The sequence below is a fragment of the Bacillus swezeyi genome (assembly GCF_030908325.1).
GTDB lineage: Bacteria > Bacillota > Bacilli > Bacillales > Bacillaceae > Bacillus > Bacillus swezeyi.
On record NZ_CP133085.1, the window covers coordinates 37,501 to 95,171 of the forward strand.

General features: G+C 44.1%; 59 protein-coding genes, 2 tRNA genes and 3 rRNA genes (2 of these 64 only partly in view). 63 read left to right on the forward strand and 1 reads right to left on the reverse strand.

Going from position 1 to position 57,671, the window contains the following annotated elements; genetic code table 11:
• The 15 genes from RBH91_RS00190 to rsmI all read left to right on the forward strand — a co-directional run.
• Window positions 1-1,387, forward strand: a 23S ribosomal RNA gene (locus RBH91_RS00190); it begins 1,544 nt to the left of the window's first position.
• A 132-nt stretch (window positions 1,388-1,519) separates the two neighbouring features.
• Window positions 1,520-1,635: ribosomal RNA gene (gene rrf, locus RBH91_RS00195) — 5S ribosomal RNA — on the forward strand.
• A 186-nt stretch (window positions 1,636-1,821) separates the two neighbouring features.
• Window positions 1,822-2,013, forward strand: a complete 192-nt coding sequence (locus tag RBH91_RS00200; protein ID WP_076761039.1) for a sigma factor G inhibitor Gin — start codon at window positions 1,822-1,824, stop codon at window positions 2,011-2,013.
• Window positions 2,014-2,248: 235 nt separating this feature from the next.
• Window positions 2,249-2,887, forward strand: a complete 639-nt coding sequence (locus tag RBH91_RS00205; protein ID WP_307893056.1) for a 5-bromo-4-chloroindolyl phosphate hydrolysis family protein — start codon at window positions 2,249-2,251, stop codon at window positions 2,885-2,887.
• Window positions 2,880-4,055 (forward strand): toxic anion resistance protein, encoded by a 1,176-nt coding sequence (locus tag RBH91_RS00210; protein WP_307893058.1) that lies wholly within the window; start codon window positions 2,880-2,882, stop codon window positions 4,053-4,055. The genes RBH91_RS00205 and RBH91_RS00210 overlap by 8 nt, the downstream gene beginning before the upstream one ends.
• Before the next feature lie 165 nt (window positions 4,056-4,220).
• Window positions 4,221-5,663, forward strand: coding sequence for an aminotransferase class I/II-fold pyridoxal phosphate-dependent enzyme (locus RBH91_RS00215; protein WP_307893059.1), 1,443 nt, complete (start codon window positions 4,221-4,223; stop codon window positions 5,661-5,663).
• A complete protein-coding gene (tmk, locus tag RBH91_RS00220) occupies window positions 5,660-6,298 on the forward strand; it encodes a dTMP kinase (RefSeq protein WP_076761036.1) in 639 nt (212 codons plus the stop codon). The genes RBH91_RS00215 and tmk overlap by 4 nt, the downstream gene beginning before the upstream one ends.
• Before the next feature lie 76 nt (window positions 6,299-6,374).
• Entirely contained in the window at window positions 6,375-6,704 is a 330-nt protein-coding gene (locus tag RBH91_RS00225; protein WP_076761035.1) for a cyclic di-AMP receptor DarA, read from the forward strand.
• An 11-nt stretch (window positions 6,705-6,715) separates the two neighbouring features.
• Window positions 6,716-7,156, forward strand: a complete 441-nt coding sequence (locus RBH91_RS00230; protein WP_148959290.1) for a YaaR family protein — start codon at window positions 6,716-6,718, stop codon at window positions 7,154-7,156.
• An 11-nt stretch (window positions 7,157-7,167) separates the two neighbouring features.
• Entirely contained in the window at window positions 7,168-8,157 is a 990-nt protein-coding gene (gene holB / locus RBH91_RS00235) for a DNA polymerase III subunit delta' (protein WP_307893060.1), read from the forward strand.
• Between the two features lie 2 nt (window positions 8,158-8,159).
• The gene (locus RBH91_RS00240; protein ID WP_307893061.1) at window positions 8,160-8,987 is read left to right on the forward strand and encodes a competence/sporulation regulator complex protein RicT; all 828 of its coding nucleotides are present in this window, start codon (window positions 8,160-8,162) and stop codon (window positions 8,985-8,987) included.
• 14 nt (window positions 8,988-9,001) lie between these two features.
• Entirely contained in the window at window positions 9,002-9,364 is a 363-nt protein-coding gene (gene yabA, locus RBH91_RS00245) for a DNA replication initiation control protein YabA (RefSeq protein WP_076761031.1), read from the forward strand.
• A gap of 65 nt (window positions 9,365-9,429) precedes the next feature.
• Window positions 9,430-10,173, forward strand: a complete 744-nt coding sequence (locus RBH91_RS00250; RefSeq protein ID WP_307893062.1) for a tRNA1(Val) (adenine(37)-N6)-methyltransferase — start codon at window positions 9,430-9,432, stop codon at window positions 10,171-10,173.
• Complete coding sequence (locus tag RBH91_RS00255) at window positions 10,160-10,459, forward strand: GIY-YIG nuclease family protein (protein ID WP_307893063.1); 300 nt, start codon at window positions 10,160-10,162, stop codon at window positions 10,457-10,459. Before RBH91_RS00250 ends, RBH91_RS00255 begins: the two co-directional genes overlap by 14 nt.
• Window positions 10,434-11,309 (forward strand): 16S rRNA (cytidine(1402)-2'-O)-methyltransferase, encoded by an 876-nt coding sequence (gene rsmI, locus RBH91_RS00260; RefSeq protein WP_307894604.1) that lies wholly within the window; start codon window positions 10,434-10,436, stop codon window positions 11,307-11,309. The genes RBH91_RS00255 and rsmI overlap by 26 nt, the downstream gene beginning before the upstream one ends.
• Window positions 11,310-11,357: 48 nt before the next feature.
• Here rsmI and abrB read toward each other — a convergent pair whose 3' ends face one another.
• Window positions 11,358-11,648, reverse strand: a complete 291-nt coding sequence (abrB, locus tag RBH91_RS00265) for a transition state genes transcriptional regulator AbrB (RefSeq protein ID WP_094777310.1) — start codon at window positions 11,646-11,648, stop codon at window positions 11,358-11,360.
• 506 nt (window positions 11,649-12,154) lie between these two features.
• On the opposite strand from abrB, the gene metG reads away from it, so the two are divergent.
• The 48 genes from metG to RBH91_RS00505 form a co-directional block, all read left to right on the forward strand.
• Window positions 12,155-14,143 carry a methionine--tRNA ligase gene (gene metG / locus RBH91_RS00270; protein ID WP_307893064.1) on the forward strand — a complete coding sequence of 663 codons (1,989 nt, stop codon included), beginning with the start codon at window positions 12,155-12,157 and terminating at the stop codon, window positions 14,141-14,143.
• Between the two features lie 92 nt (window positions 14,144-14,235).
• Window positions 14,236-15,003 carry a TatD family hydrolase gene (locus RBH91_RS00275; protein ID WP_307893065.1) on the forward strand — a complete coding sequence of 256 codons (768 nt, stop codon included), beginning with the start codon at window positions 14,236-14,238 and terminating at the stop codon, window positions 15,001-15,003.
• A 245-nt stretch (window positions 15,004-15,248) separates the two neighbouring features.
• Window positions 15,249-16,448: a resuscitation-promoting factor gene (locus RBH91_RS00280; protein ID WP_239693595.1), complete on the forward strand. Its 1,200-nt coding sequence runs from the start codon at window positions 15,249-15,251 to the stop codon at window positions 16,446-16,448.
• Between the two features lie 165 nt (window positions 16,449-16,613).
• Window positions 16,614-17,174 (forward strand): ribonuclease M5, encoded by a 561-nt coding sequence (gene rnmV / locus RBH91_RS00285; protein ID WP_076761043.1) that lies wholly within the window; start codon window positions 16,614-16,616, stop codon window positions 17,172-17,174.
• Window positions 17,167-18,045 (forward strand): 16S rRNA (adenine(1518)-N(6)/adenine(1519)-N(6))-dimethyltransferase RsmA, encoded by an 879-nt coding sequence (gene rsmA, locus RBH91_RS00290; RefSeq protein ID WP_076761024.1) that lies wholly within the window; start codon window positions 17,167-17,169, stop codon window positions 18,043-18,045. Before rnmV ends, rsmA begins: the two co-directional genes overlap by 8 nt.
• A 154-nt stretch (window positions 18,046-18,199) precedes the next feature.
• On the forward strand, window positions 18,200-19,078 hold the full coding sequence (gene yabG, locus RBH91_RS00295; protein WP_307893067.1) for a sporulation peptidase YabG: 879 nt from the start codon (window positions 18,200-18,202) through the stop codon (window positions 19,076-19,078).
• Window positions 19,079-19,306: 228 nt separating this feature from the next.
• Window positions 19,307-19,567, forward strand: coding sequence for a biofilm formation stimulator Veg (gene veg / locus RBH91_RS00300; protein ID WP_076761022.1), 261 nt, complete (start codon window positions 19,307-19,309; stop codon window positions 19,565-19,567).
• A gap of 156 nt (window positions 19,568-19,723) precedes the next feature.
• Window positions 19,724-19,909 carry a small, acid-soluble spore protein, alpha/beta type gene (locus RBH91_RS00305; RefSeq protein WP_076761021.1) on the forward strand — a complete coding sequence of 62 codons (186 nt, stop codon included), beginning with the start codon at window positions 19,724-19,726 and terminating at the stop codon, window positions 19,907-19,909.
• 277 nt (window positions 19,910-20,186) lie between these two features.
• Window positions 20,187-21,056 (forward strand): 4-(cytidine 5'-diphospho)-2-C-methyl-D-erythritol kinase, encoded by an 870-nt coding sequence (gene ispE / locus RBH91_RS00310; RefSeq protein ID WP_076761042.1) that lies wholly within the window; start codon window positions 20,187-20,189, stop codon window positions 21,054-21,056.
• A 56-nt stretch (window positions 21,057-21,112) separates the two neighbouring features.
• Complete coding sequence (gene purR / locus RBH91_RS00315; protein ID WP_076761020.1) at window positions 21,113-21,946, forward strand: pur operon repressor; 834 nt, start codon at window positions 21,113-21,115, stop codon at window positions 21,944-21,946.
• Window positions 21,947-21,963: 17 nt separating this feature from the next.
• Complete coding sequence (gene ridA, locus RBH91_RS00320; RefSeq protein ID WP_076761019.1) at window positions 21,964-22,341, forward strand: 2-iminobutanoate/2-iminopropanoate deaminase; 378 nt, start codon at window positions 21,964-21,966, stop codon at window positions 22,339-22,341.
• Between the two features lie 179 nt (window positions 22,342-22,520).
• Window positions 22,521-22,814 carry a septation regulator SpoVG gene (gene spoVG / locus RBH91_RS00325; RefSeq protein WP_003178198.1) on the forward strand — a complete coding sequence of 98 codons (294 nt, stop codon included), beginning with the start codon at window positions 22,521-22,523 and terminating at the stop codon, window positions 22,812-22,814.
• A gap of 319 nt (window positions 22,815-23,133) precedes the next feature.
• The gene (gene glmU / locus RBH91_RS00330; RefSeq protein ID WP_307893069.1) at window positions 23,134-24,504 is read left to right on the forward strand and encodes a bifunctional UDP-N-acetylglucosamine diphosphorylase/glucosamine-1-phosphate N-acetyltransferase GlmU; all 1,371 of its coding nucleotides are present in this window, start codon (window positions 23,134-23,136) and stop codon (window positions 24,502-24,504) included.
• A gap of 20 nt (window positions 24,505-24,524) precedes the next feature.
• Entirely contained in the window at window positions 24,525-25,478 is a 954-nt protein-coding gene (locus tag RBH91_RS00335; protein WP_076761017.1) for a ribose-phosphate diphosphokinase, read from the forward strand.
• An 80-nt stretch (window positions 25,479-25,558) separates the two neighbouring features.
• Window positions 25,559-26,161, forward strand: coding sequence for a 50S ribosomal protein L25/general stress protein Ctc (locus RBH91_RS00340; protein ID WP_076761016.1), 603 nt, complete (start codon window positions 25,559-25,561; stop codon window positions 26,159-26,161).
• Window positions 26,162-26,286: 125 nt separating this feature from the next.
• Window positions 26,287-26,853 carry an aminoacyl-tRNA hydrolase gene (gene pth, locus RBH91_RS00345; protein ID WP_307893070.1) on the forward strand — a complete coding sequence of 189 codons (567 nt, stop codon included), beginning with the start codon at window positions 26,287-26,289 and terminating at the stop codon, window positions 26,851-26,853.
• A gap of 57 nt (window positions 26,854-26,910) precedes the next feature.
• Window positions 26,911-27,141 (forward strand): anti-sigma-F factor Fin, encoded by a 231-nt coding sequence (locus RBH91_RS00350; protein ID WP_076761014.1) that lies wholly within the window; start codon window positions 26,911-26,913, stop codon window positions 27,139-27,141.
• Between the two features lie 64 nt (window positions 27,142-27,205).
• Window positions 27,206-30,739: a transcription-repair coupling factor gene (mfd, locus tag RBH91_RS00355; protein WP_307893071.1), complete on the forward strand. Its 3,534-nt coding sequence runs from the start codon at window positions 27,206-27,208 to the stop codon at window positions 30,737-30,739.
• Window positions 30,740-30,873: 134 nt separating this feature from the next.
• Window positions 30,874-31,410, forward strand: a complete 537-nt coding sequence (gene spoVT, locus RBH91_RS00360) for a stage V sporulation protein T (protein WP_076761012.1) — start codon at window positions 30,874-30,876, stop codon at window positions 31,408-31,410.
• 226 nt (window positions 31,411-31,636) lie between these two features.
• A complete protein-coding gene (locus tag RBH91_RS00365; protein WP_307893072.1) occupies window positions 31,637-33,229 on the forward strand; it encodes a putative polysaccharide biosynthesis protein in 1,593 nt (530 codons plus the stop codon).
• Window positions 33,219-34,688, forward strand: a complete 1,470-nt coding sequence (locus RBH91_RS00370) for a bifunctional methyltransferase/pyrophosphohydrolase YabN (RefSeq protein WP_307893073.1) — start codon at window positions 33,219-33,221, stop codon at window positions 34,686-34,688. The genes RBH91_RS00365 and RBH91_RS00370 overlap by 11 nt, the downstream gene beginning before the upstream one ends.
• 6 nt (window positions 34,689-34,694) lie before the next feature.
• A complete protein-coding gene (locus tag RBH91_RS00375) occupies window positions 34,695-34,958 on the forward strand; it encodes an RNA-binding S4 domain-containing protein (RefSeq protein WP_076761009.1) in 264 nt (87 codons plus the stop codon).
• Between the two features lie 77 nt (window positions 34,959-35,035).
• Window positions 35,036-35,344, forward strand: coding sequence for a sporulation protein YabP (gene yabP, locus RBH91_RS00380; protein WP_076761008.1), 309 nt, complete (start codon window positions 35,036-35,038; stop codon window positions 35,342-35,344).
• Complete coding sequence (gene yabQ, locus RBH91_RS00385) at window positions 35,341-35,967, forward strand: spore cortex biosynthesis protein YabQ (RefSeq protein WP_076761007.1); 627 nt, start codon at window positions 35,341-35,343, stop codon at window positions 35,965-35,967. Before yabP ends, yabQ begins: the two co-directional genes overlap by 4 nt.
• A gap of 16 nt (window positions 35,968-35,983) precedes the next feature.
• On the forward strand, window positions 35,984-36,361 hold the full coding sequence (locus tag RBH91_RS00390) for an FtsB family cell division protein (RefSeq protein WP_307893074.1): 378 nt from the start codon (window positions 35,984-35,986) through the stop codon (window positions 36,359-36,361).
• A 79-nt stretch (window positions 36,362-36,440) separates the two neighbouring features.
• Window positions 36,441-36,827 carry a S1 domain-containing RNA-binding protein gene (locus tag RBH91_RS00395; RefSeq protein ID WP_076761005.1) on the forward strand — a complete coding sequence of 129 codons (387 nt, stop codon included), beginning with the start codon at window positions 36,441-36,443 and terminating at the stop codon, window positions 36,825-36,827.
• A 152-nt stretch (window positions 36,828-36,979) separates the two neighbouring features.
• Window positions 36,980-37,053, forward strand: a tRNA-Met gene (locus RBH91_RS00400).
• Window positions 37,054-37,063: 10 nt separating this feature from the next.
• Window positions 37,064-37,135 (forward strand) — tRNA-Glu (locus tag RBH91_RS00405).
• Between the two features lie 209 nt (window positions 37,136-37,344).
• The gene (gene spoIIE, locus RBH91_RS00410) at window positions 37,345-39,834 is read left to right on the forward strand and encodes a stage II sporulation protein E (RefSeq protein WP_307893075.1); all 2,490 of its coding nucleotides are present in this window, start codon (window positions 37,345-37,347) and stop codon (window positions 39,832-39,834) included.
• A gap of 54 nt (window positions 39,835-39,888) precedes the next feature.
• Window positions 39,889-40,647 carry a VWA domain-containing protein gene (locus RBH91_RS00415; protein WP_275666987.1) on the forward strand — a complete coding sequence of 253 codons (759 nt, stop codon included), beginning with the start codon at window positions 39,889-39,891 and terminating at the stop codon, window positions 40,645-40,647.
• On the forward strand, window positions 40,613-41,638 hold the full coding sequence (locus tag RBH91_RS00420; protein WP_307893076.1) for a protein kinase domain-containing protein: 1,026 nt from the start codon (window positions 40,613-40,615) through the stop codon (window positions 41,636-41,638). Before RBH91_RS00415 ends, RBH91_RS00420 begins: the two co-directional genes overlap by 35 nt.
• A 101-nt stretch (window positions 41,639-41,739) precedes the next feature.
• Window positions 41,740-43,167: a tRNA lysidine(34) synthetase TilS gene (gene tilS / locus RBH91_RS00425; RefSeq protein WP_307893077.1), complete on the forward strand. Its 1,428-nt coding sequence runs from the start codon at window positions 41,740-41,742 to the stop codon at window positions 43,165-43,167.
• A complete protein-coding gene (gene hpt, locus RBH91_RS00430; RefSeq protein WP_076761000.1) occupies window positions 43,151-43,690 on the forward strand; it encodes a hypoxanthine phosphoribosyltransferase in 540 nt (179 codons plus the stop codon). The genes tilS and hpt overlap by 17 nt, the downstream gene beginning before the upstream one ends.
• 97 nt (window positions 43,691-43,787) lie before the next feature.
• Window positions 43,788-45,707 carry an ATP-dependent zinc metalloprotease FtsH gene (ftsH, locus tag RBH91_RS00435; protein WP_076760999.1) on the forward strand — a complete coding sequence of 640 codons (1,920 nt, stop codon included), beginning with the start codon at window positions 43,788-43,790 and terminating at the stop codon, window positions 45,705-45,707.
• Window positions 45,708-45,915: 208 nt separating this feature from the next.
• Complete coding sequence (locus RBH91_RS00440; protein ID WP_150196188.1) at window positions 45,916-46,692, forward strand: type III pantothenate kinase; 777 nt, start codon at window positions 45,916-45,918, stop codon at window positions 46,690-46,692.
• A 10-nt stretch (window positions 46,693-46,702) separates the two neighbouring features.
• Window positions 46,703-47,572 (forward strand): Hsp33 family molecular chaperone HslO, encoded by an 870-nt coding sequence (gene hslO / locus RBH91_RS00445; RefSeq protein ID WP_076760997.1) that lies wholly within the window; start codon window positions 46,703-46,705, stop codon window positions 47,570-47,572.
• Window positions 47,573-47,626: 54 nt separating this feature from the next.
• The gene (locus RBH91_RS00450) at window positions 47,627-48,523 is read left to right on the forward strand and encodes a peptidyl-prolyl cis-trans isomerase (RefSeq protein WP_307894605.1); all 897 of its coding nucleotides are present in this window, start codon (window positions 47,627-47,629) and stop codon (window positions 48,521-48,523) included.
• A gap of 68 nt (window positions 48,524-48,591) precedes the next feature.
• The gene (cysK, locus tag RBH91_RS00455) at window positions 48,592-49,515 is read left to right on the forward strand and encodes a cysteine synthase A (RefSeq protein WP_307893078.1); all 924 of its coding nucleotides are present in this window, start codon (window positions 48,592-48,594) and stop codon (window positions 49,513-49,515) included.
• Between the two features lie 196 nt (window positions 49,516-49,711).
• On the forward strand, window positions 49,712-51,142 hold the full coding sequence (locus tag RBH91_RS00460) for an anthranilate synthase component I family protein (RefSeq protein ID WP_307893080.1): 1,431 nt from the start codon (window positions 49,712-49,714) through the stop codon (window positions 51,140-51,142).
• Window positions 51,139-51,723: an aminodeoxychorismate/anthranilate synthase component II gene (pabA, locus tag RBH91_RS00465; RefSeq protein WP_076760994.1), complete on the forward strand. Its 585-nt coding sequence runs from the start codon at window positions 51,139-51,141 to the stop codon at window positions 51,721-51,723. The genes RBH91_RS00460 and pabA overlap by 4 nt, the downstream gene beginning before the upstream one ends.
• Complete coding sequence (gene pabC, locus RBH91_RS00470; RefSeq protein WP_307893082.1) at window positions 51,720-52,577, forward strand: aminodeoxychorismate lyase; 858 nt, start codon at window positions 51,720-51,722, stop codon at window positions 52,575-52,577. The genes pabA and pabC overlap by 4 nt, the downstream gene beginning before the upstream one ends.
• Window positions 52,578-52,594: 17 nt before the next feature.
• Window positions 52,595-53,452 carry a dihydropteroate synthase gene (gene folP, locus RBH91_RS00475; protein WP_307893084.1) on the forward strand — a complete coding sequence of 286 codons (858 nt, stop codon included), beginning with the start codon at window positions 52,595-52,597 and terminating at the stop codon, window positions 53,450-53,452.
• Complete coding sequence (gene folB, locus RBH91_RS00480) at window positions 53,445-53,807, forward strand: dihydroneopterin aldolase (RefSeq protein WP_307894606.1); 363 nt, start codon at window positions 53,445-53,447, stop codon at window positions 53,805-53,807. Before folP ends, folB begins: the two co-directional genes overlap by 8 nt.
• Window positions 53,804-54,304 (forward strand): 2-amino-4-hydroxy-6-hydroxymethyldihydropteridine diphosphokinase, encoded by a 501-nt coding sequence (folK, locus tag RBH91_RS00485; protein ID WP_307893086.1) that lies wholly within the window; start codon window positions 53,804-53,806, stop codon window positions 54,302-54,304. The genes folB and folK overlap by 4 nt, the downstream gene beginning before the upstream one ends.
• On the forward strand, window positions 54,256-54,465 hold the full coding sequence (locus tag RBH91_RS00490) for a helix-turn-helix domain-containing protein (protein WP_076760990.1): 210 nt from the start codon (window positions 54,256-54,258) through the stop codon (window positions 54,463-54,465). Before folK ends, RBH91_RS00490 begins: the two co-directional genes overlap by 49 nt.
• A 16-nt stretch (window positions 54,466-54,481) precedes the next feature.
• Window positions 54,482-55,483, forward strand: a complete 1,002-nt coding sequence (gene dusB / locus RBH91_RS00495; protein WP_076760989.1) for a tRNA dihydrouridine synthase DusB — start codon at window positions 54,482-54,484, stop codon at window positions 55,481-55,483.
• An 84-nt stretch (window positions 55,484-55,567) separates the two neighbouring features.
• A complete protein-coding gene (gene lysS / locus RBH91_RS00500) occupies window positions 55,568-57,067 on the forward strand; it encodes a lysine--tRNA ligase (RefSeq protein WP_307893088.1) in 1,500 nt (499 codons plus the stop codon).
• 297 nt (window positions 57,068-57,364) lie between these two features.
• Window positions 57,365-57,671 (forward strand): 16S ribosomal RNA (locus RBH91_RS00505) (it continues 1,242 nt past the right edge of the window).

Below are 57,671 nucleotides of genomic sequence, written 5' to 3' on the forward strand. Positions count from 1 at the left end.
TCCGTTTCCCGTAAAGGCTGAGCTGTGATGGCGAGCGAAATATAGTAGCGAAGTTCCTGATTCCACACTGCCAAGAAAAGCCTCTAGCGAGGTGAGAGGTGCCCGTACCGCAAACCGACACAGGTAGGCGAGGAGAGAATCCTAAGGTGATCGAGAGAACTCTCGTTAAGGAACTCGGCAAAATGACCCCGTAACTTCGGGAGAAGGGGTGCTCTGTTAGGGTGCAAGCCCGAGAGAGCCGCAGTGAATAGGCCCAGGCGACTGTTTAGCAAAAACACAGGTCTCTGCGAAGCCGTAAGGCGAAGTATAGGGGCTGACGCCTGCCCGGTGCTGGAAGGTTAAGAGGAGCGCTTAGCGTATGCGAAGGTGCGAATTGAAGCCCCAGTAAACGGCGGCCGTAACTATAACGGTCCTAAGGTAGCGAAATTCCTTGTCGGGTAAGTTCCGACCCGCACGAAAGGCGCAACGATCTGGGCACTGTCTCAACGAGAGACTCGGTGAAATTATAGTACCTGTGAAGATGCAGGTTACCCGCGACAGGACGGAAAGACCCCGTGGAGCTTTACTGCAGCCTGATATTGAATGTTGGTACAGCTTGTACAGGATAGGTAGGAGCCTTGGAAACCGGAGCGCTAGCTTCGGTGGAGGCATCGGTGGGATACTACCCTGGCTGTATTGACCTTCTAACCCGCTGCCCTTATCGGGCAGGGAGACAGTGTCAGGTGGGCAGTTTGACTGGGGCGGTCGCCTCCTAAAAGGTAACGGAGGCGCCCAAAGGTTCCCTCAGAATGGTTGGAAATCATTCGCAGAGTGTAAAGGCACAAGGGAGCTTGACTGCGAGACCTACAAGTCGAGCAGGGACGAAAGTCGGGCTTAGTGATCCGGTGGTTCCGCATGGAAGGGCCATCGCTCAACGGATAAAAGCTACCCCGGGGATAACAGGCTTATCTCCCCCAAGAGTCCACATCGACGGGGAGGTTTGGCACCTCGATGTCGGCTCATCGCATCCTGGGGCTGTAGTCGGTCCCAAGGGTTGGGCTGTTCGCCCATTAAAGCGGTACGCGAGCTGGGTTCAGAACGTCGTGAGACAGTTCGGTCCCTATCCGTCGCGGGCGCAGGAAATTTGAGAGGAGCTGTCCTTAGTACGAGAGGACCGGGATGGACGCACCGCTGGTGTACCAGTTGTTCTGCCAAGGGCATCGCTGGGTAGCTATGTGCGGACGGGATAAGTGCTGAAAGCATCTAAGCATGAAGCCCCCCTCAAGATGAGATTTCCCATTCCGCAAGGAAGTAAGATCCCTGAAAGATGATCAGGTTGATAGGTCTGAGGTGGAAGTGTGGTGACACATGGAGCTGACAGATACTAATCGATCGAGGACTTAACCTAAATATTTTTGTGAAATGTCTGACCGTTATCTAGTTTTGAGAGAATGCTCTCAAAAGCCAAAGGCAAGGAAACTCGGCTAAAGGCCCTCACTTCCTGTGAGGAACGCCCAGTACCTTCGTCCTGAAGGCATAGTTTGGTGGCGATAGCGAAGAGGTCACACCCGTTCCCATGCCGAACACGGAAGTTAAGCTCTTCAGCGCCGATGGTAGTTGGGGGTTTCCCCCTGTGAGAGTAGGACGCCGCCAAGCGCTTAGGAAGACCAGCTGATATCAGCTGGTCTTTTTGTTTTTAACCGGCTCCAACGAAATAAGGATATTGATACAAACACCTAATATTTCGTCCTTACATATACTAATTCTAACCTTCAAAAACATTCTTAATTTTGTATACAAATACTGCGTGTTGGAAATACTTATACCATGGAGGTGGAATGGATGAGTAAGTCTGATCATGGGGAAACGTGTATCATTTGTGAAGAAAGCAAAACAGAAGGTATTCACCTTTATACAAAATTTTTATGTGCAGATTGTGAGAAAAAGATTATCTGTACATCAACGTCCGACCCTCAATACTCTGATTATGTGAAAAAATTAAAAAGTCTTCGAACACCGCCATTGTATTCTTAGACCGTCCCAAGGTCTTTTTTTTTTGCAAATAAAACAGGAATTCTTCAAGTTTCTATAGGGGCAGGGTATAATGAACTTACACATTTCTTTTAGGACATCGGACGAAGATGTCTTTTTTACTATATATAACATGGCTTTTCACCTGAAACGCTGTTTAGTCATCATCCGTATGAGAGACTAATGCCAAGAAACTTTTGATCTCCCATGAAAATATATTTTAGGAGTAGATGGTCTGATGAAATCGATTCTTCATTTTTTGATTCGTGTAGCCGCCGCAAGCTCAGTGTCCGTGCTCCTTTGGTTTACCAGCTTCTTTGCCTTTAACCAGACGTTCCTGCTGTCGTCTTTTTATGCCGCAGGATCTTGGATTGTCATTTACCTCGGAGGAAAATGGTACGGGACCTATATGATTTTAAAAGACAATCAGCTTACAAGACGTGAATATGCCTATATTAAACAAAATTTGCAAGAAGCAAAATTGAAAATTGATCGTTTAAGAAAAGCGCTGTTTGCCGTCAAAAACATACAAACGATAAAACAAAATATAGAAATCCTCCGTATCGTCAGAAAAATTTACATGATCACAAAGAATGAACCAAAGCGTTTTTATCAAGTGGAGCGCTTTTACTATCAAAACCTTGATTCGATTGTTGAGCTGACTGAAAAGTATGCATTTTTAGCCTCGCAGCCGAAGAGGAACGCGAAGCTCGAAGTTTCTTTGAGTGACACACGAATGACAATTGAACAGCTTGCTAAACAATTGGAAGAAGACCTTTATGACCTGCTTAAGACAGATATCGACCACTTGGAATTTGAGCTGGATGTCGCAAAAACTCATTTAAGAAAAGCTGAAGGGGGCAAGCTGAATGAGTGAATCTAAACTGTCATTACAAAAGACAGAGGCAGGGCTTGAATTTGATGATCTTCTTTCAGATCCTTTTGGACAAGGCGGGCAGCACGCCTCGGAAAAAGGTGAAGAACAGACGAAGCTGATTGATGCATTGCCTGAAGAAATCCGAAGACAAGCGTTACAGCTTGCAGAACGGATTGACCCGAAGAATCATCAAAGTATTACGTTGTATGGAATTCAAGCTCAATCAAAGCTTTTAGATTTTTCCCATGCAATGCTTGAGCATGTTCAAAAAAAGGATGTCAGCGAAATCGGTCAGGTCTTAAGCGATTTGATGAAAAAGTTTGAAGATGTCAGCCCTGATGAATTACAGGCCGAAAAAAAGAATGTCTTTTTCCGCTTCTTCGGCAAGGTTTCCCATTCGGTTCAAGAGGTATTATCGAGATATCAAAAAACAGGCGCCCAAATTGACAGAATCAGTGTAAAGCTTGAGCATTCCAAAGATGCGCTGATCGATGACAACAAGATGTTTGATCAGCTTTATAAAAAGAATAAGGAATACTATGAAGCGCTGAATATCTATATTGCCGCCGCACAGCTGAAGGTTGAGGAATTACATACAAAAACCATTCCTCAGCTTAAGGTAAAAATAAAAACAGCAGTGCATAATCCAATGGCAGTTCAAGAAGTGAATGATTTGATTCAGTTTGCCGACCACTTGGAAAAACGGGTGTATGATTTGAATTTGAGCAGGCAAATGACAATGCAGAGCGCACCGCAGATCCGTCTGATCCAAAATACCAATCAAGTGCTGATTGAAAAGATCCAGTCTTCGATTATGACAGCCATCCCCCTTTGGAAAAACCAAGTGTCCATTACGATTGCCCTGCTGCGGCAGCGCCGCGCTGTAAAAGCTCAAAAGCAGATCTCAGACACGACAAATGAGTTCCTCTTAAAAAATGCGGAGATGATGAAAGTCAATACGGTTGAAATTATGAAAGAGAACGAACGCGGCTTCATCGATATTGAAACCTTGAAAAATGTGCAGGAAAGTTTAATCGGCACACTTGAAGAGACCCTCAAAATTCAAGAAGAGGGCCGCACGAAACGCCTGCAGGCAAAAGAAGAATTAAGAGCGATGGAGGACGACCTTAAAGTCAAGCTTCTGAACATAAAAGAAAATCAGTCGTGAAATCAGAAGAATTACCAAAAGGTCATCCCTTTAAGTTCTTCACTTTGAAGGGTATAATAAGGGCAGTATTCACATTGGCATCCGGCAGCTGCTGGATGCCTGAAACAAAAAGAGAGATGCCGGAGATTGACCATTCTCTCGGCTTATACTAAAGGATCGGTTCATATGAAAACACCTTTATATACAGCATTGGTTCACCATGCAGAAGGAAATTATCATTCTTTTCACGTTCCGGGACATCACAATGGAGATGTCTTTTTTGATGAAGCGAAAACGCTGTTTGAATCCATCCTGAAAATCGATGTAACCGAATTGACGGGTCTAGATGATTTACATGAACCATCAGGTATAATTAAGGAAGCACAAGATTTAACCTCTAAGCTGTATGGTTCAAAAGAAAGCTTTTTTCTTGTTAACGGTTCGACAGTCGGCAATTTGGCAATGATTCTTTCAGTCTGCCAGCCGGGCGACCATTTGCTCGTTCAGCGAAACTGCCATAAGTCGGTTTTTCATGCAATTGAGCTTTCAGGCGCTCATCCGGTTTTTTTGACGCCTGAAGTCGATGAAACGCTGGCAGTTCCTACACATATTTTACAAGAGACAGTCAAAGAGGCGATTTCGAAATATCCGTCGGCAAAAGCGCTGATGTTGACATATCCTAATTACTACGGCCATGCCGTTAATTTGACGCCAATCATCGCAGAAGCCCATAAACATAATATCCCTGTTCTTGTCGATGAAGCACATGGCGCCCATTTTGTATTGAACGGCCCTTTTCCTCCGCAGGCTTTGCAAGCTGGAGCAGATGTCGTCGTACAGTCGGCTCATAAAACGCTTCCAGCAATGACAATGGGTTCTTATCTGCACCTCAACAGCGGTAGAATAAACAGAGACAGATTGTCACATTATCTAACCATGCTGCAGAGCAGCAGTCCGTCTTATCCCATTATGGCATCATTGGATTTAGCCAGGGCATATGCCGAAGAAATCATCAAAACAAATCACATAACGAATATTGAAAAAGAGCTCATTGAGATGAAAAAGCTTTTTTTGAAAATAAAAGGTGTGGAAATCATTGAACCGGCTGACCCCGGTATTCGGCAAGATCCGCTGAAGCTATGCCTCAGATCGAAACGGGGCCACTCCGGCTACCAACTGAAAAATATATTTGAGGCGAACGGCGTGCATCCTGAATTGGCAGATGAAAAGCAGGTGCTGTTTATCCTTCCATTAGGAGGGAAAAGCCGGCTTTCATCGGAACTCATCAAGAGGATTGACAAGGAGATCAATGACAGGCCCGCTGAAAATGGCAGCCAATCCCGGATCGAGCTGCCTTTCGAAAAAATCACAACCTTGCCTTACGAGAAAAACATCATGTCTTCCTTTAAAAAGGAGTGCGTGCCTTTCAGCAGAGCCGCCGGCAGGATAAGCGCAGAGCAGGTGATCCCTTATCCGCCCGGCATTCCTTTGATCATGGCAGGAGAAAGAATAACCAAAGAAAGCATCAGTCAGTTATCACGGCTTGTCGAGCTGAAGGCGCACATCCAGGGAGGCATTCAGCTGAAACATAAACAATTATCTGTATACATGGAAGAGGAGAAATCATGAGCGGTTTATTTATTACCTTTGAAGGGCCTGAAGGCGCGGGAAAAACAACCGTCCTTCAGGCAGCAGCACAAGAATTGATGAAAAACGGCCATTCCGTTCTCACAACAAGGGAGCCGGGCGGCATTGACATATCTGAACAAATTCGCGAGGTCATTCTCAATCCAAAAAATACAGGCATGGACCCTAAAACAGAGGCGCTGTTGTATGCGGCGGCAAGAAGGCAGCACCTTATTGAAAAAGTAAAGCCGGCTCTTGATGAAGGGAAAATCGTCTTATGCGACCGGTTTATCGACAGCTCGCTTGCCTACCAAGGCTATGCAAGGGGCCTTGGGATTGACGAAGTCCTCTCCATCAATCAATTTGCGATCGGCGGCATGATGCCGAATGCTACGATCTACTTTGCCATCGACCCGGAAGAAGGGATCAAACGGATTCATGCCAATCGCGCTCGTGAGAAAAACCGTCTTGATCTTGAACAAATCAATTTTCATAAGCTTGTTCAGGAAGGCTATCAAGAGGTTATCAGCCGGTTTCCGGAGCGATTTCGAACGGTTGATGCCAGCCAGACCATTGATCATGTAATCAAAAGGGTAAATGAAATGATTGAGGAAGCATTAAAAAAAATTCAATTGTGACCTGATTACCATTCATTGTTATAATGGTAACAAGAATATCTTTTTAGGTGTTTCCAATCAAAAGGAGGCTTTTCATATGAAGTTAATTATAGCTGTTGTTCAGGATCAAGACAGCAATCGGCTTTTAAAGGCATTGACCGATCATAATTTTCGCGTGACTAAGCTGGCGACAACCGGCGGCTTTCTGAAATCGGGAAACACAACCTTTATGTTGGGCGTAGATGATATTCGAGTAGATAAAGCGTTAAATCTGATAAAAGAAAACGGAAGCAAACGGGATCAGCTGATCGCGCCTGTCTCTCCAATGGGAGGGAATGCGGATTCATATGTCCCATATCCTGTTGAAGTTGAAGTAGGCGGAGCAACCGTTTTTGTACTGCCGATCGAGCAATTCCATCAATTTTAAGGGTTGAGGATATGAAAATAAGTCAAGAACTGCGGACGATGATAGAAAAACAGCAAGCTCCTTCAATAAGAGGAGAAAACACATCTTCTTCATTTAAGGAGAAAATGAATATACAAAGCGGCAAGCTCAGGTTTGAACAGCTGACAATGCTTCTGACCGATATTGAAACATTTGGAAAACGGCTGACGAAATCGAGAAACTTCAAAGATCTTGCACGTTTTAAAGGTTTGGTTAAACGTTTTGTGAAAGAAACCGTTGAAAACGGCCTAACGGTTGAAAGTTCAAGAAGTTTTGATTTATACGGAAACAGTCGGACATTAAGTATTGTAAAAGAGCTTGACGAAAAGCTTGTACAATTAACAGAGGAATTAATGGATCAAGAAAAACCTTCTATCGAATTGCTGGACCGAATTGGAGAAATAAAAGGTTTATTGATAAACCTTTACACATAGAGAGTGATGGTATGGCTACAACCTGGACAGAAATGCAAAAGCTTCAGCCGCGTGTCATGAGGCTTTTGCAAAATAGTGTAGAACGAAATCGTCTTGCACATGCTTATTTGTTTGAAGGGCGAAAAGGAACAGGCAAATTAGATGCAGCTGTATTGCTGGCGAAAAGTTTCTTTTGCATTGAAGACGGGACTGAGCCTTGTGAATCCTGCCGAAACTGTCAGCGGATTGACTCAGGCAACCACCCTGACGTACACGTCGTTCATCCGGATGGCTTGTCGATTAAAAAAGGACAAATTCAGGCCCTTCAGGAAGAATTCTCAAAAACCGGCTTGGAATCGCATAAAAAGCTGTACATTATCTCCCATGCAGATCAGATGACGGCAAATGCAGCCAACAGTCTGCTGAAGTTTTTAGAAGAGCCGAGCAATGATACGATAGCCGTTCTTTTAACTGAACAGCCGCAAAAGCTGCTTGATACGATTATATCGAGGTGCCAGGTTCTGTCTTTTCAATCGCTGCTGCCTGAATCGATTGAAAAGGAACTGATCAAACAAGAGGTTGCACCACATCTTGCGGCGATATTGTCGAATATGACCAACAATTTATCGGAAGCGCTCGAATTAAGTCGAAATGATCAGTTTGCAGAGTCGAGAGCGAAAGTGATAAAATTGTATGAAGTCTTACACCAGCGAAAAGGACATGCTTTTTTCTATATTCAAGATCAGTGGATGCCCTTTTTCAAGGAGAAAGACCACCAAGAAATGGGTCTTGACATGCTTTTATTTATATATCGTGATGTGTTGTCCATTCAGATAGGACATGAGGATAAAATACTATTTCAGGACTTATTCCAATCATTAAAACAGCACGCGCTGCAATCGACACAACAAAGAGTGACAAACCAGATACTTGCTGTTTTAGAAGCAAAAAAACGGCTTTATTCCAATGTGAATGCTCAAGGTTTAATGGAGCACTTGGTTTTAATGCTGCAGGAGGGATAAGCTTGTATAACGTCATTGGTGTTCGCTTTAAAAAAGCGGGCAAAATTTATTACTTTGATCCAAATGGATTTCAGATAGATAAAGACAGCTGTGTGATCGTTGAAACTGTTCGAGGTGTTGAATACGGGCAGGTTGTCATCGCGAATAAGAAGGTGGACGAGAACGATGTTGTGCTGCCTTTAAGAAAAGTCATCAGGGTGGCAGATGACCGCGATCGGCTGATTGTTGAAGAAAATCAAGAGGCTGCACTGTCCGCCTTTGACGTATGCCAGAAAAAGGTCAATGAGCACGGCTTGGAAATGAAATTGGTCGATGTAGAATTTACCTTTGACCGAAATAAAGTCATTTTTTATTTTACGGCTGACGGACGAGTCGATTTTAGAGAACTTGTGAAAGATTTGGCATCGATCTTTAAAACGAGAATCGAACTCAGACAAATCGGCGTAAGGGATGAAGCCAAAATGCTCGGCGGCATCGGGCCGTGCGGTAGAATGCTGTGCTGTTCGACGTTTCTCGGCGATTTTGAGCCGGTTTCTATCAAAATGGCAAAAGATCAAAATCTATCTCTTAATCCGACAAAGATTTCTGGCCTATGCGGACGGCTGATGTGCTGTCTGAAATATGAAAACGATGAATACGAAACAGCCAAAGAACAGCTTCCGGATATCGGGGAAGTGATCGCCACGTCCAATGGACCGGCGAAAGTCGTCGGACTGAACATTCTTGAACGCATCCTGCAAGTCGAATTGACAGATTGCGAAAAAGTCTTGGAATACACGTGGGATGAGTTGTTGCAAGAAGGTGTCGTATCTGCACAAACCACAGATTAACGAGGTGTGAAACCTTGGATAAAAAAGAATTGTTTGATACAGTCATAAGTTTAGAAGAACAAATCGGGTCCCTTTACCGTCAGCTTGGAGATCTTAAGCAGCATATCGGGGAAATGATCGAAGAAAACAATCATTTGCAGCTGGAAAACGAACATCTGCGCAAGCGGTTGGAAGAGACAGATCAAAGGCTGAAAGCTGTAAAAGCGGATGAGAAAGAGATAAAAGCGGAGAAGACAGGGCATGCTGATATTGGAGAAGGCCATGATAATCTGGCCCGCCTGTATCAGGAGGGCTTCCATATTTGCAATATCCATTACGGAAGCGTCCGCAAAGAAGGAGACTGCCTGTTCTGCCTGTCGTTTCTAAATAAGAAATAAGCAAGGGCTTCCGGTGGAACGGAAGCCCTTTTAACGGGACAGATTTTGCAGGAAAGGAAAAAAACATGATTCAATTAAAAGATGATGAACGACTGGATGATGTGCTGGCGGAGAATATGAAGATCGTGCAAAGTCCGACGGTTTTTGCATTTTCTTTAGATGCGGTGCTGCTGTCGAAGTTTGCTTATGTTCCAATCCAAAAAGGAAAGATCATTGATTTATGCACGGGCAACGGCATTGTCCCGCTGCTTCTCAGCACCCGTTCAAAAGCGGAAATCACCGGGGTTGAAATCCAAGAAAGATTGTATGATATGGCCCTGCGCAGTGTGGCATACAACAAGCTTCAAGAACAGATTCACCTTATCAGGGATGATTTGAACAATATGCCGCAGGTGCTTGGCTACAATAAGGCCGATGTTATCACTTGCAATCCCCCTTATTTTAAAACACCTCAAAAAACGGAACAAAATCTTAATGAACATCTGGCCATTGCCAGACATGAAATTTATTGCACACTTGAGGATGTGATTCGTGTCAGCAGCAAGCTTTTAAAACAAGGCGGAAAACTGGCACTTGTCCATAGGCCGGGAAGATTGCTCGAAATATTTGAATTGTTGAAGGCCTATCAGATTGAGCCGAAACGTGTACAATTTGTCTATCCAAAACAGAGCAAAGAAGCCAATACAATTTTAGTTGAAGGAATTAAAAACGGACGGCCTGACCTGAAAATTTTGCCTCCTCTGTTTGTATATGATGAGCATGATCAATATACAAGCGAGATAAGGAAGATTTTATATGGAGACAAGTAATTATTACTTTTATGTGCTGGCATGCCGGGACGGCAGCTTATATGCGGGCTATACGAATAATATTGAGAAACGCTTGAAAACCCATAATGACGGGAAGGGAGCCAAATATACAAGAGCAAGGCTGCCGGTTACGCTCCATTATGCGGAACGCTTTTCAACGAAAAGAGAGGCCATGCAGGCCGAGTATTATTTCAAAAAATTATCGAGAAAAAACAAAGAGCGGTATATAGAAGAAAACCAAAAGAGAAGGGAGGATGTTGATCATCAATCGACAAAAGAGTTTTGACCAAAAATCAGAGATGGGGATTTTATATCTCGTGCCGACGCCAATAGGAAACCTAGAGGATATGACATTTCGGGCTATTGATACATTGAAGACAGCCGACATCATCGCCGCAGAGGATACAAGGCAGACAAAGAAATTGTGCCATGTCTATCAGATTGAAACACAGCTTGTCAGCTACCATGAACATAACAAAGAAAGCAGTGGACATAAAATTTTGGAATGGTTAAAGGAAGGAAAAAATATCGCTTTGGTCAGTGACGCCGGCATGCCGACGATCTCTGATCCAGGCGCTGAAATCGTCCGCGATTATATCCATACAGGCGGTTATGTCGTGCCGCTGCCCGGTGCGAATGCAGCTTTGACCGCACTGATTGCCTCAGGCCTGGCTCCGCAGCCATTTTTCTTTTTCGGATTTTTGGACCGAAATAAGCGCGAAAGAAAAAAACAGCTTGACGCCCTAAAAAACAGGCGGGAAACGATTATTTTTTATGAATCGCCCCATAGGCTGAAGGAGACGCTTTCAGCGATTTACGATGTGTGGGGAAACCGTAAAATGGCAGTGACGAGAGAACTGACAAAGAAGTTTGAAGAATTTATAAGAGGGACCGTTGAAGAAGTGATAGCATGGACCGAGCAGGAACAAGTTCGGGGAGAGTTTTGCCTTGTGATTGAAGGGACGGCTGAAGAAGTCGTGGAAGAAACAGCTTGGTGGGAGAGCCTTTCAGAAAAAGAACATGTTGAACATTATATCAGCAAAGGGATCCATTCAAAAGAAGCGATTAAAAAAACCGCTGTGGACCGCAGCGTCCCTAAACGACAAATATATGACGCATACCATATTCAAAATTAAAAAACCGCTCTTGCTTCGGCAAGAACGGTTTTTGTATAATCAAAATAATTATTTTTGAGATTGAAGTTGTGATTGAATTTCGCTAATGATTTGCTCAGCGCCTTCTGGGCTAAGAACCAATTTACCGCCTGCAAGTTTAAGGTTGTCATCAGAAACTTCACCTGTTACTTGGCAAGTCATGTTTGGTTTGTATTTTTTCAAGATGATTTTTTCGTCATCTACATAGATTTCAAGAGCGTCTTTTTCTGCAATTCCAAGTGTACGGCGAAGTTCAATCGGAATCACCACGCGTCCTAGCTCATCAACTTTACGTACAATACCTGTAGATTTCATATTCATTCTCCTCCCGAAAGATTCTTATTTTATTAGGTGTTATTTATCTTCGTCATTATTCGACAAAATACTTACAGTCCTAGCATAACAAGGTTTCCAATATACGTCAATCATTTTCTTTTCTATTGTTTGTAAAAATTAGATCATATAGTCAAAAGACCTTGGAAGAACTGATTAAACAAGGGATTTGAAGATGATAAAACCACGCGATCATCCTAAAAAACGTACTTAAATCAAGACTTTCGAACTAAGGTTTTTCTTCATATCGATTATATACGACATTATTCGACAATGAAAGCATTTTTTTGTCGAAGTATAATATTTCTTTTCAATTCAAAATTTGTAATCGACTGAATTCATTGTTTATCGACAATGTATATTTTCTTGAACTTAAAGGCTAAGATGGTATCATATAAAGAGGGATTATGTATAAGTGATGATTGAATGAAGACATTGACCGCTCTCGTCCTTTGGGCGGGAGTTTTTTGACATTTTAATTGGGAGGTTCCATCATGCCGCAAGAAAAGAATACGTTTTACATTACAACACCGATCTACTATCCGAGTGGAAAGCTACATATTGGACATGCCTATACGACTGTTGCCGGCGATGCAATGGCTCGGTATAAAAGAATGAGAGGCTATGATGTAAGATACTTAACAGGAACAGATGAGCACGGACAGAAAATCCAGAAAACGGCGGATGAAGCAAATATTACTCCGCAGGAATTGGTGGATCGTGCGGCAGAGGATATTCAGCTGCTCTGGAAAAAGCTTGATATATCCAATGACGATTTCATTCGGACGACAGAAGAACGCCATAAGATCGTTATCGAAAAGGTTTTCCAAAAGCTGCTCGACAATGGTGATATTTATCTTGACCAATATGAGGGCTGGTACAGCATTCCTGACGAAACATTTTATACCGAAACTCAGCTTGTCGATGTTGAACGCAACGAAAACGGCAAGGTCATCGGAGGGAAAAGTCCTGACAGCGGGCATCCTGTAGAACTGATTAAGGAAGAATCATATTTCTTCCGCATGGGTAAATACGCTGACCGTTTGTTGGCTTTCTATGAAGAAAATCCTGAATTCATTCAGCCTGAATCCCGCAAAAACGAAATGATCAACAACTTTATTAAACCGGGTCTGGAGGATCTAGCTGTTTCCCGGACGACATTTGACTGGGGCATCAAAGTGCCGGGAAATCCAAAGCATGTCATATATGTATGGATAGATGCGCTGTTTAACTACATCACGGCTCTTGGCTTTAATACGGCAAATGATGAAAATTATAAAAAATATTGGCCGGCAGACGTTCATCTTGTCGGCAAGGAAATTGTCCGCTTCCATACCATCTACTGGCCGATCATGCTGATGGCATTAGACCTTCCGCTGCCTAAAAAGGTGTTTGCGCACGGATGGCTGTTAATGAAAGATGGAAAAATGTCGAAGTCAAAAGGGAACGTGGTGGACCCTATTACATTAATTGACAAATATGGCCTTGATGCTTTGCGCTACTATCTGCTTCGCGAAGTCCCGTTTGGTTCTGACGGCGTATTTACACCGGAAGGATTTGTTGAGCGGATTAATTATGATCTAGCAAATGACTTAGGCAACCTTTTGAACAGAACAGTCGCCATGATTAATAAATACTTTGACGGACAGATCAACTCCTATGAAGGTCCTGTCACGGATTATGATGAACCATTATCGTCATTTGCGAAAAAGACGGTCCAAGCGTATGAACGGGCAATCGAAAACATGGAGTTCTCTGTGGCCCTCTCATCTCTCTGGCAGTTTGTCAGCAGAACGAACAAATATATTGATGAGACAGCTCCTTGGGTTCTTGCAAAAGATAAAGAAAAGGAAAAAGAGCTTCAATCTGTGATGTATCATTTGGCAGAATCACTGAGAATCACCGCCGTGTTGCTTCAGCCATTCTTAACGCAGACACCGGAAAAGATTTTTTCACAGCTCGGCATTACGGATTCGACGCTAAAAGCGTGGGATAGCATCGAAAGTTTCGGACAATTGAAATCTGTGCAGGTCCAAAAAGGCGAACCATTATTCCCGCGGCTTGATGCTGAGGAAGAAGTGGCTTATATAAAAGCAAAAATGCAGGGATCAGCTCCTAAAGAAGAACCGAAAAAAGAAGCGGAAGGCCCGGAAAGACTTCCGGAAATTACATTTGACGACTTTATGAGCACCGAGCTGCGGGTAGCAGAGGTCATCCATGCTGAACCTGTCAAAAAAGCAGACCGTCTGTTAAAACTCCAGCTTGACCTTGGATTTGAAAAGCGCCAGGTCGTATCCGGAATTGCGAAGCATTACAAACCGGAAGAGTTGATCGGCCGAAAAGTCATCTGTGTAACCAACTTAAAACCGGTTAAACTAAGAGGAGAATTGTCCCAAGGCATGATTTTAGCCGGAGAAGACAATGGGGTTCTTTCGCTGGCATCTATTGACAGCTCATTAGCCAACGGAACACGAATTAAATAAATCAAACAACAAACAAAAGGTGTTTCACGTGTAACATTTCGTCGAACACCTTTTGTTTTTATCGACAATAAACACTAAAAGGTGGCGTTTTTATGTTATTTGATACGCATGCACATTTAAATGCCGAGCAGTTTAACGACGATTTGGAAGATGTCATTGCTCGGGCAAAGGAAGAAAAAGTGGAACACATCGTCGTTGTCGGTTTTGACCGTCCAACAATCACACACGCGATGGAATTGATTGAAAAATATGATTTTATTTATGCCGCCATCGGCTGGCACCCGGTTGATGCGATTGATATGACGGATGAAGACTTAGCGTGGATAAAAGATCTCTCTTCCCATGAGAAGGTCGTGGCCATTGGAGAAATGGGCCTTGATTATCACTGGGATAAGTCGCCAAAAGATATTCAAAAAGATGTGTTTAGGAAACAGATTGCTTTGGCTAAAGAGGTCAACTTGCCAATTGTGATTCACAACCGTGATGCAACAGAGGACGTGGTGGCGATTTTACGTGAAGAAGGGGCGGAAGAAGTCGGCGGAATTATGCACTGTTTTACCGGCAGCGCCGAAATTGCGAAAGAGTGTATCAATATGAATTTTTACCTATCTTTCGGAGGTCCGGTTACATTTAAAAATGCCAAAAAACCTAAAGAAGTTGTCAAACAAATACCAAATGACCGGATTTTGATTGAGACAGATTGCCCGTTTTTAACGCCTCACCCATACAGAGGGAAGCGGAATGAACCAAGCTATGTCAAACTTGTCGCGGAACAGATTGCCGAATTAAAAGGGCTTACTTACGAGGAAGTAGCAGTCATGACAACAGAAAATGCCAAAAAACTTTTCGGCATCAGCTGACAGCATTTGATATCGACCTTTGTACAAGCTTGTCTTTTCGGGGGAGGGTTCTTAAAAGTTCTACATGTCTGTTTACACTCATAGGATATCTTTGTCGACAAGTCTTTCTTTCTTTTATAAAGTGGTGTTTCCATAATAAAAGAGATGGCGGGCTTGCGGAGAAAATAGAGAGGAGGGTTGACAGTCTTGTAGATACTCTATATAATCTCCCCGAGGAGAAGGAGGCGTTTTTCATCATACAAAAAATGAAAAAGCTGTTTTCCGTAAAGCTTAGCAAAAGCAGATGGATACTGATTGCTGCTGGACTGCTTGTGGCAGGAAGCGGAACTGCTTACGGAGCACAAGAGCTCGCTAAACAACAAATCTCAATTTCTATTAACGGTAAAAAGCAGGACGTTCGCACGCATGCTAAAACCGTAGGTGAGCTGCTGAAAAGCTTAGACATCGAAACGAGGAAAGAAGATCACATCTCTCCCGCTGAAGATACAAAAATTACAAGCAACATGAATGTTGAATATGTTGCTGCAAAACCCGTTCACTTCACGATGGACGGAGAGAAAAAGAAAATATGGACAACAGCGGGTACAGTCGGCAAGCTTCTTAAAGATTTAAATCTTGAGTTGGCGGAACACGATCAAATTAACCCCTCAGTTGATAAAGAGATAAAAAAAGACATGAAGCTGACTTTACAAAGGGCTTTTAAAGTAACCGTTAAGGATTCCGGCAAAGATAAGGACATATGGACAACTTCGACTACGGTCGCTGACTTTTTAAAACACCATAAGATCAGCATAGAGGGCGATGATGAAGTCAAGCCTGCACTCGATCAAAAACTGACAAAGGATCAGGCGGACGTTCACATTACTCGTATCAAAAAAGTCACCGATGTAGTGGAAGAGGATATCCCTTTTGACGTCGAGAAGAAAGAAGATTCATCTCTGGAAAAAGGCGAAAAAAAGGTTATTCAACCCGGCAAAGCGGGCAAGCTTGAAAAGCATTATGCCGTTGTGATGAAAAACGGCAAAGAAGTCTCCAGAGAACTGATTAAAGAGGAGACTGCAGCAGAAAGCAAAGCCAAAGTAATAGCCGTCGGCACAAAGCAAAAAACAGTGGCTCAAGCCAGCGCGAATGTATCGCGCGGTAATCAATCCTCAGGAAAAGAGTTTTATGTATCTTCAACAGCATATACTGCAAGCTGTAACGGATGCTCAGGCCATACTGCAACCGGCGTTAATTTGAAAAATAATCCGGGCTCCAAGGTGATCGCTGTAGATCCAAGCGTCATTCCATTGGGCTCTAAAGTACACGTAGAAGGCTATGGCTATGCTGTCGCAGCCGATACCGGCTCAGCAATTAAAGGCCGTAAAATTGATGTGTTCTTTCCAAACAAGTCTGCCGCTTACCGGTGGGGAAACAAAAAAGTTAAAATCAAGGTTTTGAACTAAATATACATTTATTATTCATATGCAAGCAGAGGGATTTTCGCCCTCTGTTTTTTTGGTTATAATAGATCCATCTTGTTTTCTAATAAATTAGACGGTTTTATTACAAAAAGGTTTCAGTTTTTTTAAAAATGTAATAAAAGGGTTTTCATGATTGCGGAGGAAGAAATGAAAATTAAAGAAATCATTGTTGTTGAAGGACGTGATGATACAGCTAAAATCAAGTCGGCTGTTGATGCGGATACAATTGAAACGAACGGGTCTGCCATAGGAGAAGATGTCATTAGACAAATTCAGCTGGCTCAGAAAACGCGGGGCGTCATTATTTTAACCGATCCTGACTATCCCGGGGAAAAAATCAGGAAGACAATTGCCGAAAAAGTGCCCGGCTGCAAGCATGCATTTTTACCCAAGCATTTGGCAAAGCCTAAAAATAAACGCGGAATTGGTGTGGAGCACGCTTCGCTTCAAAGCATCCGCGACTGCTTGAAGACCGTTCAAGAAGAAATGGAAGTGACGGAAGCAGAAATTGATGCACAGGATTTGATCGAAGCCGGCCTGATCGGAGGTCCCCTTGCGAAACAAAGGCGGGAGAGGCTCGGTGAGATTTTAAATATTGGCTATACAAACGGAAAACAGCTTCAAAAACGGCTGCAAATGTTTCAAATTAAAAAAAGTGACTATTTAAGCGCACTGGATGCTGTGCTGCGGGAGGAAGAGAATGAATAAAGATATCGCCACCCCAATAAGGACAAAAGAAATTCTCAACAAATACGGGTTTTCATTCAAAAAAAGCTTGGGTCAGAACTTCTTAATTGACACAAATATCTTGGACAGAATCGTCGATCACGCCGAAGTGACGAAACGGACGGGCGTGATTGAAATCGGTCCGGGAATCGGGGCGTTGACCGAGCAGCTCGCAAAGCGTGCGAAAAAAGTCGCAGCTTTTGAAATCGATCAAAGGCTTTTGCCGATTTTAAAGGACACACTCTCTCCGTATGACAATGTGACTGTGATCCACCAGGATGTCCTGAAAGCAGACATTAGAGAGGTGATGGATGAGCAGTTTCAAGATTGTGACGAAGTGATGGTTGTCGCAAATCTGCCTTATTATGTGACCACTCCTATTATTATGAAGCTTTTAGAGGAAGGTTTGCCTTTGAAAGGGATTGTTGTCATGCTTCAAAAAGAGGTGGCAGACCGCATGGCTGCAAAACCGTCTTCAAAAGAATACGGCTCGCTTTCTATCGCTGTGCAGTTTTATACCGAGCCGAAAACGGTCATGAGCGTGCCGAAAACCGTGTTCGTCCCTCAGCCAAACGTTGACTCTGCCGTCATCAGGCTGACGCTGAGGGAAAAACCCGCTGTTGCCGTTCAAAATGAAGCGTTTTTCTTTCAGGTGGTTAAAGCGAGCTTTGCCCAGCGCCGCAAAACGCTTTTAAACAATCTCGTCAATAACTTGGCGAATGGCAAAGAGCATAAAGCCGATATTGAACTAGCGCTCCAAGATGCCCGCATTGATGGGAAAAGGCGCGGAGAATCGCTGAGTATTGAGGAGTTCGCTGCACTTTCTGGTCATTTATCTAAAGCCCTTCTTTAAAAAGAGGGCTTTTTTTCATGAAGCCGGAACACAGAGCTGATAAGGCTTGTCAGCTGGTCACCTCTTGAACGGCAGGTACATAGGCTAAAGAAGCACCTTTATTTACTGTTTCCATTCATTATATGGGGCTTAGTCTATGTGTGGAGTGAAAAGCATGCAATTTAAAATAGGCGATATGGTAGTAAGAAAATCTTATCGAAGAGATATATTATTTCGAATCATACGAATTGATCAATCGGCAGAAGGAGATCCTATAGCCGTTTTGCACGGAGATGAGGTCAGATTAATCGCTGATGCGCATTTGGCAGACCTGGAGATTGTACGCGAGGCTGAGCGGCAGATGAGAAAAAGGGAAGAAGAAACAAAAATGAAGGAATCCCTCGACCTGCTTCGCCAGGATTATAAGCTTCTTCGTGACAAACATGAATACCGTGCCACTAATCAATATAACAACCAGCAGCAGTATTTTCATATGCCTGGAAGGGTATTGCATTTAGATGGAGATTCGGCTTATTTGAAAAAGTGCCTGGCATTGTATGAAAAGATCGGAGTTCCTGTATACGGGATACATTGCTATGAAAAGAAAATGTCTTCCGTCATTGAGGAGCTTATTGATGAATATCGGCCAGATCTCCTCGTCATCACCGGACATGATGCCTATTCAAAACAGAAAGGGGACATTGACAATCTGGATGCTTACAGGCATTCCAAAGATTTTATCGAAACCGTTCAAAAAGCGAGAAAAAAAATCCCCCATCTTGATCAGCTTGTCATATTTGCCGGGGCGTGCCAGTCCCATTTTGAATCATTGATCAGAGCCGGGGCGAATTTTGCCAGCTCTCCGTCAAGAGTCAACATCCATGCGCTTGATCCGGTCTATATTGTCGCAAAAATCAGCTTCACTCCGTTTATGGACCGCATTAACGTTTGGGAGGTGCTCAGGAATACTTTAACGAGGGAGAAGGGTCTAGGAGGTATTGAAACCCGCGGTGTTCTAAGAATCGGAATGCCGTATAAAAACGAAAACACATAATTAAGCCCGCCCGCTGCCGGCGGGTTTTCGCTTTCTTTGCTGAAAAAATTTTCCCTTTTTTTAAAAAGCATACATAACTGAACGAAAATTGAGGAAAATAAGGGAAAGTTGACGTATAATTTGTCACAAATATTTTATTGACAGGGGCTTATAAACGTTGATATAATTTAAATTTTATTTGACAAAAATGGGCTCCTAGTGTATAATGACTATAGTGAGGTGGATGCAATGGCGAAAACATTGTCCGATATTAAAAGATCGCTTGATGGACATTTAGGGAAAAGGCTGACGTTAAAAGCAAACGGTGGCCGCCGAAAAACGATTGAGCGTTCGGGCATTTTAGCTGAGACGTACCCTTCTGTTTTTGTGATACAACTAGACCAAGACGAGAATTCGTTTGAAAGAGTTTCATACAGTTATGCAGATATCCTTACTGAGACGGTTGAGTTAAGATTTTCTGACGATAAACCGAGCTCAGTAGCCCTTTAATAAGCAGTAGACAACATGTTTACTGCTTTTTGTTTTGTCTTTTTTTATCCAATATTTTTCGGGCAAGTTCTGAGGAGATAAAGCAAAGCTAATAAATGTCACTTGTTTTATGATGAGTCAGACGAATGGTATGATACTTGAAAGGGGCTGTTTCGTATGGGCAGACGACGAAGCATCATGTCAGAGGAATTCAAAAATGAATTGGCTAAAGATCTTGGCTTTTACGATACGGTAAAAACCGAGGGCTGGGGCGGAATTCGGGCCAGAGACGCCGGTAATATGGTGAAGAGGGCCATTGAATTAGCTGAACAGCATATGGCTCAAAATCAAGAAAATCAATAAAACAGTGACAAACGGAGGACAAGCGCGTCCTCCGTTTTTTGATCATCAACGGTATGCTTGAAGGCTGTGAACCGTTCTCTGTGCGGTCAGCCGGCTGATTTTACGCGAAATAAACTGTGTTTATGAGGACGCACGAGCGCATGGATTCGTACTTACGGAATAGGACCATATGCTAAAAGGCGGCAACCTGCCGCACCTCATGCATTTGTACGTCCTCTACTTCAAAATATGTTACAATGTGGATACTTATGTTTAGATGGAGAAGTAGGTGAATGGATTGCGTATTTTAGAGAAGGCGCCGGCTAAAATTAATTTGTCGCTCGACGTTCGCCGCAAACGTTCTGATGGGTATCATGAAGTTGAGATGGTGATGACGACAATTGATTTAGCGGATCGGATTGAATTAACGGAGCTGGCAGAAGATAAAGTAACGGTTTCTTCACATAACCGTTTTGTTCCGGACGATCAGCGAAACCTAGCCTATCAGGCTGCGATGCTCATGAAAAAACGCTTCGGCCTGACAAAAGGTGTTTCAATTTTCATTACGAAAGTCATTCCTGTGGCTGCGGGGCTTGCAGGGGGAAGCAGTGATGCGGCGGCTGTCCTTAGAGGTCTGAACCGCCTGTGGGATCTGAAGCTTTCTGTGCATGAACTGGCCGAACTTGGCGCAGAAATCGGCTCTGATGTGTCATTTTGCGTTCACGGCGGAACGGCTCTGGCAACTGGGCGGGGAGAAAAAATTCAGCATATTGAGACACCGCCACACTGCTGGGTCGTACTGGCAAAGCCGACGATCGGCGTATCAACCGCAGAGGTGTACAGACAGCTAAAGCTTCACAAAATCGAACATCCGGATGTTCAAGGTATGATTTCTGCAATCGAAGAGAAAAATTTCCATAAGATGTGTGATAAACTCGGAAATGTTCTCGAATCTGTTACATTAAACATGCACCCTGAAGTAGCGATGATTAAAAATCAGATGAAACGCTTTGGAGCTGACGCTGTGCTCATGAGCGGAAGCGGTCCGACGGTGTTCGGGCTGGTGCAATATGAATCAAAAGTGCAAAGAATATATAACGGGTTAAGAGGGTTTTGCGATCAGGTATATGCTGTCCGAATGATCGGAGAACAAAATGACCTTGATTAAATCCGTATGTTAAGTTATATTATTCTTAAAAATATTCGGATTTTGGAGGTAAGTGCATGAAGTTTCGTCGAAGCGGCAGATTGGTGGATCTGACAAATTATTTGTTGGCCCATCCGCATGTCTTAGTGCCATTAACCTTCTTTTCAGAACGGTATCAATCTGCTAAATCATCCATTAGTGAAGATTTGACCATTATTAAGCAGACATTTGAGCAGCAAGGAATCGGGACGCTGCAGACAGTACCGGGTGCAGCGGGCGGCGTTAAATACATTCCAAAGGTAAAGGTTGATGAAGCAGAGGGGTTTGTCAAGACACTCGGGGAGTCATTGATCGATCCGGAACGCATTCTTCCCGGCGGCTATTTATATTTGACCGATGTCCTCGGAAAGCCTTCTATATTAACGAAGGCCGGCAAGATTTTTGCTTCCGCTTTTTCAGACAGGGAAATCGATGTGGTCATGACGGTGGCCACGAAAGGAATTCCTCTGGCATATGCGGTGGCGAGTTATTTAGATGTGCCCACTGTCGTCGTCAGAAAGGACAACAAGGTTACAGAAGGTTCAACGGTCAGCATCAATTATGTTTCAGGTTCATCCAACCGCATACAGACGATGTCGCTTGCAAAACGCAGCTTAAAGACGGGTTCAAACGTTTTAATTATCGACGATTTTATGAAAGCGGGCGGTACGATCAACGGCATGATCAATCTGCTGGATGAATTCAATGCGCATGTTGCAGGAATCGGAGTCCTTGTTGAAGCTCAGGGAGTGAAGGAGCGGCTGGTTGATGAGTATATGTCACTTCTTACCCTTTCAGAAATCGATATAAAGGAAAAGGTCGTAGAAATACAAAACGGAAACTTTCAGCGTTTTTTTAAAGAAAATGAATAAAGATGGGGGAGTTTGAGATGACAAAGGTTGTTCAGACAAAAGAAGCACCGGAAGCGATTGGACCCTATTCGCAAGGGATTATTGTTAATAACATGTTTTACAGCTCAGGGCAGATTCCTTTGACTCCGTCAGGTGAAATGGTGGACGGAGACATCACTGAACAGACGCACCAGGTTTTCCGCAATTTAAAAGCTGTGCTGAAAGAAGCGGGCGCCTCACTTGAAACCGTTGTGAAAGCGACTGTGTTTTTGGCTGATATGAGTCAATTTGCTGAGGTTAATGAGGTCTACGGCCAGTACTTCAATACGCATAAACCGGCAAGATCATGTGTAGAGGTGGCGCGTCTCCCGAAAGATGCATTAGTTGAAATAGAAATCATTGCCCTCGTGAAATAGATGAATGATGAAAAGGTGGTTTTGTATATCAAAATCATCTTTTTTTGTTGGAAATTTTGACAATACAGTGTGTTTTTATCCCAATATTAGAAAAATATTTTTAATTATGCAGGAAAACAGAAAAAACCGTTGAATAATTACACTAATGTTTTTATATTGGGAAAAGGTGGTGAACTACTGTGGAAGTTACCGACGTAAGATTACGCCGCGTGAATACCGATGGTCGCATGAGAGCGATTGCATCCATCACGCTGGATCACGAATTTGTCGTGCATGACATTCGTGTAATTGATGGAAACAATGGTCTTTTCGTTGCGATGCCAAGTAAGCGTACACCTGATGGAGAATTTCGTGATATCGCTCATCCAATCAACTCAAGCACCCGCGGAAAAATTCAGGACGCGGTGTTAAATGAATATCATCGTTTGGGTGACGTTGAGGAAATAGAATATGAAGAAGCGGGAGCTTCTTAAAAAAGAAGGGCTTATGAATAAGCCCTTTTTGTTTTGAAAAAAATGATGGTATAATAATTAAATGACAAAATATGGTTTTTTCAAGCGTATATCAGTAAATGGGCGAAAAGCACAATTGAAGAGTTGAGAACACAGCTTTTGGCTAGCGGGCTGACATGAAAAGCTGAGGAACCTGCTCAATTGCAGAATTCCAGATATGTTCTAAAACATCTAAAATTTGTCGCCTTCATTTGCTGATTTCTCTTTTTGGCTTGCTTGAAATCAACTCATATTTAGGATATATTTTTCTATGGATAATAGGGATAATGGAGGCCAATAAATGGATAAGCGGTTTGCAGTTGTATTAGCAGCTGGTCAAGGAACAAGAATGAAATCAAAGTTATATAAAGTTCTTCATCCTGTTTGCGGAAAGCCGATGGTCGAACATGTTGTCGATGAAGCTCGTAAGCTATCATTGGCTAAACTTGTCACAATTGTCGGACATGGTGCAGAAGATGTCAAAAAACAGCTCGGGGAAAAGAGTGAATATGCCCTTCAAGCTGAACAGCTCGGTACGGCACACGCTGTTAAGCAAGCCAAATCAATTCTTGCGGGCGAAAAGGGAACGACGATCGTCATTTGTGGAGATACTCCGCTGTTAACGGCTGAGACAATGGAAGCGATGCTCCGGGAGCATCAGGAAAAAGCAGCAAAGGTCACGATTTTGACGGCAGTTGCGGAAGATCCGACAGGCTATGGACGCATCATCCGCAATGAAAACGGCGATGTTGCAAAAATTGTCGAACATAAAGATGCAACAGATGAGGAACGTCTTGTCAAAGAAATCAACACGGGAACTTACTGTTTTGATAATCAAGCTCTTTTCGAGACGATAGAGCAGGTATCAAATGATAATGTCCAAGGGGAATACTACCTTCCTGATGTGATTGAAATCTTAAAGAATCAAGGTGAAACTGTTGCCGCTTATCAGACTGATCACTTCCAAGAAACACTCGGAGTCAATGACAGGGTCGCCCTTTCTCAAGCTGAAGCTTACATGAAGCAGCGCATCAATAAACGCCACATGCAAAACGGCGTCAGCTTAATCGATCCTCTCAACACATACATTTCACCGGAAGCCGTTATCGGCCGGGATACTGTCATTTATCCTGGAACGATGATTAAAGGCCGCGTTGTCATCGGCGAGGATACGATAATCGGACAAAACAGCGAATTGGAAAACAGTACGATTGGAAGCCGGACGGTGATCAAACAGTCCGTTGTCGTGAATAGTGAAGTGGGCGACGATGTGACAATCGGTCCGTTTGCTCACATCAGACCTGACTCGAAAATCGGCAATGAGGTAAGGATCGGCAATTTCGTAGAAGTGAAAAAATCACAATTCGGAGATCGCAGCAAAGCATCTCATTTAAGCTACATAGGGGACGCGGAAATCGGAACGGATGTCAATCTCGGCTGTGGTTCGATTACCGTTAATTATGACGGGAAAAATAAATTTACAACCAAAATTGAGGATGGAGCATTTGTAGGCTGCAACTCCAATTTGATCGCTCCTGTTACAATTGGCCAGGGCGCCTACGTAGCTGCGGGTTCAACCATAACAGACGATGTACCCGGCCGGGCTTTGTCTATTGCTAGAGCAAGACAAGTCAACAAGGAAGACTACGCTAAGAATATACACAAAAAATAATCCTAAATCGGAGGTTTACCATGTCTAATCAATACGAAGACGACAATTTGAAGATTTTTTCCTTAAACTCAAATCCGGAACTTGCGAAAGAAATCGCAGATATCGTAGGAGTGGAGCTGGGAAAGAGTTCTGTTAAACGCTTTAGCGACGGTGAAGTTCAAATCAATATTGAAGAAAGCATCCGCGGCTGCGACTGCTACGTCATTCAATCTACAAGCGCTCCCGTTAATGAACATATTATGGAGCTTTTAATTATGGTTGATGCACTGAAACGCGCCTCTGCTAAAACGATTAATATCGTGATGCCTTACTACGGCTATGCCCGTCAAGACCGAAAAGCGCGTTCACGTGAGCCGATCACTGCTAAATTGGTGGCGAATCTGCTCGAAACAGCCGGTGCTACCAGGGTGATTGCCCTTGATCTGCACGCGCCGCAAATTCAAGGTTTCTTCGATATACCGATCGACCATTTAATGGGTGTTCCGATTTTAGGAAGTTATTTTGAAGAGAAAAATTTGAACGATATTGTTATTGTGTCTCCTGACCACGGCGGGGTAACGCGGACCCGTAAGCTGGCAGACCGCTTGAAAGCTCCGATTGCAATTATCGATAAACGCCGTCCGAAGCCGAATGTAGCTGAGGTTATGAACATTATCGGACATATTGAAGGGAAAACGGCCATTTTAATTGATGATATTATCGATACGGCAGGAACGATTACATTGGCAGCCAATGCCCTCATCGAAAGCGGTGCATCTGAAGTGTATGCTTGCTGTACGCATCCTGTTCTGTCAGGTCCGGCAATTGAAAGAATCAATAATTCCAAAATAAAAGAGCTTGTTGTGACAAACAGCATCGAGCTGCCGGAAGAAAAGAAAATCGAGAAGTTCAAACAGCTTTCTGTCGCACCGCTATTGGCGGAAGCCATCATTCGCGTGCATGAAAAACAATCTGTCAGCTTCCTGTTCGATTAATTTGGCGATTCTGGTTTAAAGTTTTGTCGTTATGGGTATGGTTTTAGGAAGACCAATCTAACGATGGGATGGTGCTGAGTATGGCAATTTTAAAAGCGGAAGAAAGAACGGACGACAAACGTTCCTCTTTAAGGAAAATCCGGTTATCGGGATTTGTGCCTGGCGTGATTTACGGAAAAAACTTGGAGAATAAGTCTGTTGCACTGGATAGTATTGAGCTTTTAAAAGTCTTGCGCAATGAGGGGAAAAATACGATTATCAGTTTGGATATCAACGGTGAACGGCACTCTGTCATGGTGACTGAAATACAAACAGACCCACTGAAAGATGCAATTGTACATGCTGATTTCAAAGTGGTTGATATGGAAGCGGAAATGGAAGCAGCCGTCCCTGTTAATCTAACGGGTGAAGCCGAGGGTATCAAGCAGGGCGGCGTACTTCAGCAGCCGCTCTACGAACTTTCTATTACTGCAAAGCCGAAGAGCATCCCGCAAACGATTGAGGCGGATATTTCTCGTCTCGAAGTTAATGATGTTCTAACCGTTGGCGACATTCCGGCAAAAGGTGATTATTCATTCAATCATGAGCCTGATGAAGTCGTTGCATCCATTCTCCCTCCCCAAAAGCAAGAGGAAACGGAAGCCGAATCAGCAGCTCAAGAAGTTGAGGAACCAGAAGAGTAAAAAAACGAATAAATACCTAAGGCGTAACCCTCCCGCGGTTACGTCTTTTGTGCTAGAATGAGGGGAATTAGGACGCTCCCCTCAGGTATGCCTGAGGCAGGGTTTTGATTAAGGGAGGATATACAATGCTTTTGTTTGCAGGTTTGGGCAATCCGGGAAAAACATACGAAAAAACGAGGCATAATGTAGGGTTTATGACGATCGATGAACTTTCCAAGGAATGGAACATTGCCCTTGATAAAACAAAATTCAACGGACAATATGGAATTGGATTTGTTTCCGGCAAAAAGGTTCTACTTGTTAAGCCGCTTACATATATGAACTTATCGGGAGAATGTTTGAGGCCGCTTATGGACTATTACGAGATCCCTGTTGAGAATATGAAAGTGATTTATGATGATTTGGATCTTCCGACCGGAAAAATCCGTCTGAGGACGAAAGGAAGCGCCGGAGGGCACAACGGTATTAAATCGATGATTCAGCATCTTGGGACATCTGATTTTAACCGAATCAGAATCGGAATAGGCCGACCGGTAAACGGCATGAAGATAACGGATTATGTCCTGGGCGCTTTTACGTCAGAAGAAGAGCCGGCTGTACAGGAAGCTGTCCGAAAATCGGTCAATGCATGTGAAGCTTCTCTGGATAAACCATTTTTAGAAGTCATGAATGAATTTAATGCAAAGGTATAAGACGATTGGGAACAGAACATACTAGTCTTAAAAAGACTGGCTATGGGAGGTTCCTTTATGGCTTTGCATTATTACTGCCGTCATTGCGGCGTGAAAGTAGGAAGTCTTGATCATTCTTATGTCAATAGTGAACAATTGGGGTTTCATCACTTAACAAATGAGGAAAGAAACGATATGATTTCTTATAAAGATAATGGGGATTTACACGTCATGACGATATGTGAAGATTGTCAGGAAGCGCTGGAACGAAACCCGGATTATCATCAATATCAATCATTTATTCAATAAAAAGCTTTGGTGTAGAGACTAGACCAAAGCATTTTTCTATTTGAGGAAGAGAGGAGGGGCTCATTTGAACAATATTCAATCCTACATTACAAAAAGCGATGATTTTAAATCCATCGTGAACGGTTTGAACGAAGGGCTGAAGGAGCAGCTGCTTGCGGGACTCTCCGGATCTGCCCGCTCATTATTTACAGCCGCTCTTTCAAAAGAAATTAAACGGCCGTTATTTTTAATTACACATAACCTTTATCAGGCTCAAAAAATTACAGACGATTTAACAGGGCTGATAAACGATCAGCCTGTCCTTTTATATCCTGTCAATGAATTGATTTCATCGGAAATTGCGGTTGCGAGCCCTGAGCTGCGTTCGCAAAGACTGGATGTGTTAAATAGGCTTTCAAGCGGGGAAGCACCGATCGTGGTTGCGCCCGCAGCGGCTGTCAGAAGAATGCTGCCTCCTGCGGAGGTTTGGAAGGAGAGCCAGATCCAAATTGAAACCGGCCGGGAAATCGATCCGGAAAAACTGATTCAGACCCTCGTTCAAATTGGATATGAACGGACCGATATGGTTGCAGCTCCCGGGGAATTCAGCATTCGCGGGGGCATTATCGATGTCTACTCATTGACAGAAGACAACCCTATCCGCATAGAACTGTTTGATACTGAGATCGATTCAATTCGCATTTTCAATACGGATGATCAGCGCTCTCTGGAGACGCGCGATACAGTGGAGATCGGCCCGGCAAAGGAGCTGATCGTACGGGAAGAAGATCGGCAAAGGGCGCTTGAGCAAATGGAGAAAGGCCTTGCCAGCAGTCTTAAGAAACTGAAGCTGGATAAACAAAAAGAAATCCTCCATCAAAATATAGCGGAGGACAAAGAGCGGCTCACGGAAGGAAACATTGGCCAGGAAATGGTCAAATACATTTCTTATTTCTATGAGAATCCTGCTAGTTTGCTAGATTATTTCCCGAAAAATACTCTGCTCATACTGGATGAGATCAGCCGTGTTCACGAAATGGAAGACCAGCTGCAAAAGGAAGAGGCTGAATGGATCACGAGTCTTCTTGAAGAAGGCAAAATTCTTCATGACATGTCCATGTCATTCCCTTTTCACAATCTCATCTCGACACAGTCTCGCCCCATTTTGTACTATTCGCTGTTTTTGAGGCATGTTCAGCATACAAGTCCGCAAAACATCGTGAATGTTTCCAGCAAACAAATGCAAAGCTTTCACGGTCAGATGAATGTGCTCAAAAACGAGATTGAACGGTTTAAGAAATCCAAATACACGACCGTTTTTCTAGGGGACAGCCGGGAGCGCGTCGAAAAGCTCGCATCGGTTCTGTCGGATTATGACATAGAAGCTGCGCAAGCAGATCAAGACGCGGCGCTTGCCCAAGGACAAATCTACATCATGGAAGGCGGTCTTCAATCGGGTTTTGAGCTTCCTCTGATGAAGCTGGCTGTCATCACCGAGGAAGAATTGTTTAAGAAACGCGTAAAAAAGCAGGCGCGCAAACAAAAGCTGACAAATGCAGAAAGAATCAAAAGCTACTCAGAATTGCAAGTCGGTGATTACGTCGTCCATGTCAACCATGGAATCGGAAAATATTTAGGCATCGAAACGCTTGAAATCAACGGCATCCACAAGGATTACCTGAACATTCATTACCAGGGAAGCGATAAACTTTACGTGCCCGTTGATCAAATCGACCAGGTGCAGAAATATGTCGGTTCAGAAGGCAAAGAACCGAAGCTGTACAAACTGGGAGGAAGCGAATGGAAGCGGGTCAAGAAAAAGGTTGAAACATCTGTTCAGGATATCGCAGATGATTTGATTAAGCTCTATGCGGAAAGAGAAGCAAGCAAAGGTTATGCCTTTTCTCCAGACCACGAAATGCAGCGCGAATTTGAAGCCGCTTTTCCTTATCAAGAAACAGAGGACCAGCTGAGATCGATTCATGAAATTAAAAAAGATATGGAAAAAGAACGGCCGATGGACCGGCTGCTTTGCGGAGATGTCGGGTACGGCAAGACAGAGGTTGCTATCCGTGGCGCCTTTAAAGCGATTGCAGATGGAAAGCAGGTGGCTATCCTTGTACCGACTACTATTTTGGCCCAGCAGCATTATGAAACAATATTGGAGAGATTCCAGGATTATCCGGTTAACATCGGCCTGCTCAGCCGGTTCCGGACTAGAAAAGAAGCGACTGAAACGATTAAAGGCCTGAAGAACGGTACGATCGATATTGTAATCGGAACCCACAGGCTTTTGTCAAAGGATGTCGTGTACAAAGATCTGGGCTTGCTCATCATTGATGAAGAACAAAGGTTCGGAGTCACGCATAAGGAAAAAATTAAACGAATCAAAGCGAATGTCGATGTGCTGACTTTGACGGCGACTCCAATACCCCGAACCCTTCATATGTCCATGCTTGGAGTCAGGGATTTATCAGTGATTGAAACCCCTCCGGAAAACCGTTTTCCCGTTCAGACATATGTTGTCGAATACAACGGGGCGCTGGTGAGGGAAGCGATAGAACGAGAGCTCGCCAGAGGCGGCCAAGTATACTTCTTGTACAATCGGGTCGAGGACATTGAAAGAAAAGCTGAAGAAATTTCAATGCTTGTGCCTGATGCCAAGGTGGCGTATGCCCATGGGAAAATGACAGAAAACGAACTTGAATCGGTCATGCTGAACTTTTTAGAGGGAGAATCAGATGTTCTCGTCAGTACGACAATTATTGAAACGGGCGTCGATATTCCAAACGTCAATACGTTAATTGTGTACGACGCCGACAAAATGGGCCTTTCACAGCTGTATCAGCTGAGAGGCCGTGTCGGACGCTCTAATCGGGTAGCTTACGCCTATTTTACGTATCGAAAAGACAAAGTCCTGACAGAAGTGGCTGAAAAAAGACTTCAGGCTATTAAGGAATTCACTGAACTCGGGTCTGGTTTCAAGATCGCCATGCGCGACTTGACGATACGCGGAGCTGGCAACCTTCTAGGTGCACAACAGCACGGGTTTATCGATTCCGTCGGGTTTGATTTATACTCGCAAATGCTCAAGGAAGCGATTGAAGCGCGCAAAGGTGATGTGCCGCAAGCTGAAAAGTTTGAACCGGAAATCGATTTGGAGCTTGATGCGTATATTCCGCAGACCTATGTGACGGACGGCAAGCAAAAAATAGATATGTATAAACGATTCAGATCCGTTGCAACCGCTGAAGAAAAAAGCGAGCTGCAGGATGAAATGATCGACCGTTTCGGCGAGTACCCGAAAGAAGTCGAGTATTTATTTGCGATTGCAGAAATGAAGGTATATGCCATCAGAGAGCGCGTCGAGCTGATTAAGCAGGAGAAAGATGCCGTCAGACTGACGATCGACGAAAAGGCAAGCTCTGAAATCGATGGACAAAAGCTGTTTGAACTCGGCAGCAAATACGGCAGGCAGATCGGTCTTGGAATGGAAGGCAAGAAACTCAAAATCTCGATTCAGGTGAAAAACCGCAAACCTGAAGAGTGGCTGGAGACGCTGCTTGAGATTTTAAAAGGCTTGCAAGACGTTAAAAAACAAACGATTGCTTCATCGTAAATTTTTGTTGTTTCTCACGTATATTACATTTGATGTGAAGGATACTAAAATCAATCAAGAGTGGAGAGTGTTTCAAGTACACAGCTCTGTTACATCCACCAGATATATCATCAAATGAAAGAGAGGCAGCACAGATGAAAGCAACTGGTATCGTACGTCGGATTGATGATTTAGGCCGGGTCGTGATCCCGAAGGAAATACGAAGAACCTTGCGTATTCGTGAGGGGGACCCTTTAGAAATATTCGTGGATCGGGATGGGGAGGTTATTTTAAAAAAATATTCTCCTATCAGCGAGCTTGGTGATTTTGCTAAAGAATACGCAGACGCGCTTTATGACAGTTTAGGGCATTCTGTACTAATCTGCGACCGTGACGTGTATATCGCAGTATCGGGAAGTTCCAAAAAAGACTACTTAAACAAGTCCATCAGCGATATGGTAGAAAAAGCGATGGACCAGCGAAACTCCGTGTTGGACGGGGATGCGAAGACGATCCAGCTGATTGACGGCATTGACGAAGAAGTCGCATCTTATACAGTGGGCCCGATTGTTGCAAACGGCGATCCGATCGGAGCTGTCGTGATTTTTTCTAAAGACCAGTCAATTGGTGAAGTGGAACATAAAGCAGTCGAAACTGCCGCCGGTTTCCTGGCGCGTCAAATGGAACAATAGGTCTCATTCCTTTTATTTGGACATTCCTGCCGTTCAGGCAGGAATGCCGAAAGTGTTTAACACGCCCGGAATATCGTATCAACCAGTCGGAACAGCACCCTTTTGGGCTGTTCTTTTTTTAGTTGGCGGTTAAAAAGGGAGGGAACTGCACGGTATATGGTATAATAAGCACGTTTCATGTGCTTTTCAGGAAGAGATGAAAAGCGCATTGAAAGGAGCTTGCAGAATGGGCTTTTTAAACGGCCAAAGACGGCTTCTTTGGCAAGGCGCCTTTGTGTTGTCATTGGCGGGAATTTTATCAAAAATATTAAGCGCTGTTTATAGAGTGCCTTTTCAAAATATAGTGGGAGATGTCGGTTTTTATATTTTTCAGCAAGTGTATCCGATGATAGGAATATCTGTGCTGCTTGCGACATCCGGCTTTCCGGTCATCATTTCCAAGCTTTTGAATGATCACGGTGCGGACAGCCGCGGGAAGATTCTCCGCGTGTCTATGCTGTTTGTGTCAGGAGTCGGCCTTGTTTTTTTTCTTCTTCTTTTTATCGGAGCTGCGTCTATTGCAGGCCTGATGGGCGACCCGGAGCTTGCCCAGGTCATCCGCGCCGTTTCGTTTTCTTATTTGCTGCTCCCGTTCGTATCCTTATTCAGAGGCTATTTTCAAGGAAGCGAGCAGATGCTGCCGACGGCATTTTCACAAATCGGCGAGCAGTTTTGCCGTGTCGCAGCCATCCTCATTTTGACGTGGTGGCTTGTAAAGAACGGATACTCTTTATATGATGCCGGAGCCGGAGCAGCCTTTGGCTCTCTGGTCGGAGGCCTGACAGCATTTTTCATCTTGGCGGCATTTTGGGTAAAGAGGAGAAGAAACCGCGCTGTTCATCATGCGGGTGTTGAGACGAAAACGATTGTCAAACAGCTTTGTCTGTACACGGTGACGATCTGTGCCGCCAGCCTCATGCTGATTCTCATCCAGCTTGTTGACGCGCTGAACTTATATTCATTGCTGGCGGGACAGGGAATGGACGAGCTTCAGGCGAAACATACAAAAGGTGTTTATGACAGAGGCCAGCCGCTGCTTCAATTAGGAACCGTTTTTGCGGCGAGCATTGCGACTGCTCTTGTCCCATCTCTTTCTAAAGCGAGAAAACAGGAGGAAATCAAGGCTGCACAAGAAAAAATCCAATCTTCAATTAAAATGAGCTTGGTGATTGGCACTGGTGCGGCGGTAGGCCTCATTTGCATTTTGGAGCCGGTTAATGTCATGCTGTTTAAAAACAGCGAAGGGACGGCAGCGCTTCAAATGTTCAGTATTTCAATTTTTTTTGCGTCGCTTGCTTTGACCATCACCGCTGTTTTACAAGGTCTCGGGGATACATTTTTTCCGGCCGTCTCCGTTTTCAGCGGTTTTTTGCTGAAAGCTGTATTCAACTTCATGCTGATTCCTTCCCTCGGTATATCCGGAGCAGCCTTGGCTACTGTCGCGGCATTCGCCGCTGTCGCCGGGCTTAACCTGTTACAGCTGAAAAGGAAGGGCTTGATCAAACTTTCGGAATACAGAATATCCGGGATTTTGATCTCGGCATTCATCATGGCGGCGGTCTTGTCATTTTGGCTCTATGCGTTTGAAACAGTGCTGCCGCATGAAAGCAGATGGCTGTCGGCAGCAGAAAGCCTCAGTGCGGTTTTCATCGGCGGAGCAGTCTTTTTGTACAGCATATTAAAATTACGCGTGTTTTCAGAAAAAGAACTCGAGCTTGTACCTTTTGGCAGCAAGCTCCTGACATTCAAACGAGAAAGGGGCGGCGGGAATGACTCGTAAAATAACAGTTGTCGGTCTCGGGGCAGGCGATATGAATCAATTAACTCTTGGCGTCTATAAGCGCCTTACACAAGCTGAGGTGCTATACGTCCGGACGGAAGACCATCCATTAATAGAAGAGCTGAGAAAAGAAATTCCGACCATTCATTTTTTTGATGAGATCTATGAAAAGCATGATCAATTCGATGAGGTTTATGAAGAAATCGTTGAAAGGCTTTTTCAGGAGGCAGAGAAGCGGGATGTGCTCTACGCCGTTCCGGGCCATCCGTTTGTAGCGGAAAGAACCGTGCAGCTGTTGCTTGAAAGACAGCATCTATATCAAGCGGAAGTAGAGGTGGAGGGCGGCCACAGTTTTCTTGATGCGACATTTAACGCCTTGGAGATCGATCCGATTGAAGGATTTCAATTTGTTGATGCCGTTCAATTTTCAGCAGATGAAGTGGAGCTCTGCCATCACCTCATTATTTGCCAGGTTTATGATCAAATGACCGCTTCCGAAGTAAAGCTTACATTGATGGAAAAGCTGCCTGATGATTATGAGGTCGTGATCGTAACGGCGGCGGGAAGCAGCAAAGAAGAGGTCAGAAAAGTGCCGCTTTATGAACTGGACAGAAGTGTCGGTATCACCAATTTGACGAGCGTTTACGTTCCTCCTGTCAAAGACGAAGCTGTTCTTTATCAGGAGTTTTCGATGTTCCGCCGCGTCATAAGGGAGCTTCGCGGACCAAACGGCTGCCCTTGGGATCAAAAACAGACTCATCAATCATTGAAAAAATACTTAATAGAAGAGTGTTATGAAGTGCTGGAAGCCATCGATGAAGAGGATTCTGATCATCTGGTTGAAGAGCTTGGCGATGTCATGCTGCAAGTCCTTCTCCATGCGCAAATCGGTGAAGATGAAGGTCTCTTTGCCATTGATGATGTCATACGCGGAATCACTGCGAAAATGATCAGAAGGCATCCGCATGTTTTCGGGGATACTGCAGTAAATGATGAGGCCGACGTCATGGCAAACTGGGAAGAGATTAAGAAGCAGGAAAAACAGACCGATAAAAAATCGCTTCTTGATGATATTCCGAAGCCGCTGCCCGCTCTGTCAAAAGCGAATCAGCTTCAGAAAAAAGCAGCAAAGTCCGGATTTGACTGGTCTGATGTTCAAGATATTTGGGACAAAGTTCAAGAAGAAATGAAAGAATTTTCTTTAGAAATTTCCGAAGCTGAACAGGACGGCAAAAAAATAAAAGAAGAATTCGGAGATCTTTTATTTGCTCTCGTCAACATCGGCCGATTTTATAAAATTGAGCCCGAAGAAGCGCTCACTATGACAAATGCCAAGTTTTACAGACGGTTCAAGCATATTGAACAATCGGCAAAACGCGCCGGAAAGGACCTCGAAAGCATGACGCTTGAGGAAATGGACGAATTCTGGAATGAAGCGAAAGAAATCGAAAGGGGCTGATAAACCATGAGACTTGATAAATTTCTAAAGGTATCAAGACTGATTAAAAGACGGACGCTTGCCAAAGAAGTGGCGGATCAGGGGAGGATCTCGATCAACGGCCAGCAGGCAAAAGCAAGCTCTGATGTTAAAGCGGGAGACGAGCTTGAGGTTCGCTTCGGTCAAAAACTCGTTACTGTCAAAGTCAATGAACTGAAAGACACGACGAAAAAAGAAGAGGCTGCTAATATGTACACCGTCCTGAAAGAAGAGAAACTCGGAGGGGAATAGGCTTGTTCTAAAAAAACACCTCATCTCATACAATGCAGTAACGAATCTTATAGTATGAGGATATGGGGGATGAATAGATGAGTTTATACTATGACCAGCATAACCCTTCCAACGGGTCATCTGTCCCGGAGCATAACGTCATGATGAAGGGCCGCAAGCTGTTGGATATTTCCGGCGTCAAACAGGTTGAGAGCTTTGATAATGAGGAATTTTTGCTTGAAACCGTGATGGGTATGCTGGCGGTCAGAGGCGAAAACTTGCAGATGAAAAATCTGGATGTGGAAAAAGGAGTTGTCTCCATTAAGGGAAGAGTGCTTGATCTCGTCTATTTGGATGAGCAGCAGGGGGAGAAAGCTAAAGGGTTTTTTAGCAAGTTGTTTAAATGACGCTGACCACACAGTTCTATACGATGCTCGCCATGGCCGGAATGGGGGCATGGCTGGGCGCTTCCCTTGATACCTACACCCGATTTGTGATTCGCGCTAAAACCGCCAGGTGGCTTTTATTTATCCATGATCTGCTGTTTTGGATGGTACAAGGTCTCCTTTTTTTCTATGTTCTGCTCAGCGTAAATGAAGGAGAGTTAAGAATTTACATCTTTTTGGCGGTTATGCTGGGATTTGCCGCATATCAAAGCCTTTTTAAACAAATCTATATTAAAATCTTGGGATGGATGATCTCCTTCTTTGTTTTGATCTGCCGTATGACATCAAAAATGATGCAGATGGTGATATTTCGCCCTGTTGTGTGGACATTTCAGTCCTTTTTGGCAATTATTCTGTTCTTGATGAGAAATATCTATGTTCTTTTTCGTTTTTTTGCGGTATGTTTATATAAGATCTTAAAATTCGCAGGCTATCCGTTTTATTTCTTAATATATCAATGCTATAGGCTTCTTCCCGCCCGTATTCGGGGAATGCTGAGACGCTTTTTACAAAAGGGAGCAGGATTTTTCAAAAAGGGAAAGAAACTATTCATAACAATTAAAACGAAATTACTAAAAAAATGAAGGAGGCCGTCTGGAATTGAACGATACTAGCAAACGCAATATTTCTCAAATTCAAAATGAATATAAAGAGCAAATGGAACGGAAACAGCAGCATTTGAAACGAAAAAGGCGCGGTCTATACAGACGGTTGACGGTATTTGGGGCTGTCGCGCTGCTTTCGGCGATCGTGATGGTCAGCTCGCTTTGGTCGCAGACCTCAGATATCAGTGCAAAAGAAGAGAAAAAAGAAGAGCTTTTGAAAAAGCTGGATCAGCTGGAAGCAAAAAAATCAAACTTAAAAGATGAGATTGTCAAATTAAAGGACGAGGATTACGTTGCAGAGCTTGCCAGAAAGGATTATTACCTCTCAAAGGAAGGGGAAATCATCTTCAAGTTTGATGAGAAGAGCAAGTAGCCTTGTTGACACTTATTTTTTTCTTTATGTATAATTAAAGAAATGATCTTTTTTAAGTCTAAGGAGGAGCACTTTTTTTATGTCGATTGAAGTTGGCAGCAAGTTGCAAGGGAAAGTAACAGGTATTACAAATTTTGGAGCATTTGTTGAATTGCCTGGAGGATCAACAGGTCTCGTTCATATCAGTGAAGTAGCCGATAATTACGTCAAGGACATCAATGATCATCTCAAGGTCGGTGATCAAGTACAAGTCAAAGTCATCAATGTAGAGAAAGATGGCAAGATCGGTTTGTCCATCAAAAAGGCTGTAGACCGTCCTCAATCAAGACCTAGAAATGATTTCCGCTCTAAAGAAACGTTCGAACAGAAAATGAATAAGTTTTTAAAAGATAGTGAAGATCGCTTATCGTCTCTAAAACGTAACACGGAATCAAAACGTGGAGGGCGCGGAGCAAGAAGAGGTTAACTTGCTGCTTTCTATATAAACGAAAGGCATTCGTCTTATCCCAGCGGATGCCTTTTTATTTTTCCGAAAAATTTTATTCGAATTTCTATTGACGGACGGGACAATCCTTTGTATTATAGAACTTGTGCGTTAAAAGAACAAAATCATAACATGGCGGTGTAGCTCAGCTGGCTAGAGCGTACGGTTCATACCCGTGAGGTCGGGGGTTCGATCCCCTCCGCCGCTACTTTTATCAAGGCCCGTTGGTCAAGCGGTTAAGACACCGCCCTTTCACGGCGGTAACACGGGTTCGAATCCCGTACGGGTCATCTTAAAAACCGGTTTCTTATGAAGCCGGTTTTTTTGTTTCGGAAAAAATGCAAAATACCGAGAATCGACTCGACTTATCAAGAGTGATTGAAGCTCCTTACAAAAACCGTCGAAGAGTTCTTTTAAATCGTTACCTTCTTTTGACAAAATCCTATTTCATCTTTCGCTATAATGGCAAGCAACGAATAAACGAGTGGGGGATGAGATCATGGAAAAAGCGGAAAGAAGGGTTAACAGCCCAATAGCAGGACCAGTTGTCCAAAAGATGTACTCATGGTTTGGCAAAATGACGAAGCTTATGATGCAGCATTTATATTCGCTCTTTTTCTATAAAGGGTTTATCTATATGATCATCGGTTTTTTATTGGGACGAGCCTTCATTCTGTCAGAGGTGATACCCTTTGCTCTTCCATTTTTCGGCGCGATGCTTTTAATTAAAAAAGACAAAGCTTTCTTGGCGTTTTTGGCGCTGCTTGCGGGGGCTCTGAGTATATCGCCGCAGCATTCCTTATTTGTACTCGCAGCAATTGTTTCGTTTGCGATATGTTCAAAATTGACCTCTTATATTATAAAGGATCAAGTCAGGACATTGCCCGTCGTTGTTTTTTTGGCAATGGCGCTGACAAGATGCGGGTTTGTTTACACACAATATGGAACGGTTTCAAGCTATCATTACATTATGGCTTTCGTGGAAGCCGGATTATCCTTTATTTTAACGCTGATTTTTTTGCAAAGCCTGCCGATTGTGACTTCAAAGCGGGCCAAACAATCGTTGAAGATTGAGGAAATCATCTGCTTTATGATTTTAATAGCATCCGTTCTTACCGGATTAACGGGTGTTTCATTTCAAGGCATGCAGGCTGAACTGATATTGGCCCGTTATGTCGTGCTGACTTTCGCGTTTATCGGAGGTGCCAGCATCGGCTGTACCGTCGGGGTTGTGACAGGCTTGATCCTCAGCCTCTCAAATATCGGCAATCTATATCAGATGAGTCTGCTGGCTTTTTCCGGCCTTCTAGGCGGTTTGCTAAAAGAAGGGAAAAAAGCGGGCGCGGCGGTCGGCCTTTTGATCGGATCTTTGTTGATTTCTCTTTATGGCGGGGGTTCCGCAGAACTTGTACCAACGCTTTATGAATCCTTGATCGCGATCGGTCTGTTTCTTTTAACACCGCAGTCCATTACGAAAAAAGTGGCCAAATATATACCGGGTACGGTCGAGCACGCGCAAGAGCAGCAGCAATATGCAAGAAAAATCCGAGATGTCACCGCCCAAAAAGTTGATCAATTTTCAACCGTGTTTCATGCTTTATCCGAAAGCTTTACCGCATTTTACCATTCTGTTCCTGATGAGGAAGGGAAAGAAAAAGAAATTGACCTGTTTTTAAGCACGGTTACAGAACATTCCTGCCAATCTTGCTATAAGAAAAACAAGTGCTGGGTACAGAACTTTGATAAAACATATGATTTGATGAAACGGGTTATGCAAGAAACAGAGGAAAAGCAATATTATCAAAACCGCAGGCTGAAAAAAGAATTCAATCAGCACTGTTCTAAATCAAAACAGGTTGAAGCGCTGATAGAGGACGAGCTGACAAACTTTAGAGCCAATCAGACGTTGAAGCAAAAGGTGCATGACAGCAGACGTCTTGTAGCAGAACAGCTTCTCGGTGTATCACAGGTGATGTCTGACTTTTCTCGGGAAATCAAAAGGGAGCGGGAGCAGCACTTTATCCAGGAAGAACAAATTAGGGAAGCGCTGCAGCATTTCGGCATAGAAATACAGCAAGTCGAAATCTACAGTCTCGATCAGGGGAACATCGATATTGAAATGAGTATTCCGTACTGCAACGGACATGGAGAATGTGAGAAAATCATTGCCCCGATGCTGTCTGATATTTTGGAGGAGCAAATCATCGTAAAGGCTGAACAATGTGCCGGCCACCCAAACGGATACTGTCATGTCGCTTTCGGATCGGCAAAATCCTACCGTGTTGTGACAGGGGCGGCTCACGCGGCGAAAGGCGGGGGCCTCGTCTCCGGAGACAGCTATAATATGATGGAACTCGGAGCAGGCAAATATGCAGCCGCTATCAGCGATGGCATGGGAAATGGCGCCAGGGCGCACTTTGAAAGCAATGAAACGATCAAGCTTCTTGAAAAAATCCTTCAGTCAGGCATTGATGAAAAGGTCGCAATTAAAACCATCAACAGCATCCTTTCATTAAGAACGACGGATGAGATTTACTCGACGCTGGACCTATCTATTATTGATTTGCAAGATGCCAGCTGCAAATTCTTGAAAATCGGTTCAACGCCAAGTTTTATTAAGAGATCAGATCAGATCATCAAAGTTCAGGCCAGCAATTTGCCGATCGGTATCATTACCGAGTTTGATGTCGATGTTGTCAGCGAACAATTAAAAGCTGGAGACATTCTGATCATGATGAGTGACGGAATCTTTGAAGGGCCGAGACATGTAGAAAATCATGATCTTTGGATGAAGAGAAAATTGAAGTCGCTTAAAACAGAGGACCCTCAGGAAATCGCCGATTTGATCATGGAAGAGGTCATTCGGACAAGGTCGGGTCTGATTGAGGATGATATGACGGTGATCGTCATAAAGATAGATCATAATACGCCAAAGTGGGCGTCGATTCCGGCCCCCGCTTTTTTCCAAAAGAATCAAGAGATTTCTTAGCTCTCGTATAAATCAAATTTCTTCTGGCGATGATGGAAGTAAATAAAGATATCTTTGTCCAGGAGGAATAAAAACATGAAAAAGGGGCACTTGAATCAAATCCTGCTTATTACGGACGGCTGTTCGAACCGCGGTGAAGATCCGCAGGCGATGGCAGCCTTTGCAAAAGAGCAGGGGATTACCGTAAATGTCATTGGGATTATGGAAGAAAATGCGATGGATCAAGATGCGATGAAAGAAGTCGAAGGCATCGCTCTCGCTGGAGGCGGGGTTCACCAGGTTGTTTATGCTTCACAGCTGTCACAGACGGTACAAATGGTGACGAAAAAAGCAATGACACAAACCCTTCAGGGTGTGGTCAACAATGAGCTTAAACAAATTCTCGGCAAGCATTCTGAAATGGATGAGCTGCCCCCTGATAAACGAGGAGAAGTCATGGAAGTCGTGGATGAACTTGGAGAAACTGTTCATTTACACGTCTTGGTTCTTGTCGATACTAGCGCAAGCATGAATCCAAAGCTCCCGACAGTCAAAGAAGCATTGATTGATCTGTCCATCAGTCTGAACTCAAGAATCGGTGAAAACGAATTTGCCATGTTTATATTTCCCGGGAAAAAACAAGAGGTTGAACTTGTGCTGGATTGGACGCCGAAGTTTGAATCTCTTTCCTCGATATTTTCCAAACTGGCTGCCGGAGGAATCACGCCGACAGGACCGGCAATCAGAGAGGCGATACAGCATTTCAATAAAATCGGCTCAAGAAGGGGCATGTTAGAAGATGATGAAAGACGCTTCGACGAGTTTGGCGGGTAGTTTAAAGCCGGGTTCAGCCGTAGTTGGGAAATGGAATAATCATTCCTACAGGATCATCAGACAGCTTGGAAAAGGGGCTAATGGCGTTGTTTACCTGGCCGATTCAAAAAAAGGCCGCGTGGCACTCAAGGTGAGTGATGACAGCCTGTCGATTACCTCGGAAGTGAATGTTCTGAAATCCTTCTCAAAGGCCCAGGCAAGAGCAATGGGGCCTTCTTTTTTTGATGTGGACGACATGACAGTGTCCAATACCGGAAAGAAGCTCTCATTTTATGTAATGGAATATATTGAGGGGCCTCTGCTTTTGCGTTATATCAACGAGAAAGGAGAGGAGTGGATTCCGGTATTGATCAGCCAGCTTTTATCAAGCTTATCCATCATTCATCGCGAAGGATGGGTGTTTGGAGATTTAAAACCCGAAAACTTGATCGTGACGGGACCTCCGGCAAGGATTCGCTGTATTGATGTCGGCGGGACGACGAAAGAAGGCCGGGCCATCAAGGAATACACTGAGTTTTTTGACAGAGGATACTGGGAATGCGGAACTCGCAAGGCTGAACCTTCATATGATCTGTTTTCCGTGGCCATGATTATGATGAATTGCGTGACAAAGAAAGAATTTAAGAAAACAAGCAAACCGATGGATCAGCTTTTGTCGGTCATCGACAGCCACCCGTTTTTGACGAAATATAAAGCGGTTTTATTATCGGCTTTAAAAGGAAGATACAATACAGCGGATGAAATGAAGGCTGACTTGCTTGAGGCGGGCCGCCCGAGCCGCCGTCAATCGAGAACCGCCCGTCCATCTTCAATACCGGCCTCGTCGCAAGGGACGGGACAAAGGCGGCGGACAGCGCCTCAGCAGCGGTCGAGAAGCGGTCGAAAGGTGCGGAAAAATCATCAAAAATCCGGCGGCATCTTTGAGACGCTGCTGATCGTTGTGAGTGTGCTTGCCCTTTATTTCGCCTATATCGTGCTCTTTTTTATTTGAGACATCGCAAGGGTGATAGCTCTTCTTTGCAGGGACTGATTGAAAGTGTTAGGATTATTTATATCTTTTGAAAATCACCCTGCTCTTAGTGGGAGGACATTGTGAAAAGCATAGAAGATTTTATTGAAAAATACGAACTGGCTTTTGATGGGGCAACGATCATCGCCGGCGTCTCCGGCGGACCTGATTCCATGGCTCTGCTTCATGCATTACATCATATGATTCCCGGCACTGCGACACTCATTGCCGCACATGTCGATCATCAGTTCAGAGGCGAAGAGTCTGAAAAAGATATGCGTTTTGTTCAGGAATATTGCGCAGCAGAGGGCATTCGCTGTGAGGCGCAGCAAATTGATGTTCAAAAGTATGCGTCCGAAAAAAGTCTTAATAAACAGGCGGCCGCAAGAGAATGCAGATTCCAGTTCTTTAAGGAGCAAATGAAAAATCATCAAGCGAAATATTTGGCCCTTGCTCACCATGGTGATGATCAGATCGAGACGATGCTGATGAAATTGGCGAAAGGCACCATCGGTATGGGACTTGCCGGTATTCAGCCGAAGCGCCGTTTTGATAACGGATGGCTGATCAGGCCGTTTCTCGGGCTTGCCAAAGAAGATCTTTTGGCTTACTGCAAAGCGAATAATGTACCGTTCAGGACGGATCCGAGCAATGATCAGGATGATTATACACGGAACAGATTCAGACACCATGTTCTCCCTTTCTTAAAGAAGGAGTCGGAAGATGTCCATAAACGGTTTCAATTCGTCAGTGAATCGCTGACTGAGGACGAATTATACTTACAGGCATTAACAAAAGAGAAAATGAATACAGTAATCACAAGCAAGTCAAGTTCCGGTGTGAAAATCAGCGTCAAGCACCTTATTGAGCTTCCTATGCCTTTACAAAGAAGGGGAGTTCAACTAATATTAAACTATCTTTATGAAAACGTTCCATCTGCGTTTTCAGCCCATCATATTAAGGTGTTTCTGGAATGGATTTCAAAAGCGGATCCTTCCGGTTCTCTTGATTTCCCAAATGGGCTAAAAGTGGTTAAATCTTATCATACATGTTTGTTTACATTTCAGCGTGTGCAATGTGAAAATATTTCCTATCATTATGAAATAAGCGGTGCAGAAGAAGACCTGATGCTTCCTAACGGTTTTTCCCTTCATGTGAGCAGACAAGGTTCAGCCCCTGTGCCCAATGGAAATGAAGTTTTTGCAACAAGTCCGCAGCAGGTTCATTTCCCTCTCTATGTCCGGACAAGACAAAAAGGAGACAGAATCAAACTTAAAGGGATGAACGGCTCAAAAAAGGTAAAAGATATATTTATTGATGAAAAAGTGCCTCTTGCAAAAAGAGACAGCTGGCCCATTGTGACAGACGCGATTGGACGAATTGTCTGGATACCTGGTCTGAAAAAAACCATTTTTGAGGAACTTGATGTTACAAACAATGATCGCATTGTATTACAATATAGACAGCATGAAAAGTGTAGGGGGCTAGCAAAGAATGAAACAGGATATTGAAAATATCTTGATCTCTGAAGAAGAGATCCAAAAAAAAGTCAAGGGGCTCGGCGCGGCGTTAACAGAAGAGTATAGCGGCAAGTTCCCGTTGGCCATCGGTGTGTTAAAGGGAGCCATGCCGTTTATGGCCGATCTTTTGAAGCATATTGATACATATTTGGAAATGGATTTCATGGATGTATCAAGCTATGGCAATTCCACGGTTTCTTCCGGTGAAGTCAAAATCATTAAGGATTTGGATACATCAGTAGAGGGCCGTGACATCTTAATTATTGAAGACATCATCGACAGTGGGCTGACTTTAAGTTATCTTGTAGAGCTTTTCCGATACCGCAAAGCAAAATCGATTAAGATTGTGACCCTTCTTGATAAGCCGAGCGGACGCAAAGCAGATATCAAAGCGGATTATGTCGGCTTTGAAGTTCCCGACGCTTTCGTTGTGGGATACGGCCTTGATTATGCAGAACGCTACCGCAATCTTCCGTATATCGGAGTACTCAAACCGGCGGTTTATGAAAGCTGATATGAGGCTTGTCTGCAAAAGGGATATCTGTTGTATTGGAACGATTTTCTATGATACTATTGAACATAGTTGTGCTTACTGTGGGAGGAGGTAAGGAATGAATCGGGTCTTCCGTAATACCATTTTTTATTTACTTATTTTATTAGTTGTGATCGGAGTTGTGAGCTACTTCCAAACCGCAAATCCGAAAACCGAAAATATGACGTACAGTGACTTTGTTTCAAACCTTGAAAACGGGAAGGTTGAAAATGTGTCTATCCAGCCTGTCAGGGGTGTTTATGAGGTCCGCGGACAGCTGGCGAACTATGAGAAAGACCAGTATTTTCTGACTCATGTTCCTGAAGGAAAAGGGGCAGATCAGATTGTTGACGTTGCTAAGAAAATGAAGGTGCAGGTTGAACCCGCACAGGAAACAAGCGGATGGATGACATTCTTTACCACCATCATCCCTTTTGTTATTATCTTCATTCTTTTCTTCTTCCTGCTTAATCAGGCTCAAGGCGGCGGCAGCCGTGTCATGAACTTCGGTAAAAGCAAGGCTAAGCTTTATACAGAAGAAAAGAAACGAGTCAAATTCAAAGATGTGGCAGGAGCGGATGAGGAAAAGCAAGAGCTTGTTGAAGTCGTTGATTTCCTGAAAGATCCCCGCAAATTTGCTGAACTCGGGGCAAGGATTCCGAAAGGTGTTCTTTTGGTCGGGCCTCCGGGTACAGGTAAAACATTGCTTGCAAAAGCTTGTGCCGGTGAAGCGGGCGTACCTTTCTTCAGTATAAGCGGATCTGACTTCGTTGAAATGTTCGTCGGGGTCGGTGCTTCACGTGTGCGCGACTTGTTCGAAAATGCCAAGAAAAATGCGCCGTGTCTGATTTTCATCGATGAGATCGATGCAGTCGGGCGTCAGCGTGGTGCAGGTCTTGGCGGCGGACATGATGAACGTGAGCAGACGCTGAACCAGCTTCTCGTTGAAATGGACGGATTCAGCGCGAATGAAGGGATCATTATCATTGCTGCGACAAACCGTGCGGATATTTTAGACCCTGCATTGCTGCGTCCGGGACGCTTTGACCGTCAAATTACAGTTGACCGTCCTGATGTCAAAGGTCGTGAAGCCGTACTTCAAGTGCATGCGAGAAACAAGCCGCTTGACGAAGCTGTCAACTTAAAATCGATTGCGATGAGAACGCCTGGATTCTCCGGTGCGGATCTTGAAAACCTTTTAAATGAAGCGGCTCTTGTAGCAGCCCGTCATGATAAAAAGAAAATCGATATGCGTGACATTGATGAAGCGACAGACCGTGTCATCGCAGGACCTGCCAAGAAAAGCAGGGTGATTTCTAAAAAAGAACGCAATATCGTTGCATACCATGAAGCCGGACACACCGTCATCGGACTCGTCTTGGACGAAGCGGATATGGTGCATAAAGTAACGATTGTTCCCCGCGGCCAAGCGGGCGGATATGCCGTTATGCTTCCTAAGGAAGACCGTTATTTCCAAACGAAACCTGAACTTCTCGATAAAATTGTCGGCCTGCTTGGAGGCCGTGTAGCTGAGGAGATTATATTCGGTGAAGTCAGCACGGGAGCCCACAATGACTTCCAGCGTGCAACAAGTATTGCAAGACGAATGGTTACTGAATTTGGAATGTCTGAAAAACTCGGTCCTCTTCAATTCGGACAGTCGCAAGGCGGCCAGGTGTTCTTAGGCCGCGACTTCAACAATGATCAGAACTACAGCGATGCGATCGCGTATGAAATCGATAAAGAAATTCAGCACTTCATTAAGGATTGCTATGAACGTGCTAAAACAATCCTTACCGAAAATCGCGATAAGCTTGAGCTGATAGCCCAAACATTGCTGGATGTCGAAACGCTCGATGCTGAGCAAATCAAGCATTTGACTGAACACGGAAAACTGCCTGACCGTACTTATGAAGATGAGCAAGAGAAAAAAGACGATGTAAAAGTAAACATCAACAAAAGAGAAGATGAAGAAAGAAAAGAGGATAACCAAGAGTAACCCTGTCCCTTTTCGATTCTTTTAAAGAAAACTGCCAAGCTTGCGCTATTTGGCAGTTTTTCTTATTTATCGCCTTCTTCAGGAGCCGCTTTGGCGAATTTCTTCCGGCCGGTTTGATTCGTTTACAAACGGAATCGGCATCGTGTATTGTATGATGGTAGAATGTTTTATGTCCAAGTAAGAGAAACTAGTCAAAAGTGGTGATCAGATGTTACTTGTTATAGATGTGGGAAATACAAATACCGTTATTGGTATATATCACGACGGTGAGCTTGAATATCACTGGCGGATCGAAACAAGCCGCCATAAAACCGAAGATGAATTCGGCATGCTCCTTCGTTCTTTATTCGATTACGTGGGGCTAATGTTTGATCAAATTGAAGGAATTATTATTTCATCAGTTGTACCCCCGATCATGTTTTCCCTTGAAAGAATGTGTACAAAATATTTTCAGATCGAGCCGCAGATTGTCGGTCCCGGAATGAAAACAGGATTAAATATTAAATACGATAATCCGAAAGAAGTCGGGGCGGATCGGATTGTGAATGCAGTCGCTGCGATTCACCTCTACGGCGGCCCGCTGATCGTCGTTGATTTTGGAACCGCTACAACGTACTGTTATATTAACGAGCGCAAGGAATACATGGGCGGAGCGATCGCACCGGGGATCACGATATCGACAGAAGCCCTTTATTCAAGAGCCGCAAAACTTCCTAGAATTGAAATTGCGCGGCCTGATAACATCGTCGGCAAAAGTACGGTCAGCGCTATGCAATCCGGAATTCTTTACGGCTATGTCGGACAAGTTGAAGGGATTGTCAAACGGATGAAATGGCAGTCCAAACAAAACCCGAAAGTCATTGCAACAGGCGGTCTGGCATCCTTGATTGCAGATGAGTCCGACTGTATTGATGTTGTTGATCCGTTTCTCACCTTAAAGGGGCTTGAGCTGATATACGAACGGAATCGCGTTGAAAGTGTATAGGAGGATGACTATGGATTATTTAGTAAAAGCCATTGCATATGACGGCAAAGTCCGGGCATATGCAGCAAGAACAACAGAAACGATTCATGAAGCGCAAAGAAGGCACAATACATGGCCGACAGCTTCTGCTGCATTAGGCAGGACGATGACGGCAGCCGTAATGCTCGGTGCCATGCTTAAAGGCGAAGACAAGCTTACCGTTAAAATTGAAGGCGGCGGACCGATCGGAGCTATTGTCGCAGATGGAAACGCAAAGGGAGACGTAAGGGGATACGTATCTAATCCGCACGTTCATTTTGACTTAAATGAGCATGGAAAGCTCGATGTCAAAAGGGCCGTCGGAACGTCAGGAACATTGAGTGTTGTCAAAGACCTTGGTTTACGCGATTTATTTACGGGTCAAGTTGAGATCGTTTCCGGGGAAGTCGGCGAGGATTTTACATATTATCTCGTGTCTTCCGAGCAAGTCCCTTCTTCTGTCGGCGTCGGTGTGCTCGTCAATCCTGACAATACGATTTTGGCGGCCGGCGGATTTATTATTCAGCTACTGCCGGGGACTGATGATGAAACGATTACAAGACTGGAAACAAACCTTTCTCAAGTGGAACCGATTTCCAAGCTGATTCAAAAAGGTCTGACTCCTGAGGAAGTGCTGAGCGCAGTCTTGGGAGAAGATCCGGAAGTACTGGAAACCGTTCCTGTCCGTTTTACATGTAATTGTTCAAAAGAGCGTTTTGCAAGAGGAATTATCGGTCTCGGCAAACAGGAAATTCAAGCCATGATTGACGAAGATGGAAAAGCCGAGGCGCAATGCCATTTTTGTAATGAAACGTATTTGTTTACAAAAGAAGAGCTTGAAGCGCTAAGAGATGAAATATAATGCCCGCTATCCATTAGCGGGTCTTTTACGATGGGGAAAGGAGAGAAAGCGATTTTGAAATCAAGAACACTATGGCCCATTATATTGGGCGCCATTTTCGTCAATTGCATTGTGATTGCATACGTCCTTACAAAATCACAGACCGCTTCCACTTCAGCGGCTCAAGAAGTGATCGCCGACATCGGAAAAAGCGGCATCACGCGTGAAGAATGGCTGAGTGAAATGGAAGAGCGCTACGGTAAAGCGACATTGGAGGATATGATCAATGATCGCGTCGTCACCCAGCTGGCTGAAAAGAATAACATCAAGGTTTCTGATGATGAGATCGACAGGGAGTTTCTTCTGATCAAAGCGGTTTATAATTCCTTTTATGAAGACGAAGACACGACGGAAAAGGAATGGAGAGATCAGATCAGGCATAACATACTTCTTGAAGAACTGCTGACAAAAGATATCGTCATTTCCGAAAGCGAATTAAAATCCTTCTATGAAAAAAATAAGGATTTATACAAGTTTGACGACTCTTACCGTCTGAAACATATCGTGGTAAAAGATAAAGATGAGGCTGAACAGGTTTTAAAGGAATTAGAGGGCGGATCAAGCTTTGAAGCGGCCGCCGCTGAACACTCAACCGACAGGTACACGGCTCCTTATGGCGGAGACCTGGGATTTGTCAATGATCAGAACGAAAACATTCCGCCGGAATATTTGCAAATGGCCGAACATTTAAAAGAAAATCAGTGGGTGGATGAACCGATTAAAACAAGCCAAGGATATGCGATTATCCAGCTGGAGGAAAAGCTTAGCAGCAGGGCTTTCACTTTTCGTGAAGTGAAGGATCAAATCAGAAGGCAGATTGCAATGGATCAGCTGGGTGACAGAGCTTCAGTCAAAACGCTTTGGAAAGATGCAAAAGTATCGTGGTTTTATGACGATAAAAATAAAGATTGACAAAATATTTTGATATTGATAAATTATATATAATCCCAATAAAATTACTCGGAAATTGAGGTGTTCAAATGGTTCGCGTTGCAAACTCTGTCTACGACTTAATCGGAAACACACCTGTCGTTAAATTAAATCGTCTAGTTGATGAAAACAGTGCTGATGTTTATGTAAAACTTGAGTATATGAATCCCGGAAGCAGCGTAAAAGACCGGATTGCGCTTGCGATGATTGAAGACGCCGAAGAAAAAGGCCTTCTAAAAGAGGGAGATACACTGATTGAACCAACAAGCGGAAATACAGGCATCGGGCTTGCTATGGTGGCTGCCGCAAAAGGCATCAAAGCAATCCTCGTTATGCCTGATACAATGAGCTCTGAGCGCCGCAACCTTCTTCGCGCTTATGGAGCGGAGCTTGTGTTGACACCGGGTGCTGAAGGAATGAAAGGCGCCATTAAAAAAGCTGAGGAGCTGGCTGAAGAAAAAGGCTACTTTATGCCGCAGCAATTTAACAACCTTGCGAATGTGGAAGTTCACCGCCGCACGACAGGCCAAGAAATCGTTCAACAATTTGGAGATGGGCTTGATGCGTTCGTCGCAGGTATCGGAACGGGCGGAACCATTACAGGAGCCGGAGAGGTTCTGAAAGAAAAGAATCCATCCATTAAAATATTTGCGGTTGAACCGACAGATTCACCGGTTCTTTCCGGGGGAAAACCAGGTCCGCATAAAATTCAAGGAATCGGAGCAGGATTCGTTCCTGAAATTCTGAATACGGATATTTACGATGAAATTGTCAAAGTGAAAAATGAAGAAGCCTTTGAATTTGCCCGTAAAGCTGCAAGAGAAGAAGGGATTCTCGGAGGAATTTCTTCAGGAGCGGCGATCTATGCTGCCGTTCAAGTTGCGAAAAAGCTTGGAAAAGGCAAAAAAGTGCTTGCTGTCCTTCCTAGTAATGGAGAAAGATACTTAAGCACGCCTCTTTATCAATTTGAATAGACACGGGAAAAGGCCGGGGCTGTCGACAATGTCGACGGCCTTTTGTTTTTACCTGAGGCGTCGGTCTTCTTTAAAAACGGTGTCCTTGAGTGAAATGCTCAAGGGCTTTTTATATATTGGAAATGAAATTCTCTTTTCCTAGAAAAAAGATTTGCATTACAATAAGGACAATAGAAAACGGCAGAGGAATGATAGAATGACACAACGAAGGCCATTAGCTAGAACGATCCCCTTTTCCCATGAGCGCTTTTTAAAACAGTATGAACGTCTTTCTAAAGATAAAGAACACCATGTTCTTTTGGAAAGCGCCAGAGGCGGCGAATACAGTATTGCCGGGCTTGATCCTGTCGCCGTTGCAAAGGGGAAAGACGGAATCACCACGATTCATTATAAAGGGGAAACATTATTTAAAGAGGGAGATCCGTTTTTACAATTTAACCGGTGGTTTCAAACATTGAAAACGGAGACGGTTGCAGATTTTCCCGATTTTCAGGGAGGGGCTGTCGGTTTTTTAAGCTATGATTATGCCCGCTATATTGAAAAATTTAAAATTCTGTCTATCGATGATCTGCAAACGCCTGACTTATTCTTTCTCGTGTTCGATGATTTAGCTGTCTACGATCATGCGAATGAAACGCTTTGGCTGATCACGCACAGCGCGGAGAAAGGGCTCTCTAATGCAGAAGAAAAACTGAGTCAGCTTGAACATGTATGGAAATTTGAAGACCCTGAAACGGCAGAGCATGGAGAGCCGGCAGACGATAAAGACGCTTCGTTTGCCCCATCCTTTACAGAAGCAGGTTTCTCACAGGCCGTCGAAAAAATAAAGCAATACATCGCCAGCGGTGACGTGTTTCAGGTGAATCTTTCTGTGCGGCAGTCTGAGCAGCTCTCGGCGGCACCTTATGACGTATATAAAATGTTAAGAAAAGTAAACCCTTCGCCTTACATGGCATACTTGCAAACCCCTGATTTTCAAGTGATTTGCGGGTCGCCTGAACTGCTCATTAAAAAGAAAGGAACCCTTCTTGAAACGAGACCTATCGCAGGGACAAGATCCCGAGGCGCTGATGAAGCGGAAGATGAGTCGCTCGCAAATGAATTGATCATGAATGAAAAAGAACGGGCTGAACATGTGATGCTTGTTGATTTAGAGCGGAATGACCTTGGCAGAGTATCGAAGTACGGATCTGTACGTGTCGATGAATTCATGGTGATTGAAAAATATTCACATGTGATGCACATTGTTTCAAATGTGTGCGGAGAAATAAAAGAAGAATGTGATGCTGTTGATGTCATCCACGCCGTATTTCCGGGGGGAACGATCACGGGAGCACCGAAGGTCAGAACAATGGAAATTATTGAGGAGCTTGAGCCGACGAGGCGAGGGCTTTATACTGGTTCTATAGGATGGTTCGGATATAATCAAGATATGCACTTTAATATCGTCATCCGAACAATTTATGTCAAAGCAGGCCATGCATTCATGCAGTCTGGAGCAGGAATCGTTATTGATTCAAACCCTAAGCATGAGTACAAGGAATCATTGAAAAAGGCCATTGCGATGACAAAAGCGCTACAGTTGAGTGAAGAAGAGAAAAAAGAGCAGAGGAGAGCTGAGATATGATTTTGATGATCGACAATTATGATTCGTTTACTTACAATTTGGTTCAGTATTTAGGTGAGCTCGGAGAAGAATTGGTTGTAAAACGCAATGATGAAATTACAGTGGCGGAAATAGAAGATATGTCTCCTGACTTTCTCATGATTTCGCCAGGTCCGTGCAGTCCTGATGAAGCGGGAATCAGCCTTGAAGCCATCCGCTATTTTGCCGGGAAGATTCCAATTTTCGGTGTCTGCCTCGGACATCAGTCGATCGCCCAGGTTTTCGGAGGCGACGTGGTCAGGGCAGAGCGTTTGATGCACGGGAAAACGTCCGGCATTTCTCATGACGGATCAACGGTTTTTAAAGGTTTGGAGAATCCGTTGACGGCTACAAGGTACCATTCACTTATTGTCAAACCGGAGACCCTGCCGAGCTGCTTTATCAAATCCGCCTGGACAGAAGAAGGAGAGATCATGGCCATCAGGCATAAAGAATTGCCGATCGAAGGCGTACAGTTCCATCCGGAATCCATCATGACATCCTTCGGTAAAGAAATGCTCAAAAACTTTATTGAGTCTTACCGAAAGAAAGTGAACGCATGATCATTTATCTGAACGGTCAATATGTAAAGGAGGAAGAAGCAAGACTTTCTCCTTTTGACCATGGTTTTTTATATGGAATCGGCGTTTTTGAAACATTTCGCCTTTATGAAGGGAAGCCTTTTCTGCTTGAATGGCATATGGAAAGGCTTGAGAAAGCATTAGGTGAGCTGAAAATAGAGACGGCCCTGACGCAAAGCGATGTACTCGCTGTGCTGGACAAGCTGCTCGAAATGAATCAGCCGCCAAATGGAGATGCGCGAATCAGGCTGAATATATCAGCCGGGCCCGGCGGACCGGGACTTTTTCCAAATTCGTACAAAAAACCCGGCATCATGGTGATTATGAATGCTTTTCATCCGGCGTCTGTTCCCGCTGAAAAGGAAGGTGTCGTTTTGCAAGTCCGCAGAAATACGCCTGAGGGTCCATTCCGCCTGAAATCTCATCATTTTTTAAATAACCTGTACGGAAAACGAGAGTTGGGAAATGAGCCGGATCAAGAAGGGATTTTTCTGACGGACGGAGGAGCTGTTGCCGAAGGAATCATTTCCAATCTTTTTTGGCAAAAAGACGGGTGTGTGTATACTCCTTCATTGAAGACCGGCATTTTAGACGGTGTGACAAGGCGTTATCTAATCGAGCGTCTCAAACATATGGGAGTTGAAGTCAAGCAGGGAGAATATCCATTGGAGCACCTTCTCCATGCGGATGAAGCCTGGATGACCAATTCCGTTCAGGAAATCGTCCCACTCCGGAAAATCGGCGGTGCCGCATTCCCGGGAAAGGATGGAAGCCTGACAAAAAGTCTGCAAGAGGTATACACTAACGATAGACAAGCAACAAAAGACTATAATTGATCTAAAGGGTGAAGGATATGGCGCTGCAAACAACGGTTCGTCCAAAGCGGCTGATTGCAAAACAACACACGTTGTCATATGAAGACAAGACATTAATTATGGGAATTTTAAACGTTACTCCGGATTCGTTTTCAGACGGTGGAAAATATAACAGTATAGATCGAGCCGTGATTCATGCAAAGCAGATGATAGAAGACGGCGCCCATATCCTTGATATCGGAGGAGAATCAACAAGACCCGGAGCGGAAAAAGTTTCTGTTGATGAGGAGCTTGCCAGAGTTATTCCTGTCATTGAAAAGCTCGCACAGGAAATCGATGTGCCGATTTCTGTCGACACATATAAGGCACAGGTGGCAGATGAAGCCGTTAAAGCCGGGGCTTCCATTATCAATGATGTATGGGGGGCTAAAGCTGATCCCGAAATGGCTCCGGTCGCGGCCGCGCATGATGTACCAATTGTCTTGATGCATAATCGCCCTGAGCGAAATTATACAGATTTAATACCGGACATGTTGTCTGATCTGATGGAATGCGTGAGCATTGCGAAGTCAGCTGGAGTACAAGAACACCACATCATCCTTGACCCCGGTATCGGCTTTGCCAAAACATATCAGGACAATCTTGCGGTCATGAATCAGCTTGAGCGGTTCAGCGAGTTCGGCTACCCGGTTTTATTGGGAACCTCGCGCAAGAAATTTATCGGACGCGTCCTGGATCTTCCTCCTGAGGAGCGGGCGGAAGGCACGGGTGCGACAGTATGCCTCGGTATTCAAAAGGGATGCGACATTGTCAGAGTCCATGACGTTAAACAAATCTCGAGAATGGCGAAAATGATGGATGCAATGATTGATAAAGGGGGCGTTTATCATCGATAAAGTATATGTAGAGGGTATGGAATTTTACGGATACCACGGGGTTTTTCAGGAGGAAAACAAACTTGGCCAGCGGTTTCGCGTCGATTTGACGGCATCTTTGGATCTAAGTGAAGCGGGGAAGACCGACAATATTGACGCGACCATTAATTACGCAGAATTGTATAAGCTTTGCAAAGAGGTCGTAGAAGGAGAGCCGGTCAACCTTGTTGAAACCCTTACAGAAACCATCGCCGAAAAAGTGCTGAAGCAATTTGAAGCGGTTCAGGAATGCACGGTTAAAGTGATAAAGCCGGATCCGCCGATTCCCGGACATTATAAATCCGTAGCCATTGAGATGACGAGAAAGCGAAAATGAAACACACGGCATATATAGCGCTGGGCTCGAATATCGGCTCGCGGGAAGAATATTTAAAAAAAGCTGTCGCTCTCCTTCATCAACATCCATCTGTGACGGTTACAAAAGTTTCGTCTATCTATGAAACAGATCCAGTCGGATACACAGATCAGGCTCCATTTTTAAACATGGCTACTGCCGTTAAAACGTCGCTCTCCCCATTTGAATTGCTTGATTTGACTCAGCATATCGAGAATGAACTCGGCCGGACGCGTAACATCAGGTGGGGGCCGAGAACGGCAGACCTTGACATTTTGCTGTATAATCGTGAAAATATTGAGACAGAGCAACTCATTGTTCCCCATCCGAGAATGCATGAACGTTTGTTTGTACTCGTCCCGCTGCTGGAGATTTATCCGGACTATGAGGGGTCTGTAGATCATGCGAAAAATCAAGAAGGTGTAAGAGTATGGAAGCAGAAATCTGGGGTAGACGAATTCGTGCGTACAGAAAGCTGAAAGGTTATACTCAAGAAGGGTTTGCCAAAGCTCTGGGTATGTCCGTTTCTGTGCTGGGCGAAGTAGAACGGGGAAATCGAATGCCGTCGGAAAGCATGCTTAGAGATGTAGCCAATACTTTAAATATAACAGTGGAGGAATTATCTCCACCAGAAGAATAAGAAAGGAGGACAAAAAATGTTTAAAATCGGTGATATCGAATTAAAAAACAGAGTTGTGCTGGCGCCGATGGCCGGAGTATGCAATTCCGCTTTCCGTTTAACTGTTAAAGAATTTGGAGCGGGATTGGTATGTGCTGAAATGGTCAGTGACAAAGCCATTCTTTACAATAACGCCAAAACGATGGGCATGCTTTACATCGATGAACGGGAAAAGCCGCTGAGCCTGCAAATTTTCGGCGGTGAAAAAGAAACGCTCGTCGAAGCCGCAAAATTCGTTGACCAAAACACAACTGCTGATATTATTGATATTAACATGGGATGTCCGGTGCCAAAGATTACAAAATGTGATGCGGGGGCCAAATGGCTGCTTGATCCAAATAAAATTTATGAGATGGTTTCTGCTGTGGTTGATTCCGTCGATAAGCCCGTCACCGTTAAGATGAGGATGGGCTGGGATGAAGACCATATATACGCTGTTGAGAATGCGAGAGCTGTTGAACGCGCTGGCGGAAAAGCGGTGGCTCTTCATGGAAGGACTCGCGTGCAAATGTATGAAGGAACGGCGAACTGGGATATCATCAAAGAAGTGAAGCAGTCTGTATCAATACCTGTTATCGGAAACGGCGATGTTAAAACCCCTCAAGATGCAAAGCGCATGCTTGATGAAACAGGAGTCGACGGTGTGATGATCGGCCGTGCAGCTTTAGGGAATCCTTGGATGATTTACCGTACGGTTCACTATCTGGAGACAGGCGAATTGAAAGATGAGCCGAAAGTGCGTGAAAAAATGTCCGTCTGCAAACTTCACCTTGACCGTTTAATCGAACTAAAAGGAGAAAATGTGGCGGTTCGTGAAATGAGAAAACACGCAGCCTGGTATTTAAAAGGCATAAGAGGAAACGCAAAGGTCCGGAATGAAATCAACCATTGTGAAACGAGAGATGAGCTCGTTCAGCTTTTAGATGCGTTTACGATTGAAGCCGAGGCAAAAGAGCTTCAGGATGTAAAAGTAGGATAAATCCGACCTCTGCTCACTGCCAGTTTTAACTGGCAGTTTTTCTGCTTTTTTCCTGAAAGACTAAAAGTAACGGAGTGATATATGATGAGTCATGAAGAGCATAACCATGAAGAATTAAACGACCAGCTGCAAGTCAGACGAGACAAAATGAATCAATTAAGAGAAAGCGGCAAGGACCCTTTCGGCCAGCGTTTTGAACGCTCCCATCAATCCGCTGAACTAATTGATTTGTATAATGAGTACACAAAGGAAGATTTAGAAGAGAAAGCAATCGAAGTAACGATTGCAGGCCGGATGATGACAAAGCGCGGCAAGGGAAAAGCCGGGTTTGCACATATTCAGGATTTAAAAGGCCAAATCCAGATATACGTGAGAAAAGACAGCGTCGGAGAAGAACAGTACGAATTGTTTAAAGGCTCTGATCTGGGGGACTTAATTGGTGTTACAGGTGTTATGTTCAAAACGAAAGTCGGCGAGTTGTCTGTTAAAGCAACATCATTTGATCTTTTAACAAAAGCTCTTCGCCCGCTTCCTGACAAATACCATGGCTTAAAAGACATAGAACAGCGCTATCGGCAGCGCTATTTGGATTTGATCGTGAATCCCGAAAGCAAAAATACATTTATTACGCGCAGCAAAATCATTCAATCAATGAGAAGATACCTGGATGATCACGGATACTTAGAGGTTGAAACACCTACAATGCATGCGATTCCTGGGGGAGCGTCCGCCCGCCCATTCATCACTCATCATAATGCGCTCGATATGCCGCTTTACATGAGAATCGCGATTGAACTCCATTTGAAAAGGCTGATTGTCGGAGGGCTTGAAAAGGTCTATGAAATCGGACGCGTATTCCGGAATGAAGGAGTGTCTACGCGGCACAACCCTGAATTTACGATGATCGAACTTTATGAAGCTTATGCTGACTATAAAGATATTATGAGCTTAACGGAAAACCTCATCGCTCATATTGCTGAAGAAGTGCTGGGCACTACAACTGTTCAATATGGAGATGATGAAGTCGATCTTAAACCTGAGTGGAAGAGGCTTCATATGGTGGATGCCGTTAAAGAAGCAACAGGTGTCGACTTCCGGAAAGAAGTTTCGGTGGAGGAAGCAAGAGCATACGCTAAGGAGCACAATGTTGAAATTTCTGAAAGTATGTCAGTGGGACATATTATAAACGAATTCTTCGAACAAAAGGTTGAGGAAACTTTGATTCAGCCAACCTTTATATATGGACACCCTGTAGAAATTTCGCCGCTAGCTAAGAAAAATCCTGAAGACCCTCGCTTTACAGACCGTTTTGAGCTGTTTATTGTGGGGCGTGAGCATGCAAATGCATTTACTGAACTAAATGACCCTATTGATCAAAAAGAGCGCTTTGAGGCGCAATTAAAAGAACGTGAAGAAGGAAATGATGAAGCTCATATGATGGATGAGGACTTTGTCGAAGCATTAGAGTATGGAATGCCTCCTACCGGCGGTTTAGGAATCGGCATTGACAGGCTTATTATGCTTTTGACGAATTCACCTTCAATCAGGGACGTTTTATTATTCCCGCAAATGAGACATCGTTAAGAGCTTCGGGCAGCAGCCGCAATATAAACGGCTGCTGCTTATTTAAAAACAAATTTTATTTTTTCTCAAAAAAGTATTGCGCAATCATAAATACGATGGTATATTATTATTCGTTGCCGCAAAAACGGCGATGAAACAAAATAAGAACTTAGAAAAAAGTTCTTGACTTTATATTGAGGATTAGATACAATATAAAAGTCGCTTTAACAATGATCTTTGAAAACTAAACAAGACAAACGTACCTGTTAATTCATTAAATAAAATCGCACATGCGAATGTGCGTAGTCATTATCAAACTTCATGGAGAGTTTGATCCTGGCTCAGGACGAACGCTGGCGGCGTGCCTAATACATGCAAGTCGAGCGAACCGACGGGAGCTTGCTCCCTTAGGTTAGCGGCGGACGGGTGAGTAACACGTGGGTAACCTGCCTGTAAGACTGGGATAACTCCGGGAAACCGGGGCTAATACCGGATGCTTGATTGAACCGCATGGTTCAATCATAAAAGGCGGCTTCGGCTGCCGTTTACAGATGGACCCGCGGCGCATTAGCTAGTTGGTGAGGTAATGGCTCACCAAGGCGACGATGCGTAGCCGACCTGAGAG

Excerpts from the sequence above, each read along its gene's own strand:
- rsmA (WP_076761024.1), top strand. The coding sequence starts at position 17,167 with ATGAATAAAGATATCGCCACCCCAATAAGGACAAAAGAAATTCTCAAC.
- yabG (WP_307893067.1), top strand. The coding sequence starts at position 18,200 with ATGCAATTTAAAATAGGCGATATGGTAGTAAGAAAATCTTATCGAAGA.
- folP (WP_307893084.1), top strand. The coding sequence starts at position 52,595 with ATGGCGCTGCAAACAACGGTTCGTCCAAAGCGGCTGATTGCAAAACAA.
- RBH91_RS00335 (WP_076761017.1), top strand. The coding sequence starts at position 24,525 with ATGTCTAATCAATACGAAGACGACAATTTGAAGATTTTTTCCTTAAAC.
- hslO (WP_076760997.1), top strand. The coding sequence starts at position 46,703 with ATGGATTATTTAGTAAAAGCCATTGCATATGACGGCAAAGTCCGGGCA.
- RBH91_RS00440 (WP_150196188.1), top strand. The coding sequence starts at position 45,916 with ATGTTACTTGTTATAGATGTGGGAAATACAAATACCGTTATTGGTATA.
- cysK (WP_307893078.1), top strand. The coding sequence starts at position 48,592 with ATGGTTCGCGTTGCAAACTCTGTCTACGACTTAATCGGAAACACACCT.
- RBH91_RS00350 (WP_076761014.1), top strand. The coding sequence starts at position 26,911 with ATGGCTTTGCATTATTACTGCCGTCATTGCGGCGTGAAAGTAGGAAGT.
- RBH91_RS00490 (WP_076760990.1), top strand. The coding sequence starts at position 54,256 with ATGGAAGCAGAAATCTGGGGTAGACGAATTCGTGCGTACAGAAAGCTG.
- RBH91_RS00370 (WP_307893073.1), top strand. The coding sequence starts at position 33,219 with ATGACTCGTAAAATAACAGTTGTCGGTCTCGGGGCAGGCGATATGAAT.
- RBH91_RS00460 (WP_307893080.1), top strand. The coding sequence starts at position 49,712 with ATGACACAACGAAGGCCATTAGCTAGAACGATCCCCTTTTCCCATGAG.
- RBH91_RS00250 (WP_307893062.1), top strand. The coding sequence starts at position 9,430 with ATGATTCAATTAAAAGATGATGAACGACTGGATGATGTGCTGGCGGAG.
- RBH91_RS00375 (WP_076761009.1), top strand. The coding sequence starts at position 34,695 with ATGAGACTTGATAAATTTCTAAAGGTATCAAGACTGATTAAAAGACGG.
- hpt (WP_076761000.1), top strand. The coding sequence starts at position 43,151 with ATGAAACAGGATATTGAAAATATCTTGATCTCTGAAGAAGAGATCCAA.
- RBH91_RS00255 (WP_307893063.1), top strand. The coding sequence starts at position 10,160 with ATGGAGACAAGTAATTATTACTTTTATGTGCTGGCATGCCGGGACGGC.
- lysS (WP_307893088.1), top strand. The coding sequence starts at position 55,568 with ATGAGTCATGAAGAGCATAACCATGAAGAATTAAACGACCAGCTGCAA.
- yabQ (WP_076761007.1), top strand. The coding sequence starts at position 35,341 with ATGACGCTGACCACACAGTTCTATACGATGCTCGCCATGGCCGGAATG.
- abrB (WP_094777310.1), bottom strand. The coding sequence starts at position 11,648 with ATGAATATGAAATCTACAGGTATTGTACGTAAAGTTGATGAGCTAGGA.
- ridA (WP_076761019.1), top strand. The coding sequence starts at position 21,964 with ATGACAAAGGTTGTTCAGACAAAAGAAGCACCGGAAGCGATTGGACCC.
- RBH91_RS00215 (WP_307893059.1), top strand. The coding sequence starts at position 4,221 with ATGAAAACACCTTTATATACAGCATTGGTTCACCATGCAGAAGGAAAT.
- rnmV (WP_076761043.1), top strand. The coding sequence starts at position 16,614 with ATGAAAATTAAAGAAATCATTGTTGTTGAAGGACGTGATGATACAGCT.
- ftsH (WP_076760999.1), top strand. The coding sequence starts at position 43,788 with ATGAATCGGGTCTTCCGTAATACCATTTTTTATTTACTTATTTTATTA.
- RBH91_RS00420 (WP_307893076.1), top strand. The coding sequence starts at position 40,613 with ATGATGAAAGACGCTTCGACGAGTTTGGCGGGTAGTTTAAAGCCGGGT.
- RBH91_RS00280 (WP_239693595.1), top strand. The coding sequence starts at position 15,249 with ATGAAAAAGCTGTTTTCCGTAAAGCTTAGCAAAAGCAGATGGATACTG.
- folK (WP_307893086.1), top strand. The coding sequence starts at position 53,804 with ATGAAACACACGGCATATATAGCGCTGGGCTCGAATATCGGCTCGCGG.
- RBH91_RS00275 (WP_307893065.1), top strand. The coding sequence starts at position 14,236 with ATGTTATTTGATACGCATGCACATTTAAATGCCGAGCAGTTTAACGAC.
- veg (WP_076761022.1), top strand. The coding sequence starts at position 19,307 with ATGGCGAAAACATTGTCCGATATTAAAAGATCGCTTGATGGACATTTA.
- RBH91_RS00305 (WP_076761021.1), top strand. The coding sequence starts at position 19,724 with ATGGGCAGACGACGAAGCATCATGTCAGAGGAATTCAAAAATGAATTG.
- spoVT (WP_076761012.1), top strand. The coding sequence starts at position 30,874 with ATGAAAGCAACTGGTATCGTACGTCGGATTGATGATTTAGGCCGGGTC.
- pth (WP_307893070.1), top strand. The coding sequence starts at position 26,287 with ATGCTTTTGTTTGCAGGTTTGGGCAATCCGGGAAAAACATACGAAAAA.
- RBH91_RS00210 (WP_307893058.1), top strand. The coding sequence starts at position 2,880 with ATGAGTGAATCTAAACTGTCATTACAAAAGACAGAGGCAGGGCTTGAA.
- RBH91_RS00205 (WP_307893056.1), top strand. The coding sequence starts at position 2,249 with ATGAAATCGATTCTTCATTTTTTGATTCGTGTAGCCGCCGCAAGCTCA.
- RBH91_RS00365 (WP_307893072.1), top strand. The coding sequence starts at position 31,637 with ATGGGCTTTTTAAACGGCCAAAGACGGCTTCTTTGGCAAGGCGCCTTT.
- pabA (WP_076760994.1), top strand. The coding sequence starts at position 51,139 with ATGATTTTGATGATCGACAATTATGATTCGTTTACTTACAATTTGGTT.
- RBH91_RS00225 (WP_076761035.1), top strand. The coding sequence starts at position 6,375 with ATGAAGTTAATTATAGCTGTTGTTCAGGATCAAGACAGCAATCGGCTT.
- RBH91_RS00200 (WP_076761039.1), top strand. The coding sequence starts at position 1,822 with ATGAGTAAGTCTGATCATGGGGAAACGTGTATCATTTGTGAAGAAAGC.
- RBH91_RS00230 (WP_148959290.1), top strand. The coding sequence starts at position 6,716 with ATGAAAATAAGTCAAGAACTGCGGACGATGATAGAAAAACAGCAAGCT.
- tmk (WP_076761036.1), top strand. The coding sequence starts at position 5,660 with ATGAGCGGTTTATTTATTACCTTTGAAGGGCCTGAAGGCGCGGGAAAA.
- glmU (WP_307893069.1), top strand. The coding sequence starts at position 23,134 with ATGGATAAGCGGTTTGCAGTTGTATTAGCAGCTGGTCAAGGAACAAGA.
- spoIIE (WP_307893075.1), top strand. The coding sequence starts at position 37,345 with ATGGAAAAAGCGGAAAGAAGGGTTAACAGCCCAATAGCAGGACCAGTT.
- yabP (WP_076761008.1), top strand. The coding sequence starts at position 35,036 with ATGAGTTTATACTATGACCAGCATAACCCTTCCAACGGGTCATCTGTC.
- RBH91_RS00395 (WP_076761005.1), top strand. The coding sequence starts at position 36,441 with ATGTCGATTGAAGTTGGCAGCAAGTTGCAAGGGAAAGTAACAGGTATT.
- metG (WP_307893064.1), top strand. The coding sequence starts at position 12,155 with ATGCCGCAAGAAAAGAATACGTTTTACATTACAACACCGATCTACTAT.
- holB (WP_307893060.1), top strand. The coding sequence starts at position 7,168 with ATGGCTACAACCTGGACAGAAATGCAAAAGCTTCAGCCGCGTGTCATG.
- pabC (WP_307893082.1), top strand. The coding sequence starts at position 51,720 with ATGATCATTTATCTGAACGGTCAATATGTAAAGGAGGAAGAAGCAAGA.
- purR (WP_076761020.1), top strand. The coding sequence starts at position 21,113 with ATGAAGTTTCGTCGAAGCGGCAGATTGGTGGATCTGACAAATTATTTG.
- dusB (WP_076760989.1), top strand. The coding sequence starts at position 54,482 with ATGTTTAAAATCGGTGATATCGAATTAAAAAACAGAGTTGTGCTGGCG.
- RBH91_RS00340 (WP_076761016.1), top strand. The coding sequence starts at position 25,559 with ATGGCAATTTTAAAAGCGGAAGAAAGAACGGACGACAAACGTTCCTCT.